The sequence below is a fragment of the Nonomuraea sp. NPDC026600 genome (genome assembly GCF_040638335.1).
GTDB lineage: Bacteria > Actinomycetota > Actinomycetes > Streptosporangiales > Streptosporangiaceae > Nonomuraea.
Map to the genome: position 1 here is coordinate 1 of NZ_JBEZYD010000024.1, position 57392 is coordinate 57392.

The window sequence follows — 57392 nt, forward strand, 5'->3', positions numbered from 1 at the left end:
TTCCCGCTGAAGAAGCTGTGGTTCGCGCTGATGCTCGGCTCGATCATGCTGCCCTACCACGTGACGGTCGTGCCGCAGTACATCGTGTTCTCCAAGCTCGACTGGATCAACACGATCTGGCCGCTGATCGTGCCGAAGTTCCTGGCCACGGACGCGTTCTTCATCTTCCTCATGGTCCAGTTCATCCGCACCCTGCCCAGAGAGCTGGACGAGGCCGCCTCCATCGACGGCGCGGGCTACTGGCGGATCTTCCTCCAGGTGATCCTCCCGCTCTGCACCCCGGCCCTCGCCACAACCGGCATCTTCACTTTTATCTGGACCTGGAATGACTTCTTCAGTCAGAACCTTTACCTGACAAATTCCGACAATCTAACGGTGGCAGTAGCCCTCCGCTCCTTCCTAGACTCCAGTGGCGAGTCGTCGTGGGGCCCCATGTTCGCGATGTCGATCGTGTCACTGGGGCCGATCTTCGGCTTTTTTCTAGCCGGTCAGAAGTACCTGATCCGTGGTGTGGCGACCACCGGCCTGAAATAACACCCCCCAACGCTTGACCAGGAGGTAGAGCTGTGAAGCCTAGGATGAAGTGGACAGTCGCCCTGCTATCGGCGGCCGTGATGACGGCCGCCGCCGGCTGTGGCAGTGGTGGCGGCACAGCGGGCGACGACAAGGTCCATCTCCGCTTCTCCTACTGGGGCAGTGACTCCCGGCAGAAGCTCACCGAGCAGGTGATCAAGAAGTTCGAGGAGAAGAACCCGACCATCGACGTCGAGGGCGACTTCTCCAACTGGGAGAGCTACTACGAGAAGCTCGCCACCAAGGTGGCCGCCAACGACGCGCCCGACGTGATCAGCATCGAGATCCGCGGCCTGAGCGAGTACGCGGGCCGTAACGCCCTGGCCGATCTGTCGGGCAAGGTGCCCACGGCCGACCTCGACCAGCAGGTGCTCACCAGCGGCCAGATCGACGGCAAGCAGTACGCCATCCCGACCGGCGTCAACACCTTCTCGATGCTCGCCAACTCGGCGGCGCTGGAGAAGGCCAAGCAGAAGCTGCCCGACGACAAGTCCTGGACCTGGGACGACTGGGTGAACATGGCCAAGCAGGTCACCGTGGCCGGCGGCGGCGTGGTCGGAGCCGAGTACAACTACAACCCCGCCTGGCTGCAGATCTTCGCGGCCCAGCGCGGCGAGAAGTTCTACGACGGCAACAAGATCGGGATCACCGCCGACACGCTGAAGGCGTGGTGGGCCATCCACCAGCAGCTCATCCAGACGAAGGGGGCCAGGGACGCCGCGAAGAGCGCCGAGCTGATCTCCTTGGGGCCTGAGCAGTCGCTGCTGGCCACCAACGCGGGCGCGATGGGCATGTGGTGGAGCAACCAGCTCAACGCCCTGTCCAAGGCGTCGGGCCAGGAGATGACCCTGCTGCGGATGCCCAAGGCGCAGGGCGCGACCACCGGCGGCATGTTCCTGCAGCCCGCGATGTTCTACACGGCCTCCGTCAAGTCCGAGCACGCCACGGAAGCCGGCAAGTTCATCGACTTCATGGTCAACGACCCGGACGCGGCCTCGCTCCTGTTGAGCGACCGCGGCCTGCCGACCAACTCCAAGGTGCTCGCCGCCGTCAAGGGCAAGCTGCCGCCCGTCGACCAGAAGACGCTGACCTTCATCGCTGACGTCAAGAGCGAGCTGAGCCCGATCACCGCCCCGCCGAAGGGCGCGCTCCAGATCGAGGACGTCCTCAAGCGCAACAGCGAGGAGGTCCTCTTCGGCAAGACGTCGCCGGACGCCGGCGCGCAGAAGTTCCTGACCGAGGCCAACGCCGCTCTGGCCGGCTGAGGTCTGATCCCGGCTGGGGGTGCCAACCCCCAGCCGCCACTCCACGACTCGGGGAGAGAAGTTGAGCACCAGGTACGCCTTCGTCGGCCTCGGCCATCGCGCGCAGATGTACGTCGACGCCCTGCTGGGCGACTGGCGAGACACCGGTACGATCGCCGGCCTCTGCGACGTCAACCAGACGCGCATGCAGTACTACGTCGAGCGCATCGGCCACCAGGTGCCGTGCTTCGGCCCCGACGAGTTCGGCAAGCTGCTGGAGCTGGCCGACGCCGTCGTGGTCACCACAGTGGACGCGACGCACGCCCGCTACGTCGTCGCAGCCCTCGACGCCGGGCTCGACGTCATCGTGGAGAAACCCCTCACCATCGACGCCGAAGGCTGCGCGGCCATCGCCGCCGCCGCCGAGCGCAACCCGGGCAAGCTGGTGGTGACCTTCAACTACCGCTACTCGCCGCGCAACTCGGCGGTCAAGAAGCTCATCAGCGAAGGCGCGATCGGCGACATCACCTCGGTCCACTTCGACTGGGCGCTCGACACCATCCACGGCGCCGACTACTTCCGCCGCTGGCACCGCGACAAGGTCAACTCGGGCGGCCTGCTCGTCCACAAGTCCACCCACCACTTCGACCTGGTCAACTGGTGGCTCGCGGCGGCGCCCGAACTCGTCTTCGCCCAGACCGACCTGCGCTTCTACGGCCAGGCCCTGCCCCGAGGCCCGCGCCCCGCCCGCGGCCAGGGCGCGCCCGGCCTGGGCACCGACCCCTTCATCCTCGACATCTCCACCGACGAGCGGCTCAAGCGCCTCTACCTGGACGCCGAGCACGAGGACGGCTACATCCGCGACCAGGACGTCTTCGGGCCGGGCGTGACCATCGACGACAACATGTCGGTCCTCGTCCGCTACGCGAACCGGGCCATGCTCACGTACTCGCTCACCGCGCACGCTCCGTACGAGGGCTACCGCGTGGTGTTCAACGGCACGGAGGGCCGGATCGAGCTGGACGTCATCGAGCGGCCCTGGACCCCGGAGCACGCCGCGATCGACCCCAGCGCCGCGGGCAAGGAGCACATGGCCGGCGCCGGGGAGAAGCTCATCCTGCACCGGCACTGGAAGGAGCCGGAGGAGATCGCCATCGAGCAGGGCGCGGGCGGTCACGGCGGCGGCGACCGGCTGCTGCTGGACGACGTCTTCCGCGGCCCCGGCGACGACCCGCTCGGGCGGCCGGCCGGCTATCGCGACGGCCTGCGCAGCGTGCTGGTCGGCGTGGCCGCCACCCGCTCGGCCACCACCGGCACCCCTGTCCGCCTCACCGCCGACGGCACCCGCCTCGTCGGCGCCTGAGCGGAGGGTTGACCGGTGCGTGAGCTGCGCCATCTCGGAGCGTTCTCCGGGCTGGTCGAGCTCGCCGAGGGCCGGCGCGGACTGTTTCCGGACGCCGCGCCGGGCCCCGCGCTCAGGAAGGCCGCCCGCGAGGCGATCGGGACGCTCGACCTGGCGGTAGGAGACGTCCGGGTCGAGCGTTCGTGGACGACGCGGGACCTCAGCGGCGAGGAGCTCTCCTGGTCGGTGGGCTTCGGCCCGCGTACCCACGCCTACCTGCTGAAGCCCCGCGACGCGGAGGGAAGACTGCCCGGCGTGCTCGCGCTGCACTGCCACGCGGGCATGAAGTGGGCGGGCAAGGAGAAGATCGCGGACGGTCCCGAGCCGCCCACGCCCGAGGTGCGGCGGCTGCGCGAGCAGATCTACGGCGGCCGCGCCTACGCGGGCGAGCTCGCCAGGCGCGGGTTCGCCGTGCTCGTCCCCGACGTGATCGGCTGGGGCAGCCGCCGGTTCGACCGGGCGGACATGCCCGAGCGGGTGCTCGCCGAGGCGGACGACCCCGGCATGTCCGAGGCGGACCGCTATGACGTCGCGGCCGGGCACCACGAGCACGTCCTGGAGAAGTACTGCACGCTGCTCGGCACGTCGCTGGCCGGCGTGGTGGCGGGCGAGGACCTCGCCGCCGCGGCCTACCTGCGCTCGCGTCCCGACATCGGGCAGGTCGGGTGCGTGGGGCTGTCAGGGGGCGGGCTGCGTGCCGCGCTGCTCGGCGCCTTCGACCCCGGCGTCGCCGCGGTCGCCGTCGCCGCGATGGTCTCCAGCTACCGCGAACTCCTGGACGGCTACGTCGCCGGGCACTCCTGGATGTTCTTCCCGCCCGGCCTGTCGCGCGTCTGCGACTGGCCGGCGCTGGTCGCCGCCCGCGCGCCCGAGCCGCTCCTGGTCCTGTACGGCCAGCGGGACCAGCTGTTCCCGCTCGCCGGGATGCGCGCGGCGCACGAGGCCATCGCGCGCCACCACCCGGACGGCGGTTACGAGGGCGTCTTCTTCGACGCCCCGCACGCCTTCGACGTCCCCATGCAGGAGCACGCCTTCACCTGGCTGGCCACCCACCTCCAGAGAAGCTAGCCGTCCGCCTCCAGCGCCAGTTCGGCCGCCTCGGAGGCGGACAGGCGCCCGTCGGCCACCACCACGGACACGTGCCGGATCAGCTCGTCCTCGAAGACCAGCGGCGTGTCCCAGGCCAGCGCGGTGCCCACACCGGGATATTGCGCCACCCGGACGAACCACGGATCGTCCCCCGCCCGGGCGAACACCAGCGTCCAGTCCTCGCCCGCCAGCGCCAGCCACGGCGCCCGGGAGCCGTGGACCAGCTCCTCGCCCTCGGCCGCATCGGTGAACACCCGCAACCCCCGCGAGGCCGCCGGCGCCCGCCAGAAGAACCCGCCGTAGCCCGCCCCGGCCCGGCCCTTGGTCGCCGAGCTCTGGATCGTCAGCGGCGCGCCCGTGAGGTTGCGCAGCGTGAAGCCGAAGTCCAGCGTCCAGCCCCGCGACAGCGGGACGGCCCGCACGGACCGCTCCTCACGCACCACCGGGTCCTCGCCGGGCCGCTGCCACAGCAGCGTCTCGGCGAAGCCCGAGGAGTCGCGCCCGGTGAAGGACACATGCCGCTGTGTCCCGTGGTCGTCCAGCCATTGCGGCCCCTGGTCCCTGACGAACGTGCGCCCGCCCCAGAAGTTGCGCCCGCCGACGTCCGTGACGGCCACCCCGGCGCCGAGATGGTGCGGATGGTCCGCGGGCTGTACCTCGGTCACCACCGTGCCGCCCAGCGTGCGCACCGGGTGGAGGTAGGGCCGCGGCGCCGCGGTGATCGGCAGGTCGGGCCGCGTGACGTACTCGGCCACCACCCGGTCCGCCACCAGGAGCGGCACGGCCCAGCTCACGCCCAGCTCGGAGAAGAGCTCCAGCCGGTCCGCGCAGGTCTCGACCAACTGGGCGATGCCGGGCAGCGCTGGCCCTTCGCCCGAAAGGTCCTGGTGGTCCTCGGCGATCGGCAGCGGGTCGGGCGCGACCCTGATGGCCTCCAGGACCTCCATGAACGCGCCGGTCCGGTGGATCGGCACGATCAGCGGGGCTCCGGAGCGTACGTGCTCGACGAGGTTCTCCAGCAGGTCGGCGCGGGGGAAGCGGCGCGTGGGGCCGTCGCCGACGCGGACCTCGTCCACCGTGTACGTGAACGTGATCTTGCCGCGTTCGCCGTGGACGACCACATACGGCTCGTCGCGGCCGGTGGCGCAGAGCGTCACGGCGGCCACGATCGGCGGGCCGTCCGCCAGGTGGATCCGGATGGCCGAGGTGTCGTCGGACTCGATGGCGTTGGCGTGGAACAGCTCCGCCTCGACCGAGGTGACCGCGCCGCGTTCCTCGGCGCCCGCCACGGCGAGGGCGGTGGCGACGGCGTGCGCGAACGGGTTGGTGAGCGCGCCGTCCACGATGTCCACGCCGTCGAGCCGGCGCCGCCCCGACCAGGAGCTGCGGGTGAAGTAGGAGGCGGGCCGCGGCCACGCCCCCGCCACCCCGATGCCGGTGACGCGCCCGATCGTGTCCTCGGCGATCAGCCGGCGCACCTCCGGCAGGGCCGCGGACGCGAGGCTCTGGAAGCCCACCTGGCAGGCGAGACCGGCCTCGGCGGCGCCCCGCTCCATGCGCTCGAAGTCGGCGAGCGTGGCCGCCGTCGGCTTCTCCACCAGCACGTGCGCGCCCGCCGCCAGCGCCGCCAGCGCCAGGTCCGCGTGCGTGGGGATCGGGGTGGCCAGGATCGCGATCCGCGCCCCGGTCCGCTTGATCAGCTCGGGCAGGTCGGTGGAGAACTCCGGCGTGCCGAGCCCCTCGAGGTCTTCGGCGGAGACCGGCCGCACGTCGCAGATGCCGGCCAGCTCGACCTGGCCGGCCAGGCGCCGCAGCCGGTTCAGATAGTGGGCGCCGAATCCGTGCGCTCCGGCGAGTACGACTCGCATGCTCATCTCCAGTGGAGGCCGAGCCCCCGGTGCTCACCGACGCGTACTTTCGCGTCACTCACATGGACGGGGTACGGCTCGGCCAGCAGCCCCAGCGCGGCGAACGAGGCGTCCTCGACCTCCTCGGCCATGCACGGCAGCGGCAGGGCCAGCGCGAGCTGCGCCGACAGGTCGGGCAGCAGGTGCGGATAGACCGGCACGTCGAAGGCCCGCGCCAGCTCGGTGATGCGCAGGAACGGGGTGATGCCGCCCACTCTGACCACGTTGGGCTGCACGATGTCACAGGCCCCCGCCGTCAGCAGGTCACGGAAGCCGTAGACGGTGTAGACGTTCTCGCCGACCGCGATGGGCACGTCCACGGACCGCCTCAGCTCCACGTGCGCCGCGACGTCGTCGGCGGGCAGCGGCTCCTCCAGCCAGTGCAGGTCGTACGGGGCCAGCGCCTCGACCGCGCGGCGGGCCCGGTGCAGGTCCCAGCGCTGGTTGGCGTCGATCATCAGCAGCGTGCCGGGGCCGACGACCTCGCGGACCGCGGCCACCCGCTCGACGTCCTCGGCGAGGTCGGGCCGGCCCACCTTCATCTTGACCCCGGGATAACCCGCGGCCTTCCACCGCCCGGCCTGGGCGACCAGCTCCGCCAGCGAGTAGTGCAGGTTCACGCCGCTGCCGTAGACCGGCACCGTGTCCCTGCGCCGGCCCAGTACGTCGGCGAGGCCGCGCTCGCCGCAGCGCAGATCCCACAGCGCCAGGTCCACCCCGGCCAGCGCGACCGTGGTGATCCCGCCGGGCCCCGCCTCGCGCAGATGCCGCCAGAGCCGGTCCCACACGACTTCGGGGTGCGGGTCCAGGCCGATGACGGCCTCGCGGATGTCGTGCTCCAGCAGCGCCTGCACGGCCCGCGCGCCGATCTGCGGCGTCCAGGAGAACCCGGTGCCCGTCCGGCCGTCGGCCAGCGTGATCTCCACGACCATGACGTGGTTGGCGGGCACGTCGGGGCCCCACGGCCTGGGCAGGCGGGCGGTGTGAGCGCTCACCTTCAGGTCCCGGATCATGAGCTGCCCGCCAGCGACCGTCCGTGTTCGATCAGGGCCTTCAGCTCGGCCACGTGCTCGGGCGAGGCGTCGACCAGTGGCGGCCGCACCGGGCCCGGGTCCAGGCCGCCGAGGCGTACCCCGGCCTTGACCAGGGAGACGGCGTAGCCGGGGACCTTGGAGCGGAGCCGTACGAGCGGCTCGTAGAACTCGGTGAGCAGGTGGTCGGCGCCGTTCATGAACGCGGTGGCGATCTCCGGCGCGAAGGCGAAGACGGCGGAGGAGTAGAGCTCCACGCCGATCCCGCGGTAGGCGCCCATCGTCAGCTCGGCCGTCGGCAGCCCGTTGAAGAACCGGAAGTCGTCGCCGATCTCCCTGCGCACGGCCAGCACGGTGCGCTGAATGAGGTCGATGTCGCCCAGGCCGTCCTTGAGGCCGATCACGCCCGGGATCCTGGCCAGCGCAACGACCTGTTCGGGGGTCGGCGCCACCGAGCCGCGCTGGTAGATGATGACCGGCAGGATCGCCGCGACCGCGCGTACGTAGGCGGCGAAGCCCTCGACGGTGCCCGTGGCCAGGTAGGGGGGCATGAGCAGGAGGCCGTCGGCGCCCGCGTCGCGGGCCGCGCGGGCCTGGCTGAGCGCCGATCCGAGCGGGCCGCCGGCGCCCGCGAATACCGGCACCTGGCCGGCCGTGGTCTCGACGGCCACCCGAACGGCCGCCGCGTGCTCCGACTCGGACAGCGCGGGGAACTCGCCCGTGCCGCAGGCCGCGAACACCGCGCCGGGCCGGTGTTCGAGCCCGCGCCTGATGTGCTCGGCCAGCACCTCCTCGGCCAGCCCGTGGGCGGGGTCGAAGGGGGTGACGGGGAAGAAGAGGACTCCGCTGAGGTTCATCCGGTCTCCAGTTCGGTATGCCAGGAACGCTTGGGGGTCCAGCCCAGCATCCGTCCGGCTTTGGCGGAGGTGAAGGCGGGAGAGGTCCCGGTCAGGTTCGCGGCCGCGGCGGCGGTCGAGGGCATGACGACGGGGAGCACCTCCGCCAGTGGCTCGCGGGCCAGCGCGTCGGCCGCCCCGGCGAAGAACACCTCGCCGTTGGGCAGGTCGGGCAGGCGTTCGAGGAGCACGGCGATCAGGTCGGAGGCGTCCCGGGCGTCGAGGTAGTTGAACAGCGAGACCCCGGCGATGTCCGGCCGGTCCAGCCGTTCGACGATCGTGTGGCCCGACTGGGTCGGAGCGCCCGCCCAGTCCTCGGGGGCCACCACGAAGCACGGCCGCACCGCCGCGAACCGCGTCTCCGAGCCGCCGCGCGCGAACGCCGCCATCGTCTGCTCGGCCACGAGCTTGGACAGGTTGTAGGCGTTCCATGGCGCGACGGGGTGTTCTTCGTCGATGGGCAGGTAGCTGGGCGCCCAGCCGCCGGGCGAGCCGTAGCCGATGACGGTGGGGCTGCTGGCCACCACCACCTTGCCGACGCCGGTGCTGCTCGCGGCCTGGCACACGTTGAAGGCGAGCTGGGTGTTGGTACGGAAGGTCACGCCCTCGGTACGGCTGAACGGGGTCGCGATCGCGGCCAGGTGGATCACCGCGTCGGGCCGGAAGCGGGCCATGACGTCATACGCCTCGCCCAGGTTCGTCAGGTCGGCGGGCAGGGTGACCGCGGCCTCGGCGGGAGTGCCCGGGACGGCGTCGATGCCGATCACCTCATGACCGGCCTGGGCCAAGGAGACGACCACGCTGCGCCCCAGCCGACCGGCGCTGCCGGTCACCAGTGTTCGTGTCATCGGTCGTTCACCACTCCTGCGTTGGATACGGCAACCGGTTGCAGAAAGTATCGAGCCGAGGCCGGGAGAACGTCAAGCGGCCGGTCCTCTTCCGGCCAGGCGGTCTGCCCATATGAAGAGATATGGTGGGATTTAGCGGGAAAATCCGGCGACGATGGTTGATTGACAGCGATACAAACGATTGCACTAAAGTACTAAGCACGGTCGGAGGAGGCCAAGCGTGGCGGTGACGATTCGTGACGTGGCTGAGGCGTCGGGCGTGCATGTGTCCACGGTGTCCCGGGCGTTCTCCGCGCCCCACCTGGTCAATCCTGAGACACGCACCCGCGTGCTCGCCATCGCCGAGGATCTCGGCTACCGGCCCAACCGCGCCGCGCGGGCGCTGACCACGGGCCGCACCCACAACATCGGCCTCATCGTGGCCGATATCGCCAACCCCTTCTTCCCGCCGCTGATCAAGGCGGCCCAGGCGCAGGCCAGGCTCCGCGACTACCACGTGTTCGTGGCCGACACCGATGAGGACCCGCAGGTGGAGGAGGATCTGATCCAGACCCTCACCAAGCAGGTCGACGGCGTGCTGCTGTGCAGCCCGCGCCTGACGAACCGGACGATAGAGCGCCTGCGCGAGGAGGTGCCCTTCGTCGTGGTGAACCGCCGGGCCAAGGGCCTGCCGACCGTGCTCATGGACGTGGGCCGCGGCGCCAGGCTGGCCGTCGAGCACCTCACCGCGCTCGGGCACCGCCGCATCGCGCTGGTCACCGGGCCCAGCGGGTCGTGGACCAGCAAGGAGATGCAGGAGGCGGCGGCCACGATGAACGACGTGGACGTCGTCTTCCTCGGCCCCAACCCGCCGACGGAGCTGGGCGGCCTGGCGGCGGCCACCGACGTCATCGCCTCGGGCGCGACGGGCGTGCTGGCCTACAACGACCTGGTCGCCATCGGCCTCATCGAGGGACTCGCCGAGCGGGGGAAGAACGTCCCCGGCGACGTCAGCGTGATCGGCGTGGACGACATCGTGCCGGGCCGGCTGAGCCGCCCGAAGCTGACGACGATCGCCATGCCCACCGCCGCCGCCGGCCGGATCGCCGTCGACCTGCTGCTCCAGTCGGTCGACTCGGCGGCCACCGCCGCCGCCACGATGCTGGAGACCGCCCTGATCGTCCGCGAGTCCACGGGAAAGGCACACAGATGATCTTCGGAACGCTGCCGTCCGGCGAACAGGTCGAGCGCGTCGAGCTGTCCTCGGGACGGCTGCGCGCGAGCGTGCTCAGCTACGGCGCCATCCTGCAGTCGCTCGAGGTGTCGGGCGTCAACGTGGTGCTCGGGCTGACCACGCTGGAGGATTACCTGACCCGCAGCCGCTACTTCGGCGCCGTCGTCGGCAGGTACGGCAACCGCATCGCCGGCGGCCGCTTCACCCTCGACGGAGTCGAGCACCGCCTGCCGCTCAACAACGGGCCCAACAGCCTGCACGGCGGTGACCACGGCTTCGACCGCAAGGTGTGGACGATCTCCGAGGCCACCGGCTCCTCCGTGACGCTCACGGTGATCAGCCCCGACGGCGACCAGGGCTACCCGGGCACGCTGACCGCCTCGCTCACCTACACGCTCGAAGACGACGCCCTGCGCCTCGACTACACGGCCGAGACCGACGCGCCGACCGTCGTCAACCTCACCAACCACTCCTACTTCAACCTCGCGGGCGGCGGCGACGTGCTCGGGCACGTGATCCAGATCGACGCCGAGCACTACCTGCCCGTCGACGAGCACAAGATCCCCACCGGTGAGCCGGCGCCGGTCAAGGGCACGGCGTTCGACTTCACCACGCCGCACGCCGTGGGCGACCGTTTCGACGGCGGCTACGACCACTGCTACGTGCTCGACGGCGGCATCCGGGTGACCGAGCCGGGCGGTGGCCTGACCATGGAGGTCACGACCACCGAGCCGGGCGTCCAGTTCTACGCGGGTGGCATGCTCGACGGCGTCGCCACGCCGTACGGGCCGCACGCGGGTCTCTGCCTGGAGACGCAGCACTTCCCCGACTCGCCCAACCAGCCGCGGTTCCCCTCGACCGTGGTCAGGCCGGGCGAGACCCGCACCTCCACCACCAGCTACAGGTTCACCACCTGACCCGCGCGCAGCGCGGTCGTGGCCCGGAGCACCAGCAGCGCCACGTCGTCATGTGACGGCTCGGAGGCGAACGACTCGACCGTCTGCCGGATCCGCTCGGCCACGGCGTGCGCGCTCAGCCCCGAGCAGCCCGACAGGATCGCGGTCAGCCCGTCGTCGTCATCGAGCAGCCGGTCGCCGTCGCGCCGCTCGGTGACGCCGTCGGTGACGCACAAGAGCAACTCCTCGGGCAGCAGCTCGAACGACTCGGTGTAGAACCGCGCGCCGCCGTCGACGCCCAGCAGCAACTGCGAGGTGGCGACGGGCACGACCTCGCCGTTCGCGCGCAGCAGCAGGGGCACGGGATGGCCCGCGGAGGCCAGCGTGCACAGCGCGCCGCCCTGGGGCAGCGGCGTCAGCTGGCCGCAGAGAAGGCTGAGGAAGCGGCCGTCCTCGCCCTCGTCGAGCAGCGTCCGGTTGAGCCGGTCGAGGATGTCGGCCACCGTGTAGTGCTCCTTGGCCAGCAGCCGTACGGCGTGGCGGGCCAGCCCGGTCACGGCGGCGGCCTCCGGGCCGCTGCCGCACACGTCGCCGAGGGCGAAGCACCAGTGGTCGCCGACGGCGAACAGGTCGTAGAAGTCGCCGCCGACGTCCGCGCCCTCTTCCGCGGGCTCGTAGACGACCGCGGACTCCAGCCCCGGCATCGGCGCGACCCGCATGGGCAGCAGACTGCGCTGCAGCACCCGCGACGTGGTCGCCTGCCGCGAGTAGAGCATGGCCGTGTGGAGGTTGAGCGCCACCAGGCGGCACAGGTCGGCGAGCAGGTCGGCCAGCTCCAGAGGCAGGGTCGGCTCGACGCGCCCGATCACCAGCGCGCCGTGCGAGCGGCCCTGGGTCATCAGCGGGAACGACAGCACGCTCTCCGGCCCGACCGGCCAGGCCACCTCGCCCAGCGCCGAACGCGGGATGACGGGCAGAGCCTTGCGCAGGTCGGCGTTGTGGCGCTCCTCGCTGTGCCACACGTGCGCGAGCCTGGTCATGCCCGCCAGGTCGGTCAGGTAGACCGCCGCCCAGGTGGCGATCTTGGGCACCACGAGCTGGGCCGTCAGAGCCGCGATCAGCTCCTCGTCGTGCACGCCCGCGAGCAACTCGCCGGCCTCCGCGAGGAACGACAGCCGGCCCCGATGAGCCCGGTCCTGCTCGGCCGATCGCTCGCGTTGCACGGTCGCCGCGACCTGGTCCGCGATGTGCTGCAGGCTCGCGGTGAGCGCTTGGTCGAACCGGCCGGGCTCGGCGGCCGTCACCACGAGGTAGCCCGTCACCTCGCCCGCCACGATGAGCGGCGCGCACGCCAGCGACCGGGCCTGGAGCCGCTGGGCCAGCTCGACGTCGGCGGCCAGCAGGTCGTCGACCATCGCTGGGGCCTTCTGCTCCGTGCTGAACACGCCGGCGGCCACCACGCCCACCAGCCCCGCCGTCGCCCCCGCGCCCGCCACGACGCCGAACCGGTTGCCGCCCTCGGCCCGCACCAGGACGTAGGCGGCGTCGCCCGCGCTGGACAACTGGACGATCTGCGCGATGGTGTCGAGCAGCTCGTCGAGCGGCATCTCACGGTCGAGCAGGTCCTTGATCCGTCCGCCCGGCTCCCGCTTGACCGAGGCGGGCGGGGTGGCCAGTACGTACAGGTGGTCGTTCGACACCACCATCCAGATCGACCGGCGGTCCTGCGCGCGGCCGTCGGTGCGCAGGTGGGAGATGTAGACCGGGAGCAGGCCGCCGTCGAGGTGCCGCATCCTGGACTCGCCGCGCCAGCGGCCGAGGCCGAGCGTGTCCGACAGGGACAGCGCGCACGGGCCGTGCCCGCGCCAGGCGACCAGCTCCGCCAGCGGTCTGCCGGTGACCTGGGTGGCGGGCCAGCCGAGCAGCGCCTCGGCCTCGGCGTTCCAGGTGACGATCCGGCCCTCGGGGTCGCTCACGACGACCGCGACGTGCAGGCTCTCCGTGGACGTCGCGATCGCGGCGGGCGCCGGAGCGGGGATCCTGGAGGCGCTCTCGTGCCCGCAGGCCTTGTCGAGCTCCATGCGGACCCAGACCCGCTTGGCGGTGCCCATGTACGTGACGCCCCAGGCGTCGGCGAGCAGGCCCGCCAGCACGAGGCCACGCCCCGTGGTGGCCATGCCGCCGGGCGGCGACGGGTCGGCGGCCGGCACGATCCGGGTCGGATGGTGGTCGTCGACCTCGATCTCCAGTCTGGTCGGGGTGGAGTTCGGGTCCAGCCGGCAGGTCAGCTCCAGCCCCGTGCCCGCATGGACCACGGCATTGGTGACGAGTTCGCTGGTCAGCAGCACGGCGTCTTCGGCCAGGTGGCTCAGTTGCCATTCGCCCAGTACCTGGCGGACGAAGCGTCGTGCGGCCGCGGGGGCCTGGGGGGTGCCGTCGAAAGCCGTGCTCGACACGCGGGTCGTGTCCACTGTGCGTCCTAGAACATCACTCGATGTGGCAGTTCGGTCACTCTCAGAGTGGCAGACTGTGGGGCTTCATTACCCCCAGTTGCGAAGAAGGCCGCCATGGTCGCGCTGTTAGACCCCGGAGGGACCTGAATGAATCGCCAGGTAAAGATCCTTTTGGTGGACGACAAGGACGAGAGCCTGGTCGCGCTGGAGGCGGTCTTACGCCCGCTCCAGCAGCAGCTGTTCAAGGCCAGGTCGGGGCAGGAGGCGATGAAGCTGATGCTCCGCCACGACTTCGCGGTGGTGCTGCTGGACGTGCTCATGCCCGGCATGGACGGCTTCGAGACGGCGACCCACATCAAGCGGTTCGACCAGGCGCGTGACGTGCCCATCATCTTCCTGACCAGCACCGAGCCGGGATCCGACGTCGCGTTCCGCGGCTACGCCGTGGGGGCGGTCGACTACATCACCAAGCCGTTCGATCCGTGGGTGGTGCGGTCCAAGGTCGCGGTCTTCATCGAACTGTTCCGCAAGAACGCGATGCTGCGGGAGCGGACGGCCCTGCTGAGTGGCCTCCTGCCGAACGACACGGCTCTGTCGAGGAACGCGCAGGCGCTGGCCGGCTTCGCCGACCGCCTCGGCGCCGTCGAGGCGCGGCTCGACGCGCTGGCGGACTCCTGCTCCGGCGACGAGGGCTTGAGAGGCGCCGTCCAGGATCTGGTCGACCTGGTGGCCGACATGCGGGCGGCCTTCGACGCGGTTCGGTTGTGACAGGCTCGGGGTAGGGGAGCTTTCGCGCACCTCGGCGAGCCTGTGTGCGTTGCGCGGTGTCTCCGTCGTACCTTTGGCATCATGGCCACCCGTACGCCGAAAAGCGCATCTAAGGGGCCGGCGAAGCGGTCGACCTCCGCCCGCTCGACCCCCGCCAAGCGCGGATCCAGCTCGACCGGGCGGCCGAGGGCGAAGGGGGCCACGTCGGCTCGCAAGCCGTCCTTGACTCACCCGGATCCGATCAGCTGGGTCTTCACGATGATCGGCAAACTGATCGTCGGACTCTGGATGCTGCTCGCCAACGGCATCGGCAGCACGGCGCGGGCACTCGGCAAGAACGCGCGCGACCTCGATCCCGCGCACCGGCGCGACGGGGTGGGCCTGTCCGTGCTCGCCGGCGCCATCGTGATGGCGGCGATGACCTGGCGCAGGGCCGACAGCGCGGTCGCCGGTGTGGTCAACGTCACCGTGCACAGCGTGTTCGGGTCGCTGGCGTGGGCGATCCCGCTGCTGCTCGGCCTGCTCGCCTGGCGCTACCTGCGCCACCCCGACCAGAACGCCGACACCGGGCGCATGGTGATCGGGTGGAGCGCGCTGCTTGTCGGCGTGCTCGGCGTCATCCACGTGGCCAACGACACGCCCTACCCGGCGGGCACCGCCAACGACGGCATGGACAGGGTGTCGCAGGCGGGCGGCATCATCGGGTTCATCGTGTCGGCGCCGCCGATGAGCATTCTGCCGGCCTGGATCACGATCCCGCTGCTGCTGATCATGTCGGGCTTCGGCGTGCTGGTCATCACGGCCACTCCCGTCCACCGCATCCCGGAGCGGCTGTCCGAGCTCAAGCACCTGCTGTTCGAACGGCACGCGCCCGCCGAGCAGGCGGCGCCCGTCAGGAAGCGGCCCAGGCCCAAGAAGGGCGAGGTGGACGAGAAGGGCGAGCTCGTCAAGCCGTTCGACACGCCGGTGCTCTCCGAGCAGGACAAGCGCGCCGACCACTCGCCCGAGATCGTGCCGGGGCTGGTGGACGAGGAGGAGGCGCCGGCGGCGGTCAGGAAGCTCGAGCCGCCGGAGCCCACCCCCGCGCCCCGCAAGGTCGAGCAGCTGGTGCTGTCCCCGCAGGCCGGGCCGTACAGCCTGCCTGATCTGCAGTTCCTCAAGCCGGGCAGCGCGCCCAAGCCGCAGACCAAGGCCAACACCGTCGTCGTCAACGCGCTGACCAGCGTCCTTGAGCAGTTCATCATCGACGCGCAGGTGATCGGGTTCACCCGCGGCCCGACCGTGACCCGCTATGAGATCGAGCTGGGGCCCGCGGTCAAGGTGGAGAAGGTCACGGCGCTCACCAAGAACATCGCTTATGCCGTTAAATCGGCAGATGTCAGGATCTTGTCGCCGATTCCGGGGAAGTCGGCGATCGGGGTGGAGATCCCGAACGCGGACAAGGACCTGGTCTCCCTGGGTGACGTGCTGAACTCCAAGGTGGCCCAGGGCGACCACCACCCGATGATCGTGGGACTGGGCAAGGACGTCGAGGGGCGCACGATCGTGGCGAACCTCGCCAAGATGCCCCACCTGCTCATCGCGGGTGCCACCGGCGCCGGCAAGTCGGTCTGCGTCAACGGCCTGATCACCTCCATCCTGATGCGCGCCACGCCCGACGAGGTACGCATGGTGCTCGTCGACCCCAAGCGGGTGGAGCTGTCGGTCTACGAGGGCATCCCCCACCTGATCACGCCTATCATCACCAACCCGAAGAAGGCCGCCGAAGCCCTCGAATGGGTCGTGGGGGAGATGGACCGCCGCTACGACGACCTGGCCGCCAGCGGGTTCCGGCACGTCGACGAGTTCAACAACGCCGTGCGGGCCGGCAAGCTGCAGCCGCCGCCGGGCAGTGAGCGGGTCTACCAGCCCTACCCGTACCTGCTGGTGATCGTCGACGAGCTGGCCGACCTGATGATGGTCGCCCCGCGTGACGTCGAGGACTCCATCGTGCGCATCACGCAGCTCGCCCGCGCGGCCGGCATCCACCTGGTCATCGCCACGCAGCGGCCGTCGGTCGACGTGGTCACCGGCCTGATCAAGGCGAACGTGCCCTCGCGGCTGGCGTTCGCCGTGTCGAGCCTCACCGACTCGCGGGTCATCCTCGACCAGCCCGGCGCCGACAAGCTCATCGGCCAGGGTGACGCGCTGTTCCTGCCGATGGGCGCCAGCAAGCCCATCCGCCTCCAGAACGCGTTCGTGTCGGAGAAGGAGATCGCCGGGATCGTCGCGCACTGCAAGACGCAGATGCAGGCCGAGTACCGCGAGGACGTCGCCGCGGCGCCGGTCAAGCGGGAGATCGACGGTGACATCGGTGACGACCTCGACCTGCTCGTCCAGGCGGCCGAGCTGATCGTGACGACGCAGTTCGGCTCGACCTCGATGCTGCAGCGCAAGCTCCGCGTCGGCTTCGCCAAGGCGGGCCGGCTCATGGACCTGCTGGAGAGCCGCAACGTGGTCGGCCCCAGCGAGGGTTCGAAGGCCCGCGAAGTGATCGTGAAGCCCGACGAACTCGCCGGTTTGCTCGCCGACTTGCGTGGCGAATGACCCCAATGCACGTTCGCCCGACGACTACTGATTGAATGTGAATCATTACAGAACGTCGTGGGGCGGAAGGCGCTTGCCATGCCGGAACAGAGCACAGGGGCCATGCTTGCTGAGGCCCGGCGGATCGCCGGGCTGACAGTCACGCAACTGAGCGAGGCCACCCGCATTCGTGAGGCGATCATCTACGCGATCGAGCGTGACGACTTCTCGCAGTGCGGTGGCGACTTCTACGCGCGGGGACACGTCCGGGCCGTAGCCAAGGCGGTCGGGCTCGATCCCGTCGCCACCGTCCACTTCTATGACGAAGAACACAGCGGGGCGGTCACGCCCATCCGGGCCGCCGCCGTCTTCCAGGCCGAGCGCAAGATCAGGATCAACGAGCGGCGCGGCCTCAACTGGACGATGGCGCTGGGCGTCGCGCTGGCCATCGTGATGGTGTTCGGGGCGGTCAGGGTGCTCGGCGGCGGCACGTCGGACGAGGTGCGCACCGCCGACTCACGCCTCGTGCCGCCGAACGCCCCGATCGCCGAGCACGCTCCCAAAGCGTCGCACGCCAAGGGGAAGACGGCCAAAGATAAGGACGTCAAGGCCAAAAAGGACAAAGAGGTCGTCGTCAAGGTGAAGGCCAAGCGCGCGTCCTACCTGAACGTCCGCGACGGCAAGGGACTCAGCCTCTTCTCGGGAACGTTGCCGGCGGGCAAGAGCTCGACCTGGAAGTCCGAGAGCGGGGTCCATCTCGTGATCGGTGACGCGGGCGCCGTGTCGTTGCAGGTCAACGGCAAGGATCTGGGTCGTGCGGGGGCTCGCGGGGAGATGGTGACCCGCTCGTTCGTGCCTTCGGAAGCCAGCCCGAGGTAGCCCGTGCGCTCGGTGGTGGCCAACTCCCGATACCGTAGTGTTCACCATGTCATCCCGCCGAACCGCATCGCTGATCACTCTGGGCTGCGCCCGCAACGAGGTCGACTCCGAGGAGCTCGCCGCGCGTCTTGAGGCTGCCGGCTGGCAGCTGGGCGACGACGACCCCGATGTCGTCGTCGTCAACACGTGTGGCTTCATCGACTCGGCGAAGAAGGACTCCATCGACACGCTGCTGGCCGCGGCCGACACCGGGGCCAAAGTGGTCGCCGCGGGCTGCATGGCCGAGCGCTACGGCAACGAGCTCGCCGACGCTCTGCCCGAGGCCAGCGCCGTCATCTCCTTCGACGACTACACCGAGATCGGTGGCCGCCTCGACGACGTGCTCGCCGGCCGACCGCTCAAGCCGCACACGCCGCGAGACCGCCGCACCCTGCTGCCCATCTCGCCGGTGGATCGTGCCAGCGCACCCAAGACCGCCATCCCCGGCCACGGCGACCTGCCTGAGGGGCTGGCACCCGCCAGCGGGCCGCGCGTGCTGCGCAAACGGCTCGACGAGAGCCCGGTGGCCTCGCTCAAGCTGGCCTCCGGCTGCGACCGGCGCTGTACGTTCTGCGCCATTCCGGCCTTCCGTGGCGCCTACGTCTCGCGCGATCCCGAGGAGCTCCTGGCCGAGGCCGACTGGCTGGGCCACCGGGGCGTGCGCGAGCTCGTCCTCGTCAGTGAAAACTCCACGTCCTACGGCAAGGACCTGGGCGACCTGCGGGCGCTGGAGAAGCTGCTGCCGCGGCTGGTGGCCGTCGAGGGCATCGAGCGGGTGCGGGCCAGCTACCTGCAGCCGGCCGAGCTGCGCCCGGGGCTGATCGACGTGCTCGCCGGCACCGAGGGCATCGCCCCCTACTTCGACCTGTCCTTCCAGCACGCCAGCGGCACCGTCCTGCGCCGGATGCGCCGCTTCGGCGACCCTGAGCGCTTCCTGGGGCTGCTGGAGAGCATCCGCGCGGGCGCGCCGGAGGCAGGCGTGCGCTCCAACTTCATCGTCGGCTTCCCCGGTGAGACCGAGGAGGAGTTCGGCGAGCTGGTCGGGTTCCTGGAGCAGGCCAGGCTCGACGTGATCGGTGTGTTCGGCTACTCCGACGAGGACGGCACCGAGGCGGCCGGCTTCGCCGACAAGCTCGACCAGGACGTCATCGACGAGCGTGTGCGCGTCCTGACCGAGCTCGCGGAGGAGCTGACCGCGCAGCGCGCGGAGGAGCGCATCGGCACGGAGGTGGACGTGCTCATCGACGACGACCTGGGCGACGGCGGCTACGAGGGCCGGGCCGCCCACCAGGGTCCCGAGGTCGACGGGTCCGTCACGGTCCAGGGCATCGGCCTGGTCCGCGGTCAGATCGTGCGCGCGGTGGTGGTCGACGCCGAGGGGGTTGACCTGATCGCGCGCATCAAGGCCGGTCCATGACCAAGGACGAGCGCCGCGTGGTGAGCCCGTGGAACATCGCCAACGTCCTCACGGTGCTGCGGTTGGTGCTCGTCCCCTTCTTCGTCATCTGCCTCTTCCTGCCCGGCATGGGCTGGCGCCTGGGCGCGCTGGCGGTGTTCGGCGTGGCCTCGCTCACCGACCATCTGGACGGTGAGCTGGCCAGGCGCTACGGGCTGATCACCGACTTCGGGAAGATCGCCGACCCGATCGCCGACAAGGCGCTGACCGGCGCGGCGCTGGTGTCCCTGTCGATCCTCGGCGAGCTGCCGTGGTGGGTGACGGGCATCATCGTGGGCCGCGAGGTGGGCATCACCGCGCTGCGGTTCGTCCTGCTCAGGCACGCGGTCATCCCGGCCAGTTATGGCGGCAAGGTCAAGACCGTGCTGCAGATCGCGGCCATCGTTCTCTACATCCTGCCCGGCGAGTTCGACCCGGTCCGCTGGGTGGTGATGGGCGCGGCCCTGGTCGTCACGGTGGCCACGGGCGTCGACTACGTGGTGCGTGCGATCAAGCTACGGCAGGTGGCCAGGCGGGCGCGCGGGGAGTGATCATGGTTGGGGCCGCGGAGGTTCTCTCCTTGCTCGTACGGCGGGCCGCCACGGTCGCCGTGGCCGAGTCGTTGACCGGGGGGCTCATCGGGGCGACGTTCACCTCGGTCTCGGGGGCGTCCCAGTCGTTCAGAGGCGGGGTCATCTCCTACGCCACTGATTTGAAGCACCGATTGCTGGCCGTGCCGGAGGAGTTGCTGCGGCGGGAAGGTGCCGTGCACCCGGACGTGGCGGCGGCGATGGCGGTGGGGGTCGCGCGGCTGTGCGAGGCGACATATGGCCTGGCGGTGACCGGTGTGGCCGGTCCGGAGCCGCAGGACGGAAAGCCCGTCGGCACCGTGCATGTGGCCGTCAGCGGACCCGGGGACCAGATTTGGCAGAGACGGTTGAGGCTTTTGGGGTCTCGCGAACGTATCAGGGTAGAGACGGTGGACGAGGCTATCGATCTACTGGCAAGTGTGCTGAAGGGGAACAATGGGGAACATACCGGGTGATTACCGTGTTACGTCCCGAGCGAACATCCGACGCACGGTCTGACGCGGTGTCGGTTGATACGGGTACGGTGGAGCTGTGAGTGAGGTCCGTGAGCCATCTGCAAGCACCGAGCGCCCGGCAGGCGGGCCTAACGAGTCACGTGACGAACCTTCACGTAATGAGCTTTCGCGAAGGGAGCCTTCGCGAAATGAGTCATTGCGTAATGAAGCGGCGGGGCAGGGGCGGAGACGCCCGATGATGACGGCGAGGAGCATGTACGAGCCGAAGAAGAAGAACGGACGGCACGATCCGACCGCGCGGGGCGTGGTGAAGCCATCCACGCCGGGGAGGGAGCGACAGATGATTCTGCTGCGTCAGCTGCTCGGCGACGTGCTGAGGCGGTTGAGGGTGCGGCAGGGACGCACTCTTCGCGAGGTGTCCACGCTGGCGCGTGTCTCGCTCGGCTACTTGTCCGAGGTCGAGCGTGGTCAGAAGGAGGCGTCATCGGAGCTGCTGGCGTCCATCTGTGGCGCCCTCGGGGTTCCGTTGTCGCAGGTGTTGCGTGAGGTGTCCGACCAGTTCGCGCTGGCGGAGCTCCAGGCCACTCCTGTGCTCGCCGAAGCGCCGGAGCACGAGCGCATCCCCCTTGCCGAGACGGTGCCCGGGTCGATATCCGACTCCGTGTTCCCCGAAGTCAAGGACATGGTGGCCGCCTAACGCGGTTGGCAGTCACCACACCACAGGACGAGTCGTTCCTGTGGCTGTGCTCCCATCTCCCCGCGACTGATGCGCGTTCCGCATCGGCGGCAGGGGCGGCCTGCTCTGCCGTACACCCACGTCTGGCCGCCCGGACGGCGGTCGCCGGTGGTCACTGTGGCAGCGTGTGTCCTGTTCGCTGCCAGGAGCCGCTGGGCGAGCCTGACGAGCCCGTTCAGGTCCTCGATGTCGCCGACCTTCCGCCATGGCCAGACGCCGCGCAGGAAGAGTGTCTCGGCGCGATAGATGGTGCCGAGCCCCGCGAGATTACGCTGATCGAGCAGCGCCTCCCCGATCGCCCGGTCCGGCGCCTCGCGCAGGCGGCGCACGGCCTCGTCCGGATCCCAGTCGTCGCCGAGCAGGTCGGGCCCCAGGTGTCCCACGACGCGGTTCTCGTCGGCGGTCTTCAGCAGGTCCACCATCCCCAGCCGCACGCCCACCGCCTGCCACTGCTCGTTGGCCAGCACCAGCCGCACCTGGTCGCCGGGGGCGGTGCGCCGGCCGGCGGGCAGCACCCGCCAGCTCCCGTCCATCCGCAGGTGCGTGTGCACGGTCAGGCCGCCCTCGACGCGGGTGAGCAGGTGCTTGCCGCGTGACAGGCTCGCAAGGACCGTCCGGCCGCTGAGGTCGGCCGTGGCGTGCCGGGGCACGCGGAAGTCCGAACGGGTGAGAACCCGGCCGTCGAGGGCGCCCCGGAGTCGCGCGGCCGTACGGTAGACGGCATCTCCTTCGGGCATGCCCCCAGTCTAGGAACCGGGCGCGTCGCGCGCCGGGTCAGTCCCAGGCGGCGGGGTCGGCGGCGAGCTGGCGGACGCGGTCGGGGAGCGCGCCGCTGGCCACCTGGTCCAGCGTGACCTCTTCGAGGATGGCGCGTTCGGTGGCCCGCAGGGCGATCCACACCTGCTGCAGCGACTCCGCGGGTCCCCGGTAGCCGACGTGCTCGGGGCGCTCGCCGCGTACGTTCGCCAGTGGCCCGTCGACGGCCCTGATGACGTCGGCGAGAGAGATCTCGGCGGCGGCCCTGGCCAGGACGTAGCCGCCTTCCGGACCGCGCTGACCACGGACGAGACCGGCGCGGCGCATCTGCAGCAGAATGTTCTCTAGGTATTTGGGGGGCATGTCCTGCTCTTTGGCGAGCTCGCCCACGGTGGTCGGGCCGGCGCCGGCCGCGGCGAGTTCGGCGGCAGCACGGAGGGCGTAGTCGACACGAGCGGAAAGGCGCATGTAGTTGATTATCCCTCCTGGTCAACAGTGGTTATGCGCAAGGTCGCCAGAATGGGCAGGTCATCCGGGCGCGGGCCTGCGCGGACACCGCGGACAGTCCTTTACCGATTCACTCCGCTCGCGCGGGGGTTGGTCGTGAGGCATCCTCGGGTTCACCTGCGGTGATAAGCAAGGTCCAGGGCGCTAAACTTCCAACAACCTTTTCGATTTGACGGTGGGATTCAGCGTGGAGCGACGCCCTGGTGTGCCCAGACTGCTCAGGGAGATCAACGACCGGGCCGCGTTGGAGTTGTTGCTGGCCACCGGTCCGATGACGCGCGGACAGATCGGCGATCGCACCGGGTTGTCCAAGGTCACCGCCTCCCAGACGCTGTCCAGGCTGGAGGAGCGCGGGCTGGTCGAGGTCGTCGGCACGCAGGCCGGCGGGCGCGGCCCCAACGCGGCGCTCTACTCCGTGATCCCCTCCAGCGCGTACGTGGCCGGGCTCGAAGTGGGGCCCGAGCTGATCTCCGCGGCCGTCGCCGACATCCACGGCCAGACGATCGCCGAGGTCACGGTCGATCCCGCCGACCTCGACGACCCGGTCTCGGTGGTGCACGGCGCCATCATGAAAGCCTGCCGCAGCGCCAAGATCAGCATCGGCCGGCTGCGCGGCGTGGTCATCGGCACCCCCGGCGTGGTCGATCCGCGCAGCGGCGACGTGCGCTTCTCGTTCGACCTGCCCGGCTGGCACGAGGGCATCCACGAGGCACTGGCCGGTGACCTCAAACGCGAGGTGACGATCGAGAACGACGTCAACCTGGCCGCGATCGCCGAGCGTGCCGACGGCGCCGCCCAGGGACTCGACGACTTCGTGCTGCTCTGGTCCAGCCGCGGCCTCGGTCTCGCGGTGATGCTCGGCGGCAAGCTGCACCGGGGCCGTGCGGGCAGCGCGGGGGAGATCGGCTATCTGCCGGTGCCCGGCGTGCCCCTGCCCGAGTACATCCGCACCGAGCCGGGCCGGCTGCCCTCGCTCGCGGGCGGTCTGCAGTCGCTCGTCAGCGCCGAGGCCGTGTGCGAGCTCGCGAGGGGCTACGGGTTCGCGGCCGAGAGCGCCGGGCAGTGCGTGAAGCTCGCCGTGGCGGCCGGCGCCGAGGGCGAGCCGTTGCTCGACGAGATCGCGCACCGGCTCGCGCTCGGGGTGGCCGCGGTCTGCGTGATCCTCGACCCCGGCCTGGTCGTGCTGGCGGGCGAGGTGGGCCAGGCCGGCGGCGCCGCGCTCACCACCCGGGTGGAGGAGGCCGTGGCCCGCATCTGCCCGGTCCGCCCCCAGGTCGTCACCACCACCATCACGGACAAGAACCCGGTGCTGCGCGGCGCCGTCCTCGCGGCCCTGGACCAGGCCCGCGAGGCACTCCTCAAACCGTGAGCCCGCGACCCGTTCCGCTCAAGCCGTGAGCAGCTCGACGGCCGCCTGGGCGTTCGCCCGGGCCGCGCCGTACGTCGCGATGTAGGCGGCGCTGTCCGGCCGCCAGATCGGCAGCCCCATCTCGATCACCGTCGCGTCGGGCCGGGCCGCCACCAGGGCCGAGACCAGCTCGCGGCTGCCCTCGTTGCGGTGCGCGTCCTTGACCACCACGACCAGCGACCGGTCCGTGGCCTTGGCCAGCAGCACCGGCACGTCCGCGGCCGCGGGCTTCACCCGGATGATCTCGGCCTGGGGCAGCCACGGCCCCACGCCCCAGGGCACGTCGCCGACGGCGATCGTCGGCGGCGTGTCCACCTCGATCACCAGCGGCTCGACCAGCGGCTCCGTCACGCCCGTGAGCCGCACCGCGCGCCTGGCGGCGTGCAGGCCGACCCCGTTCTGCTCGACCGAGGGCGTGGCGGCCGAGCCGAACCACGCACGCAGCGCCGCCAGCCTGGCCGCCGCCTCCTCCAGCCGGGCCGCGGGCAGCCGCCCATCTCGTACGGCGGCGACGATCTCGTCGATGATGTGCCGCACGTCGTCGTAGGCGGGCAGCGGCCCGAGGCAGAGCAGGTCCGAGCCCGCGGCCAGCGACAGCACGGCGCCACCGGCCAGCCCGACGCTCTTGGTGATGGCGTGCATGTCCATCGCGTCGGTGATGACCGCGCCGTCGTACCCGAGCTCGCCCCTGAGCAGCTCGGTCAGCGCGGCGGCCGACAGCGTGGCCGGCGTCCGGCCGGTCAGGGCGGGCACCGCCACGTGCGCGGTCATGATCGACTTGGTTCCCGCGCCGATCGCCGCCCGGAAGGGCACCAGCTCGCGAGCGCGCAGCACGTCGAGCGTGACGTCCACGACGGGTATGGCCAGGTGCGAGTCGACCCGGGTGGCGCCGTGGCCGGGGAAGTGCTTGACGCAGGCGGCCACGTTCACCGACTGCAGGCCCTGAACGGCGGCCACCGTGTGCCTGGCCACCAGCTCGGGGTCGTCGCCGAACGACCTGGTGCCGATCACCGGGTTGTCGGCCTCGGTGTTGACGTCGGCGTCGGGCGCCATGTCCAGGTTGATGCCGCAGGCGGCGAGCTCCGAGCCGATCGCCCGGTAGACCCGGTGCGTCAGCTCGGTGTCGTCCACCGCGCCCAGCGCCGCGTTGCCCGGGTACGGGCTGCCGACGTGGTAGGCCAGGCGGGTGACGTCGCCGCCCTCCTCGTCCAGCGAGATGACCGGCTCGCCGGCTGCGCGGAGAGAGGCGGTCAGCGACCGCAACCGGTCAGGGTCGGCGACGTTGAAGCCGAAGAGGGTGACACCTCCCAGGCCGTTCTCGAGCTCGCGCAGCACCCAGCCGGGCGCGGCGGTGCCCTGGAAGGCGACGAGCAGCGTGCCGGCCGCGAGGCGGCGCAGCCCCCGATCACTCTGACTCATGGCTCCTCATCACAGGAAAGTTGGGCACGGTCAGGACGGCACGCGTCCACGCGAGCCGTACGAGATCCGTGGTCGTCAGCCCTTCACGGCCCCGGCCACCAGGCCGGAGACCATGCGGCGCTGAACCAGCAGGAAGAAGACGACGACCGGGATGGTCATCATCGTGGAGCTGGCCATGATGGCGCCCCAGTCGGTGCCCTTCTGCCCGAAGAAGTACTGCAGGGCGACGGGCATCGTGTAGCCGGACGAGCTGCTCATCAGCACCAGCGCGAAGATCAGCTCGTTCCACGCGGTGATGAACGAGAAGATGCTGGTGGCCACCAGACCGGGCGCGACCAGGGGGAAGAGCACCTTCCAGAACGTGGTCAACCGCCCGGCGCCGTCGATCCAGGCCGCCTCCTCCAGCGACTTGGGCACGGCGGCGACGAAGGTACGCAGCATCCAGATGCCGAACGGCAGCGTGAGACCCACGTTCACCACGATCAGACCGGCGAGCTGGTCGTACAGGCCCAGCCGCTTGACGCTCAGGAACAGCGGGATGAGCAGCGCCTCGGAGGGGATCATCTGCACGATGAGCAGCAGGATCAGGAACGTGTTGCGCCCCTTGAACCTGAAGCGGGCCACCGCGGTCGCCGCGAGCAGCGAGAACACCGCCCCGATGAGCACCGTGCCGACCGCCACGATCGCGCTGTTGCGCATGTAGACCCAGATCGAGTGCCCGGCCACCCCCTCGCTCAGCACCCGGTCGACGTGCTCGAAGGTGAAATGGGTGGGGAACGGGATGAAGTCGGTGGTGAAGATCTGGTCGTTGGCCTTGAACGAGGTCGCGGCCATCCAGTACACCGGGAAGATCGCGAACAGGAACACCAGGAGTCCGGCCGCGTTCAGCGTGATCTTGCCGAGCCGCTTGCGCGCGAGCGGGGTCACATGTCCTCCTGCTTGACGAGCTGCCTGACGTACACCGCGGTGACGGCCAGCAGGATCGCGGTCAGCACCAGGGCGATCGCCGCGCCGGACCCCATCTTGGGCGGCGGGCGGAACGCCTCGGCGTAGGAGTAGATCGACAGGTTGAACGCCTCACGGTTCGACGGTCCGCCCATGAGCACGTACAGCTGGGCGAAGACCTTGAAGTCCCAGATGATCGACAGGACGGTCAGCACCGCGAAGACCGGCTTGAGCAGCGGGAAGGTGATCTTCCTGAACGTCCGCCAGGCCGACGACCCGTCCACCCGGGCCGCCTCGTACAACTCCGCCGGGATGCCCTTGAGCCCCGCCAGCACCGAGACGGCCACGAACGGGAAGCTCGCCCAGACGACACAGATGATCAGCACCATGTAGATGGACCAGGCGTCGTTGAGCCAGGGCTCGCCGGTCCAGTCGGCCCGGCCGAAGAGCGCGTTCGACAGCCAGTCGGGCAGCAGGTTCAGCGCCCAGTTGACGACGCCCGCCTCGGCGTCGAACAGCCACCTCCAGATGATGCCCTGCGCCACCGGCGGTACGGCCCACGCGAACATGATGCCGACCACCACGAACGTGGACATCTTCCGGCCGAGCTTGTTGAGCAGGGTGCCGACGGCCGTTCCGACGATCAGCGTCAGCGACACCGCGACGACGGCGAAGACGAGCGTGTTGCGGAGTGAGGACCAGAAGATGTCGTTGGCGAAGATGCGGGTGAAGTTGTCCCAGCCCACCCAGGTGGCCGGCTTCCTGCCGCTGATCTGGACCAGGCCCACCTTCTGGAAGGCGATGACCCCGACCTGGAACAGCGGGTAGAGCAGCAGTGCCCCGATCACCAGCAGGCCGGGGATCAGCAGTACGTACGGCACCGACCAGGCGGGCAGCCCGCTGGCCCGGGCCGGGCGGTGAGACTTTGGCGGGCGCGGGGTGGCGGACTGGCCGTCACCCCGGGCGAGCGTCGAGATGTTGTTCGTCATGGGGCTAGGAGGTGGCGTTGAGGATGTCTTCGAGTTCCTTGTTGGCCTTGGCCAGCGCGTCGTCGGCCGACGACTTGCCCTCGATGACGGTGCGGGCCGCGTTCTGCAGCACCGCCTTGGTCTCGTTGACCTCGGTCCAGTGCGGGCTGGCCGGGAAGGCCTTGGCCTTGGCGAAGGCGGCGGCGAACGGCGCCTGGGCCGGGTCGCTGGCCAGCGCGGCCAGGGCGTCCGGGTAGACGGGGAGCAGGCCGCCGTCCTTGGCGTACTTGTCGCCCCACTCCTTGCCGGAGGCCAGCTTCACGAACTCCTTGGCGGCGTCCTTCTCCTTGGCCGAGCCCCACACGGCGATGTCGTTGCCGCCGAGGAAGGACTGCGCCTCGCCGCCGTCCTTGGACGGGAGCGGGAAGAAGGCCAGCTTGTCACCCTTGAGCTTGCCCTTGCTGTCCTCGTCGATGCCCGCCAGGTCCCATGACGCGGTGAGGTACATGCCCACCTTGTTGTTGGCGAAGCGGGTGCGGATGTCCGTGGTGTTCTGGGTGAGCCGCGACTTGCTCGACAGACCGTCGGTGACCAGGCCGGTGTACTGGGCGAAGCCGGACTTGAAGCCGGGGTCGGTCAGCTTGCCGACCCACTTGTCGCCCTCCTTGACGGCATAGTCGCCGCCGGCGGTCCAGGCGAGCGCGCCGAGCAGGTGGTTGGCGTCGGAGCCGCCGTTGAAGGCGAACCCGTCGACGTCCTTGCCCTTCTTGGCCTGGATCTTCTTGGCCGCGGCGACCAGGTCGTCCCAGGTCTTCGGGATGTCGATCTTGAGCTCCTTGAACCAGTCGACGCGGTACAGGACCGCGCGGCTGCCGCCGCCCCACGGCACGGCGTACGTCTCGCCGTCGATCGTCTCCAGGCCCATCAGGTTCTTCGGGATCTGCGTCTGGTCGCCGGAGCCGACGATGTCGGTGACGGGCTCGAGGGCCTCCTGGCTCTGCCAGAGCGGCACCTGGTCGTTGCCGATCTCGGTGACGTCAGGGCCGGTGCCACCGGCCGCCGCGGCGGTGAACTTGTCGTTCACCTGCGGCCACGGGATCCACTCGACCTTGACCTTGGCGCCGGTCTGCTGCTCGAAGGCGGCCGCCAGCTCGTCGGTGTACTTCTGCGCGGCGGGGTTGGTGTCACCCAGGCGCCAGAAGGTCAGCTCCTTGCCCGCGTACTTGGGGCCGGACGCGGAGGCGGAGGCCGCCGCGCTCGGCGCAGTCGAAGTCGAGGGCGTCTCGCCGGAACCACAGGCGGCCAGGCCCAGGGCCAGAGCGGCAGTGGTGACCGTAGTAGCGGTGATCTGCGCGATCCTCACAGGGTTCTCCCTTCCCGGGTGCTCGCTTGCGGTTCGCACCAGGCTGATCGTCAATGTCCGAACGACTGCTGATAAACTAACAAGAAACTTTCTTAAAAAAAACGCCTGTTAGCCATTCGTGACGAGAGGGAGCGTGTCGATGAGCCGAAACCCCGGGACCCCTCGGCTGCTCCGCCGGTTGAACGACCGCACAGCACTCGAACTCCTCCTGGAGGACGGGCCGCTGACCCGTGCGGAGCTGGGGGAGCGGACCGGACTGTCAAAGGTAACCGCAGGTCAGCTGCTCGCCCGCCTGGAGGAGCGGGGGCTCGTGCGGGTGGCGGGGCAGCGGGCGGGAGGCAGGGGCCCGCACGCGGCCCTGTACGCGGTCAACCCGTCCAGCGCGTACGTGGCCGGGCTCGAGGTGCTGCCCGACAGCCTCACCGTGGGTGTGGCGGACATCACAGGCCAGATCGTGGTCGAGGTCACCGTCAACCCCGCGGACGGGGATCCGGTCAAGTCCGTGCACTCCGCGGTTCAGCGGGCCTGCGCCTCGGCCCGGGTCAGCCTGTCACAGCTACGCGCCTTCGTGATCGGCACCAGAGGTGTGGTCGATCCGGGCAGCGGCGACGTGCGCTTCTCCTGCGACCTGCCGGCCTGGCACGTCGGCGTGCTGGCCAGCCTGCGCCAGACGCTGGGCGTCCCGGTGATCATCGAGAACGACGTGAACCTGGTCGCGCTGGCCGAGCACCGCTACGGCGCCGCCATCGGACACGACGACTTCGTGGTCATCTGGGCGGGTGTCGGCCAGGGGCTCGGCGTCATGCTCGGCGGGCGGCTGCACCGGGGCATCACCGGGACCGCGGGCGAGATCGGCTGGCTGCCCGTGCCGGGCGAGCCGCTGCCCGCCGACGTGTCACAGCCGACGTCGGGCTCGTTCCAGCGACTGGTGGGGCACCCGGCGCTGAGCGGGCTCGCCACCGCGCACGGCGTGCTCGGCAGCACGGTCCCCGACCAGGTACGCAACGGCTGCGACGGCTATCTGGACGAGGTGGCCGCCCGCCTGGCGGTGGGGGCCGCGGCCGTGACGGTCGTGCTCGACCCCGGGCTGATCGTGCTCAGCGGCGACATCGGCCGGGCCGGCGGCGCACGGCTGGCCGCCAAGGTCGAGGAGGCCGTCGCCCGGGTCTGCCCGACCCGGCCCGAGGTCGTCACGACCAGGGTGGCGGGCAACCCGGTGCTGCGAGGCGCGCTGGTCGCGGCTCTGGAGCAGGCCCGAGATCAGGTTTTCTCCGACACTGTGTGAGAATTTCTGCCCATGTGGCAGCAGACGAGCGACATCGTGCTGATCTCTGATCCCCGCGTCGCCGCTATTCCGGTGCGCGACAACGGCGAGGGGCTGGCGGACGTACGGGGCCGCCTGCGCGTGGACGAGCGGCTGGCCGATCGGAGCGGTGCCTACGCGCACCTGCGCTCCGGGTTGCTGGCGCGGCTGGAGCGGGCCGAGCGGCGGTTGCCCGAGGGCTTCCACCTGCTGATCGTGGAGGGCTACCGGCCGATCGACACGCAGCGCCGGATCTTCGAGGAGTACCGCGACGGGCTGAGCGCCGCTTTCCCCGAAATGTCGCCCGACGAGGCACATATCGCGGCAAGTCGGTATGTGTCGCCGGTCGACGTGGCCCCGCACACGGCCGGCGCCGCCGTCGACCTGACGCTGTGCGCGCCCGACGGCACCGAGTACGACATGGGCACCCAGGTCAACGACAACCCGGAGGAGAGCGACGGCGGCTGCTACACGGACGCCACGAACATCCCGGCCGACGCCCGCGCCCATCGCAAGATCCTCGCCGCCGCCCTGGAGCCGGTCGGCCTGGTCAACTATCCGACGGAGTGGTGGCACTGGTCCTTCGGCGACCGTTATTGGGCACTCGCCGAGGGAAGGCCGTACGCGGTCTATGGCCCACACCGCTTTGCCTAGCGGAAAAATGGGCATAAAAGGGGTGTGACTCCTCTTATCGGGATCGAGGAGGAGTACCTCATCGTCGATCCCTGGTCGCGCCACGTGGCTCCCCGGGCGGCAGAGGTGTTGGCTGCCGCGACCGACGTCCTAGACGTCGTTCACGAGATCACCCGTTTTCAGGTCGAGGCCCGTACCGCCCCCTCGGCCGACCTCGGCGAGTTAGGCACGCGGCTGCGGGCCGCGCGCAAGGAGGTGGCCCAGGCGGCCCGCTCGTGCGGCCTGGCCGTGGTCGCCAGCGGCCTGCCCGTCCTCGGTAACGTCGTGCCGAGCCCGCTCACCGACGACATCCGCTATGAGCAGGGCCGGGTGCTCTACCGGGCACTGCAGGACGAGCTCAGCATCTGCGCCCTCCACGTGCACGTGGACGTGCCCGACGAGGAACACGCCGTCTACGTCGGCAATCACCTGCGTCCGTGGCTGCCCACGCTGATCGCGCTGGCCGCGAACTCGCCGTTCTTCGTCGGCCGCGACACCGGCTACGCGTCCTGGCGGGTGATCAGCTGGGGACGCTGGCCGGTCTCGGGCGCCCCGCCGTACTTCCCGTCGTTCGCCGACTACGAGCTGGCGCTGCGGGCGCTGTCGCAGTCGGGCGCGCTGATGGACCCGAAGACGGTGTACTGGGACGCGCGGCCGTCGCCCACGCTGCCGACCGTCGAGGTGCGCGTCGCCGACGTGCCGCTGGACGTCAGCGACAGCCTCACCATCATCGGGCTGATCCGCGGCCTGGTCATGACCGCGCTGGCCGACGTGGCGCGCGGTGATCGCGGGCTGCCGATCCCGTCGGAGGTCATGCGGGCCGCCTACTGGCGCGCCGCCCGCGACGGCCTGCGCGGGGACAGCCTCGACGTGCGCGAAGGGGCGCTGGTGCCGGCGCCGGTGATGGTGGGCCGCCTGCTGGAGCACGTACGGGATGCCACGGACGAGGCGGGTGACCTGCCGTTCGTCGAGGAGGGGCTGGACCTGCTGCTCGGCAGGGGTTCCGGAGCGGAACGGCAGCGGAGGGCACACGACCGCACCGGGCACCTGGCGGCGGTCGTGGACGACCTGATCGAGGCCACGGTCGCCTGACCGGTCACCACGAGCTCAGCGCGGTGCCGGCACCGACTGCGGTTCAGGGCGGGCGGCGCCGTGGCGACGGCGGGTTCAGCGCAGGGCGAGCAGTGTGGCTACGCCGAGCCCGAAGACGACCACGACGCCGCGCAGCACCGAGGGCGGCATCAGCCGGGCGACGCGGGTGCCGAGGAAGCCACCCGCCAGGCTGGCCGGCGCTACCACCGCCACCGCCTCCCACCGCACCGGCCCGAACAGCGAGAACGCCACCACCGACACCGTGCTGACCACCAGCGAGAGCATGGCCCGCACGGCGTTGACCCGATGCAGGTTGTCATGCAGGAACAGCCCGAGCACCGCCAGCAGCAGCACCCCCATGCCACCGTTGAAGTAGGCGCCGTAACAGCCGCCGAAGAACACCCCGACGTAGATCAGCCTGCTGGTGCCCTGCCGCCCGTCGCCCTCGAAGCGCTTACGCAGCCAAGGCTGGGCCAGCAGCGCCAGGCTGGCGAACGCCACCAGCCACGGCACCAGCGAGTCGAACAGCCGTCCCGGCGTGAGCAGCAGCAACGAGCTGCCCGCGATCGCGCCGAGCACGGTGGCGGCCGAGAGGACCGTGGCCCGGCGCCGCTGCCCGCGCAACTCGGCCCGGTAGCCCAGGACACCGCCCAGGTAGCCGGGCCACAGCGCCACCGCGTTCGTCACCGAGGCGGTGATGCTCGGATAACCGAGTGCCAGTAACGCGGGGAAGGAGATGAGGGTGCCGCCGCCGGCCAGGGCGTTGACCGCCCCGGCCAGCAGCCCCGCCCCCGCCAGGAAGGCGATCTCGGAGAGCTCGATCATCGGCCGGCCGCGTAGCCCTGGGCCCCGCGCGGGTTGGCGGCGGCCTTGAGGAAGCCGCCGTCACGCGCGACCGCGCTGAGCCTGCCGAGCGTCCAGGATCCCTGGACCTCCACCCGGTGGCCCCGCCGCCGCAGCTCGGCGACCACCGCCGGGTCCACCCGGTCCTCGACGTGCATGACGCCGGGCCGGGAGCCGCGCGGATAGAACGAGCTGGGGAAGTGCTCGGAGTGGAACATGGGGGCGTCGACGGCCTCCTGGAGGTTCAGCCCGCCGTGGACGAGGGAGAGGAAGAAGTTCACGCTCCACTGGTCCTGCTGGTCGCCGCCGGGCGTGCCGAACGCCAGCCACGGCTTGCCGTCGCGCAGCGCGAACGACGGCGACAGCGTGGTGCGCGGACGCGTTCCCGGCCGCAGCGAGGCGGGCAGCCCCTCCCGCAGCCAGAACATCTGCGCCCGGGTGCCCAGGCAGAAGCCCAGCTCGGGAATGGTCGGCGAGCTCTGCAGCCAGCCGCCGCTCGGCGTGGCGGAGACCATGTTGCCGTGCCGGTCCACGACGTCCACGTGACAGGTGTCGCCACGGGTGGAACCGTCGGAGCCGACCGTGGGCTCGCCTGCACCGGACCGTACGCCCGAGACGCCGACTGTGGGCTCGCCCACGCCGGACCGTACGCCCGAGACGCCCGGCGCGGTGCTGACCGTGCCGGGGGCGGGGAACGCGGGCAGCCGCGGCGTGCGCCCACCGGGCGCGCCCGGCCGCAGCTCCGCACTGGCCTCGGCGCCGATGAGGGCGCGGCGCTTCGTGTTGTACTCCTCGTCGAGCAGGTCGGCCATCGGCACCTCGGTGTCGCCGTACCAGGCTTCACGATCGGCGAAGGCGAGCTTGGCGCTCTCGATCACCGTGTGCACGTAGTCGGCGCTGAGCTGCCCCATCCCGTCCAGGTCGAAGCCGGACAGCAGGGCGAGCTGCTGCAGGAAGACCGGCCCCTGCCCCCACGGCCCGGTCTTGCACACCGTGTGCCCGTGGTAGTCGAAGGTGACCGGGTCCTCGACCGACGCCGACCAGCCCGCCAGGTCGTCGCCGGTGAGCAGGCCGCTGTGCGCCTCGCCCGAGCTGTCGCGCCAGGCGGTGCCGGCGCTGAACGCGGCGATCGCCTCGGCGACGAACCCCCGGTACCAGGCGTCGCGGGCGGCCGCGATCTGCCCCTCGCGGGTGCTCGACGCCGCTCGCGCCTCGGAGACGAGCCTGCTGTAGGTGGCGGCGAGCACGGGATTGGTCAGCTTGGCGCCCGGCACCTTGCCCTGAGGCAGCCAGGTCGCCGCCGAGGTCGGCCAGTCCTCGAGGAAGAGCCGCTCGACCGACGAGACCGTGGCGGCGATCCGGTCGAGCACCGGGACGCCGTGCGTGGCGTAGTGGATGGCGGGTTCGAGCACGTCGGCCAGCGTCCAGGTGCCCCAGCGCTCCAGCATGGCCATCCAGCCGCCGAACGCCCCGGGCACGGTGGCCGCCAGCAGCCCGGTGCCGGGCACCACGTCGAGCCCGAGGCCGGTGAAGCGGTCGATCGTGGCGGCGGCGGGGGCGACGCCCTGCCCGCACACGACCGACACCCGCTCCTCTTCCTGGCTCCACAGCAGGATCGGCACCTCGCCGCCGGGCCCGTTCAGGTGCGGCTCGGCCACCTGAAGGACGAACCCGGCGGCGACGGCCGCGTCGAAGGCGTTGCCGCCGCGTTCGAGTACGCCCATGCCGGTAGCGGAGGCCAGCCAGTGCGTGCTGGCCACCATGCCGAAGTCTCCGGTCAGCTCGGGCCTGGTGGTGAACAAAGTGCGTCCTCTCATCGGGTGGTGGCCGCGTCGGGCACGTGGTCCGCCGTGACCAGGTGGCAGGCGACCGGGTGGCCGCTGGTGCGCGGGTCTGTCAGCTCGGGCTCGCTCGTACGGCAGGCGTCGTACGCCAGCGGGCACCGGGTGTGGAAGCGGCAGCCGGCCGGCGGATCGACCGGGCTCGGCACGTCGCCGCCCAGCACGATCCGGCGCCGCTCACGCTGCCTGACCGGGTCGGCCACCGGTGCCGCCGACAGCAGCGCCTGTGTGTAGGGGTGGCGGGGTTCGGCGAAGATCTGGGCCGTCGGCCCCGACTCCACGATCTTGCCCAGGTACATGACCGCGATCCGGTCGGCCAGGAACTCCACCACCGACAGGTCATGGGTGATGAACAGGCAGGAGAAGCCCATCTCCCGCTGCAGATCGGTGATCAGGTTGAGCACCGACGCCTGCACCGACACGTCCAGCGCGGACACCGGCTCGTCGGCCACCACCAGCTTGGGCTCAAGGATCAGCGCGCGGGCCAGTCCCACCCGCTGCCGCTGCCCGCCGGACAGCTCGTGCGGGAAGCGCGAGCGCATCTCGGGGCGCAGCCCGACCTGCTCCAGCATGGCGGCGACCCGCCCGCCCGCCGCGCGCCGGCTCGCGATCCCGTGGTGCAGCAGCGGCTCGCCGACGATCTGCTCGATCGTGAAGCGCGGGTTGAGCGAGGAGTACGGGTCCTGGAAGACGATGTGGACATCCCTGCGCAGCGGGCGCATGGCCCGGCGCGACAGGTGGGTGATGTCGCGGCCGTCGAGGCGGATACCGCCCGAGGTGGGCTCGGTCAGCCGCAGCACGCACTTGCCCACGGTCGACTTGCCGCTGCCCGACTCGCCGACGAGACCGAGCACCTCGCCCTGACCGATGCTCAGCGACAGGCCGTCCACGGCGCGGACCTGGCCGTAGTGCTTGACCAGGTTGTCGATCTCCAGGATCACGACTGCCCTCCCGGGTGGAAACAGGCCGCCAGATGAGCGTCCAGCAGTTGGGGCTCGAGCTTGGGCCGTCGCAGGCGGCAGTCAGGCTGCGCGCGGCTGCAGCGCGCCTGGAAGGCGCACTCGTCGGGATCCGTCAGCGGCGAGGGCACCATGCCGGGGATCTCGGCGAGCCGGCCGTTCACGGCGGCCGACGGCAGGGCGTTCATCAGGCCGAGAGTGTACGGATGGCGCGGCCGGGCGAACAGCTCGGCGACGGGCGCCTGCTCCACGGCCCGGCCCGCGTACATGACCACGGCCCGGTCGGCGATGTCGGCGACCACGCCCAGGTCATGGGTGATCAGGATGACCGCGGTGCCGAGCCGGTCGCGCAGGTCGCGGAACACGTCGAGCACGCCCGCCTGGATCGTCACGTCCAGCGCGGTGGTGGGCTCGTCGGCGATCAGCACCCGCGGCGAACAGGCCACCGCGATCGCGATCATCACCCGCTGACGCATGCCGCCCGAGAGCTGGTGCGGGTACTCCTTGACCCGGCGGGCGGGCAGCGGGATGCCGACCAGTTCGAGCAGCTCCACCGCGCGGGCCGCGGCGGCCTTGCGGGAGAGCCCCTCGTGCCTGCGCAGCACCTCGGTGATCTGGTAGCCGACCGTGAACGACGGGTTGAGCGAGGTCATCGGCTCCTGGAAGACGACCGAGACGTCCTTGCCCCTGATCTGCCGCATCCGCGACTCGGGCAGTGTGGTCAGCTCGCGGCCGTCGAGCTTGACCGAGCCCGACAGCCTGGTCGTGTCCGGCGGCAGCAGCCTCGGCACGGACATCGCGGTGACCGACTTGCCGCAGCCCGACTCGCCGCAGAGCGCCAGGATCTCGCCCTCGCCCAGTTCGAGCGAGATGCCCCTGACCGCCTGCACCAGGCCGTCCTCGGTGTCGAAGTCGACGGTCAGGTCGGTGATCTCGAGCAGGCTCATCGGCCACTCCTCGGGTCGAGAACGTCACGCAGCCCGTCGCCCAGCAGGTTGAAGCCGAGCGTGGCCAGCGCGATCATCAGCCCCGGCCAGATCGCCAGCCACGGCGCGACGTCGAGGTACTGCTGGGCGGTGGTGAGCATCACGCCCCACGACGGCGTCGGCGGCTGGACCCCCAGACCCAGGAACGACAGGGTCGACTCGCCGATGATCGCCGCCGGGATCGCCACCGTGGCCTGCACGATGAGCGGGCTGGAGCAGTTCGGCAGCACGTAGCGGAGCAGGATGTGGCGGTCGCTGGCGCCGTCGGCGATGGCCGCGGCCACGTAGTCCATCTCCCTGATCGCCAGCACCTCGCCCCGGGTGATCCGGACGACCGCCGGCAACTGGGAGAAGCCGAGCGCCAGCACCACACCCTTCAGCGAGGGCTCGATGATCGCCGCCAGTCCCACCGCGAACACCAGGAACGGGAAGGCCAGCGTCACGTCGACCAGCCGCATCACGACCGGGTCCAGCCAGCGCCGGTAGAACCCGGCGACCAGCCCGATCGGGATGCCGGCCACCATGGCCAGCAGCGTCGACAGCACCCCTGCCTGGAGCGAGACCTGCGCGCCGTGCGCGATCCTGGCCAGGGCGTCCCGGCCCAGGTCGTCGGTGCCGAGCGGGTGCGTCCCCGACGGCGGCGCGAGCGTCGCGTTGTAGTCCTGGGCCGACGGATCGCCCGTGAGCACCGGCCCGAGCAGCGCCAGCAGCAGGAACCCGGCGACGAGCACCAGCCCCGCCATCGGCATCGGGCGCCGCCTGAAGCGCCGCCACAGCCTGCGGCGCCGATCGGCGCGGCCCGTGGTCACCGGTACGGCGGACACGTCAGTCATGCCCGCCCCCCGACAGCCGGATGCGGGGGTTGAGGAAGGCGTACGCGATGTCGACCAGCAGGTTGACCAGCACGTACCCGATCACTGTGACCAGCACCACGGCCTGGATGACGGGGTAGTTCCTGGTGAGGACCGCGTCCACGGTCAGCTTGCCGAAACCGGGGATGACGAAGATCTGCTCCGTCACCACCGCGCCGCTGATCAGCGCGCCGAGTTGCAGGCCGAGGACGGTCACCACGGTCGTGAGGCTGTTGCGCAGCGCGTGCGCGCCCACCACCTTGGTCTCCGACAGGCCCTTGGACCGGGCGGTCCGCACGTAGTCGGCCGACAGCGCGCCCAGCATGGCCGAGCGCGTCTGCCGCATCAGGATCGCCGCGAACCCGGTGCCGAGCACCAGCGCGGGCAGGATCATGCGCTGGAGGTTCTGGCCGGGGTCCTGGGTGAACGGGACATATCCGGAGGCGGGCAGCCAGCGCAGCGTCACCGCGAACAGCAGGATGCTGAGCAACCCCAGCCAGAAGTGCGGCACGGACAGCCCGGCCAGGCCGAAGCCGGTGGCCACGTAGTCGGGCAGCCGGCCCCGCTTCACCGCGGCCACGATGCCCGAGCCCACACCCACGACGATCGCCACCAGCAGGGCCAGAGCCGACAGCTCCAGCGTCACCGGCAGCCGCTCGGCGAGGATGCCGGCCACCGGCAGTTGGTCCTGGGTGGAGCGGCCGAGGTTGCCGGACAGGGTCTGGCCCAAGTAGTCGACGTACTGCGCCGGTAACGGCTTGTCCAGGCCGAAGTCGTGGCGGATCGCCTCGACCACCGCGGGCGAGGCCTCCTCACCCGCCATCACCACGGCCGGGTCCCCGGGCAGCGCCCTGATCCCGAGGAAGATCAGGATGCTGGCCAGGAACAGCACGATCACCGCCGACCCCGCCCTGCGGAGGATGAACCAGACCATCAGCCGGCGAACCCAGCGGTGACGAAGCGGGGCAGGCCATCCTTGAAGTACTGGACACCGGCGACGGTCTTGTTCATGCCCAGGTAGTACTTGTTGTGGTAGAGGTACACGACCCCGCGCACCTCGGCGGCCCGCTGCAGCGCCTTGGCGTACAGCTCGGCGCGCTGGGCCGGGTCCGTGGCCGCCGCGGCCTCCTTGATCGGGTCGTCGATGCCGGGGTCGGACATGCCGCTGTAGTTGTTGCTGCCGCGGCTGGTGATCAGGTTCGACAGGTTGCCGTCCGGGTCCACCCGGCCCGACCAGCCGTTGAGCACGGTGTCGAACTTGCCGGCCTTGCCCTGCTCCAGCGTGCTGACGAACTCGGCCGTCTGCACGGTGACGTTGAAGCCCGCCTCCTTGGTCATCTGCTGGACGACCTGGGCCAGGCGCTGGTTGGTGGCGTCGTTGGGCGTGGTCAACGTGACCGGGATGGGCGTCGGCACCCCGGAGGCCTGCACCAGTTGCTTGGCCTTGGCCAGGTCGCGCTTGGCGCACTGGAGCGAGGGCGAGCGGTTGGGGCTGTCGGCGGGGAGCGGGAAGCAGTCGGGCTCGTACAGGCCGTTGTAGACGGTCTTGTTGATCTGGTCGCGGTCCAGCGCCAGCTCGAAGGCCTCGCGTAGCTGCGGGCTCTTGGCCAGCGGGGTGTTGACCGGGCCCGGCTTCTCGGTGGAGCCGTTGGCGTTGCCGGTGTTGATCGTGAGGCCGTAGTAGCCGAGCCCGCCGCCGGAGACGACGGTGAGGTTCGGGTCGGCCTGCACGCCCTTGACCGTGGTGGTGGCGAGCTGGTCGGCCACCTGGACGTCGCCGGACTTCAGGTTCGCGGCCCGTACGTTCGGGTCGACGATGATTTTGTATACGAGCTTGTCCAGCTTCACCTTGGCGGCGTCGTAGTAGTCGGGCGCCTTGTCCAGCACGATCTGGCTGCCGGAGGTGCGACCGGCGAACTTGAACGGCCCGACGCACACCGGGCTCGCGCCGAAGTTGTCGCCGCCCGCCTCCAGCGCCTTGGGCGACATGATCATCCCGGCGCGGTCGGCGAGCTGCGCCGTCAGCGGCGTGAACGCGCGCGCCAGCGTGAGCTTGACGGTGGCCGGGTCGACCACGCTCACCTTCGACACGGCGGCCAGGTCGGCCTGGCGGGCCGACTTCTCCCAGGTCCGGTGCCGGTCCAGCGACTTCTTGACCGCCTCCGCGTCGAACGCGGTGCCGTCGTTGAACTTCAGCCCCGCGCGCAGCTTGATCGTCACCTCCTTGCCGTCGTCCGAGACGGCAGGCAGGGCGGCCGCCAGTTGCGGCACCAGCGTGGCCTGCGCGTCGATGTCGAAGAGCTTCTCGCACATGCTCGCGAACACCTCGCGGCCCACCAGCGTGGTGGACACGCTCGGGTCGAGCGCGTCGGGGTCGGCGTTGAGCGCGATGTTCAGCGTGCCGCCGCTCTTGACGGCCCGGTTGTCGGCCGTGGCGTCGGCTACGGACGGGGCGACGGGGGTGCCGCCCGAACCGCCTCCACCGCAAGCGGCCAGAGCTATGGGGAGTACGGCGAGCGTCAAGACCAGCCTGGGTCTCATGATGCCTCCGGGGGAGCGAACTTTAGGAGACTGTATACAAGAACCCGGATTTCTATGGTGTTTCGTCAAGCCATGTTGTTATATGAGCGTTTTCTAATCGTTCAGGACCTTTACTGCAGCGAGGAACGACCTTCTGGCCGCGGCGACGTGCGCGATCGCCCTGGCCTGGGCCTCGTCCTCGTCGCCCGCCGCGATGGCCTCGCACAGGCTCAGGTGCTCCGACCAGGAGTGCGGTCCGCGTACGGCGGCGGTCTGGCGGAAGACCCACTGGGCCCGCAGCAGCATCGGCGCCATCATCAGGTTGAGGTAGGAATTGCCCGCCACCTCGCCCACGGCCAGGTGGAAGGCGGTGTTGAGGTCGGCCACCCGTTCGAGCCGGCCGCCCTCGACGGCCTCCTTGGCCGAGTCGAGCACCATGCGCAGCCGCGCGGCCGTCTCCGGGGTCCGCTTGCGCGCCGCCAGCCGGGCCGCCAGCCCCTCGATCGCCATCCGCACGTCGAAGAGCTCCTCGGCCTCCGCCGGCGACAGCCGCGCAACGGTGGCGCCGATCCGGGGGATGACCAGCACGAACCCCTCGGCGGCGAGCACCCGGATGGACTCGCGTACCGGGTTGCGCGACACGCCCAGCCGCGCGGCCAGCCGGTCCTCGACCAGGCGTTCGCCCTGGGCGAGCTCGCCGGAGATGATGAGCCGGCGGATCTCCGCGGTCACTTGATCGCGAAGGGGGAGATGGGCGCCGCCCAGTGTCAGATCAGTCATTTGACGGCCAATCGTATACAACTTACGGCCGTTTCCGGTGCCCTGTGGGCGTCTCGCACCCAGCCGTGCCGCGTCTCGCGACTGACCGCGGCGTCTCGCGCCAGACGTATGGCGTCTCGCGCCCGGTTGTGCGGCGTCTTGCGGTCAGGCGCGCAGGCGCAGACCTCGCGGTGTCGGGTGGAACCCGGCTGCCTCCAATGCCGCGCCCAGCGGTGACTCGCCGATCGAGGTGCCGTCCGCCCGCTCCACGGTCAGCTTGCCGAGCGCCCCATCCCGTACGGCCAGCGCCAGCGCGTCCACGGCCGGCCGCAGCCGCTCGTCGTCGGCGAACGACAGCAGCGTCTTGCCGCCCCGCTCGACGTACAGCACGAGGAACCCGTCCACCAGCACCACCAGCGCGCCCGCCTTCCTGCCGGGCTTGTGCCCCACCTCGCCGGGATGCGCCGGCCACGGCAACGCCGCTCCATAGGGGTTGGCCGGATCGGCGGCGGCCAGCACGACCGCCCTGCGCGCCGCACTCCCGTCACCGCCACCTGTCCGCCCGAAGGTCCCCGCGGGATCGCTCGATGCCGGGCTGGTCGGCGCGATGCCCGGGGCCATGGCGCGCATCCGGTCCACCGCTCCCGGCAGCGCGAACTGCGCGCCCCCGAGCCCCTCGACGAAGTAGCCCCGGCGGCACCGCCCGCTCTCCTCGTAGGCCCGCAACACCTGGTAGACCGGTGTGAATCCGCCGGGCAGCCGCTCCGAGGTCACCGCGCCCCGCGTCACCACCCCGTGCCGTTCGAGCAGCACCTCGGCCTGCGCCTGCGCCCGCTGGGTGGCGTCCTCGGCGGGCGAGGGAAGCCGCCACCACCGCCCGCCCACCGTGGGCGGCCCGGTCCTGCTCGGCAGCACGGCCCGCCGCCGGCGCGTGGTGGCCGGCCGATGCGCGGGACGTCCCGACCCGAGCGTGGCCCGCAGCGGCGCCAGCGTGTCACCGGAGACCTGGCCCGACCACACCAGATCCCACAGCGCCGACACCAGTGCCGTGTCGTCGAGCGAGCCGAGCTGGTCGGAGATGCCCCGGAAGAACAGCGCCCCGCCGCCGCCCAGCGCGTCGAGCACCTGCTCGTGCAGCGGTGTCATCGTGATCTGGCCGGGCTCGGGCAGCAGCAGCGGCGCGGTGTCGGCGAAGTACAGCGAGACCCACCCGTCCCCGCCGGGCAGCGACCCCTGGCCCGCCCACATCACCTCACCCGAGGCGGTCAGCTCGTCGAGCAGCGCCGGGTGGTAGCCGGGCACCCGCGAGGGCAGCACCAGCGTCTCCAGCGCCGACGCGGGCACGGCGGCCCCCTGGAGCTGCTCGACGCTGTGGATCAATGCGTCCATGGCCCGAGCCGACCCGGCCGCACCGCGTGGCGCCTGGGTCGAGCCGGTGATGCCGTGCCAGGCCGGCATGAACAGCGCGAGCGTCTCGGGCGCGACCGGTTCGACCTCTTTGCGGAGCCGCGCCAGAGACCTCCGCCGCAACATCCGCAGCACACCGGCGTCGCACCACTCCTCGCCCCTGCCGCCCGGCCGGAACTCCCCGCTGACCACCCGCCCGGCCGCCGCCAGCCGCCGCAGGGCGTCGGTCACCACCGCCACGCCGAGCCCGAACCTGGCGGCGGCCGTACCGGCGTGGAAGGGCCCGCGCGTACGGGCATGACGGGCCACGAGGTCGGACAGTGGGTCGGCGACCGGCTCCAGGAACGCGTGCGGGATCCCCACCGGCAGCGGCGCGCCCAGCGCGTCGCGCAGCCTGGCCGCGTCCTCGATCGCCGCCCACTGCTCCTCGCCCGCGATCCGCACCCTGATCGCCCGGCGGGCGTGTTCGAGCTCCGTCAGCCAGGCGGGATCGCCGCCGCGTACGCTCACGTCGGGCACGAGCAGCGGCCCGTGCGAGCGCAGCAGGTCGGCCAGGTCCTCGGCGTCACGCAACGGCCGGTCGAGCCTGGCCAGCTCGCGTTCGCTGTCGGAGATGACGTCGGGGTCGAGCAACTCGCGCAGGTCGGCCTGGCCGAGCAGCTCGGCCAGCAGCGTCGTGTCGAGCGCCAGCGCCTGGGCCCGGCGTTCGGCCAGCGGCGCGTCGCCCTCGTACATGAACGCGCCGATGTAGTGGAACAGCAGCGACGCGGCGAACGGCGACGCCTGCGACGTCTCCACCTCCACCACCCGCACCCGGCGCGCGGCGATGTCACGCATCAGCCGCACCAGCCCGGGCACGTCGAACACGTCCTGAAGGCACTCGCGCATCGTCTCCAGCACGATCGGGAACGAGGCGTATTGCGAGGCCACCCCCAGCAGGTGGGCGGCCCGCTGCCGCTGCTGCCAGAGCGGGCTGCGCCGGCCGGGCACGCGGCGCGGCAGCAGCAGGGCCCGGCCCGCGCACTCCCTGAACCGGGAGGCGAACATCGCCGAGCCGCCCAGCTCCTCGGTGACGATCCGCTCGATCTCCTCGGCGTCGAACGCCGCCACGTCGGTGGGCGGCTCGGCCAGCGTGTCGGGGATCCGCAGCACGATGCCGTCGTCGGAGTGCACGGCCTGCACGTCGAGGCCGTAACGCTCGCGCAGCCGCCGGTTGATCGCCAGGGCCCATGGGGCGTGGACCCGCGCGCCGTAGGGGGAGTGGATGACCACGCGCCAGTCGCCGAGCTCGTCGTGGAAGCGTTCGACCAGGAGGGTGCGGTCGTCGGGGACGTAGCCGGTGGCATCGCGCTGCTCGTCGAGGTAGGCGCGCAGGTTGGCGGCGGCGTACGCGTCGAGCCCGGCCGCCCGCATGCGGTCGGTCGAGGTGTTTCCGGCGTGTTCGCGGAGGAACGCGCCGATCGCCTGGCCCAGCTCGGCGGGTCTTCCCGGCGTATCGCCGTGCCAGAACGGCAACTTGCCCGGCTGGCCGGGCGCGGGGGAGACGAGCACCCGGTCGGTGGTGATGTCCTCGATCCGCCAGGATGTCGCACCCAGCACGAACACGTCGCCGACCCGTGACTCGTAGACCATCTCCTCGTCCAGCTCGCCCACCCGCGACGCCTTCTCCCCGACCAGGAAGACGCCGAACAGCCCGCGGTCGGGGATCGTGCCGCCGTTGGTCACCGCCAGCCGTTGCGTGCCCGGACGGCCCCGCAGCGTGCCCGTCACCCGGTCCCAGACGACGCGCGGTCGCAGCTCGGCGAACTCCTCGCTCGGGTAGCGGCCCGCGAGCATGTCGAGCGTGGCCTCCAGCGCGGTGCGCGGCAGCGTCGCGTAGGGGGCGGCCCGCTTGACCACGGCCTCCAGCTCGTCGACCGTCCACTCCTCCAGCGCGGTCATCGCCACGATCTGCTGGGCCAGCACGTCGAGCGGGTTGCGCGGGTAGCGCAGCTCCTCGATCTGGCCGCTCTTCATGCGTTCGGCCACCACGGCGGTCTGGATCAGGTCGCCGCGGTATTTCGGGAAGATCACTCCCCTGGACACCGCGCCCACCTGGTGCCCCGCCCGGCCGATGCGCTGGAGCCCGCTCGCCACACTCGGCGGCGCCTCCACGCAGGCGACCAGGTCGACCGCGCCCATGTCGATGCCCAGCTCCAGGCTGGACGTCGCGACCACGGCGGGCAGCCGGCCCGACTTGAGCGCCTCCTCGATCTGCGCCCGCTCCTCCTTGGACACCGAGCCATGGTGCGCGCGGACGATCTCGGTGACCACGCCCTTGCTGGCCCCGGCCTGCGCCATCATCTCGGCGGGCGGCCGCCGCAGCGGTGTCTCGGCGGGCGGCCGCCGCGGTGGATCTCCGGGCAGCGGCGTCTCCCAGATCGACAGATCGACGGCCTCGGGCCCCTGCGCCCGCTCGTAGGCCAGCTCGTTGAGCCTGGTGCAGAGGCGTTCGGCCAGTCGTCTGGAGTTGGCGAACACGATCGTCGAAGAGTGGGCCTCGATCAGGTCGAACAGCCGCTCCTCGACGTGCGGCCAGATCGACCGGCTGGACGGCTCGGGCTCTTCTCCGTCGGCGGGCCCCGGCCTGCCCTCCATCTCGGTCATGTCCTCGACCGGGACGATCACCTCGACCTCGATGCGCTTGTCGGAGGGCGGCTGCACGACCGTCGCGGGACGGGAGCCGCCCAGGAACGCCGCGACCTCACTCACCGGCCGCACCGTCGCCGACAGCCCGATCCGCTGCGCGGGCCGCTCGAGCAGGGCGTCGAGCCGCTCCAGGCTGAGCGCCAGGTGCGCGCCGCGCTTGGTGGCGGCCACCGCGTGCACCTCGTCGACGATCACCGTCTCGACGCCGCGCAACGCCTCGCGCGCCTGGCTGGTGAGCAGCAGGAACAGCGACTCCGGCGTGGTGATGAGGATGTCGGACGGCTTGGCGGCGAACCGCCTGCGGTCCTGGGCCGGGGTGTCGCCGGAACGGATCGCCACCGAGATGTCCGGCACCGGCAGGCCCAGCCGGCGCGCGGTCTGCTTGAGCCCGGCCAGAGGGGCGCGCAGGTTGCGCTCCACGTCGACGGCCAGGGCCTTGAGCGGCGAGACGTACAGGACTCTGGTCCCCTTATGAGCCTGTTTCGGATCTGCCCGGGTGGGGTCGGCGGCCAGCCGGTCGAGCGACCACAGGAAGGCCGCCAGCGTCTTGCCCGACCCGGTGGGCGCCACCACGAGCGTGTTGTCGCCGCGCGCGATGGACTCCCAAGCGCCTTCCTGCGCGCTCGTGGGCGCCTCGAACGCTCCGGCGAACCACTGCCTGGTCCCGTGGGTGAAATGGTCTAGCGAGCTCACCTGCACATAGTGCCTCGCGGCACCGACAGAAAACTCATTGTGGCGGCGGTACGCGATTGAGGCGGGGGCGCTGCGGACATAGAGCGGTCGTGGGCATCGACTACGCAGCCATAAAGACCCGCCGCGAGGACATCAGGGAGCGCTATCTATTAGCGCACCGACCGTCGAGCAGCGCGCGCGGCCTGCACCACCTCGCTCTACTGTCGTCGGACGTGGAGCGGACGGTCAAGTTCTACCAGGAGCTGCTTGAGTTCCCCTTGACGGAGATCTTCGAGAACCGGGACTACAAGGGCTCCAACCACTTCTTCTTCGACATCGGCAACGGCAACCTGCTGGCCTTCTTCGACTTCCCGGGGCTCGACCTCGGCCCCTACCAGGAGGTGCTCGGCGGGTTGCACCACATCGCGATCTCCGTCGACCCCGCCACCTGGGAGCGGCTGCGCGGCAAACTGGAGATGGCCGGCGTGCCGCACCAGATCGAGAGCGGCGCCTCCATCTACTTCAGGGACCCCGACGGCGCCCGGCTGGAGCTGCTCGCCGACCATCTGGGGGAGATGTACGGCTCGCGCGTGATGTGAACTACCGTCGCGACGCTTTACGCGTCCGCGGTGTGCCCGCCCGAGGTTCCTGCCTGATGCCCGCGTGCCTTTCGGCTCGTTCGGATTTTTCCTGTTGTACGGCTGAGCGCTGGGCTAACCGGAGCTGGCGGCGCTTCGTCCGGTTGGCTCTGCACTTGGCGGACTTGGGCGGGGAGGACTTGGGGGTCTTTGCCATGGGGGTGTCCTACCACTCCTGCGGCGGTTCCATACTTGGGTGATGCGTCTGACCGAGTTCTGGAGAAGGATGCGTGCCCACTTCGGCGAGTCATACGCCGACTCGTGGGCCCGCGACTACGTGATCGCCCCGCTCGACGGGCGCACGGTCGACCAGGCGCTGGCGGACGGCGAGAACGCCAAGACCGTCTGGCGCGCGGTCTGCCAGGTCGAAAACGTCTCCTCCCGGCTGCGCTAGCTCCCCGGATCCATACTCTCCTTCAGCGCGCGGACCGTCTGGGGCAGGTCGTCGGCGGTGCCCTGACCGCCGGGCGACCACAGGAACTCCCACCCACGACGCCCGGGGGTGGCGAAGACGAGCGTCTGTCTGCCGGTGCGGGGATGCCACGCCCACAGCACCGGCTCCGCACCGCCGATCATGCGGCTCGCCAGCCCGTGACCGGGCAACAACGCGGCGAGTGCTTCCAGATGGGCGCGTCGTTCTCCGGTGTACGTGCTGCTCGTCACGTCGCCGCCTCCAAGCCTCTGGTTCAGAGTCTCCCCAGCTCAGGGTGCGTGACAACACGTACGGCGTATTACCTATGAATGTCGGTTGTGCGTGCCACCCGGTGGCTACCCTGGCCGTCATGCGTGCGCGCCTCAGCCAGATCGTGGTGGATTGCCGGGACCCGAAGAGCCTGGTCCGCTTCTGGGCCGCCCTGCTCGGCGGCGACCCGGTGGATCGCGCCCGGGGTTGGTCCCACGTCGAACCTCCGGGAGCCGTACGGCTGGCGTTCCAGCCGGTCGCCGAGGACAAGGCCGTTAAGAACCGGTTACACCTGGACATCGAGGTCGACGCCATCGTGCCCGCCATCACCCGGGCGCTGCGACTGGGTGCCACGCGGATCGGCGAGACGGTGACCGACGACCAAGGCTCCTTCCAGGTCATGGCCGACCCGGAGGGCAACGAGTTCTGCTTCGTCGGCGATTGAGCCGCGACAACACGCTTGAGGTTCCCTGGCGTAGGCCACCTGGGACTTCCCTGCCGCGTACCGCGTGTTCCGTATGTGATCGAACAGCCGTTCGGCTACGATGTAACCTGCCAGGCCACAGCCTCCCACCAACGACTCCGCAAAACTGTCGGTGGCAGGCCGTAGCTTTCACTCGACTGATCGGACCACAACCCTCCAGGGGGAGCTCCCATGGCTATCAACGACCGCGAGAAGGCCCTCGAGACCGCCCTCGCTCAGATCGAGAGGCAGTTCGGCAAGGGCTCCGTCATGCGCCTCGGCGACGAAGTCCGTGCCCCTATCGAAGTGATTCCCACAGGTTCGATCTCCCTGGACGTCGCGCTGGGCATCGGAGGGTTGCCGCGCGGCAGGATCGTCGAGATCTACGGACCGGAGTCCTCGGGTAAGACCACGATCGCCCTGCACGCGGTGGCCAATGCCCAGCGCGCGGGCGGCATCGCGGCGTTCATCGACGCCGAGCACGCCCTCGACCCCGAATACGCCAAGAAGCTCGGCGTCGACACCGACGCCCTGCTCGTCTCCCAGCCCGACACGGGTGAGCAGGCGCTCGAGATCGCCGACATGCTGATCAGGTCGGGCGCCGTCGACGTCATCGTCATCGACTCGGTGGCCGCACTGGTGCCCAAGGCCGAAATCGAGGGCGAGATGGGCGACAGCCACGTCGGCCTCCAGGCCCGCCTGATGTCCCAGGCCCTGCGCAAGGTCGCCGGCGCGCTCAGCAACACCGGCACCACCGCCATCTTCATCAACCAGCTCCGCGAGAAGATCGGCGTCATGTTCGGCTCGCCCGAGACCACGACCGGTGGCAAGGCGCTCAAGTTCTACGCCTCGGTCCGCCTCGACATCCGCCGCATCGAGACGCTCAAGGACGGCACGGAGGCGGTCGGCAACCGCACGAGGATCAAGGTCGTCAAGAACAAGATGGCCCCGCCCTTCCGGGTCGCCGACTTCGACATCCTCTATGGCGTGGGCATCTCCCGCGAGGGCGGCCTCATCGACATGGGCGTCGAGCACGGCTTCGTCCGCAAGTCCGGCGCCTGGTACACCTACGAGGGCGAGCAGCTCGGCCAGGGCAAGGAGAACGCCCGCAACTTCCTGAAGAGCCACCCCGACATGTCCAACGAGATCGAGAAGAAGATCAAGGACAAGCTCGGCGTCGGCCCCCGCCTCGACGCTCCCGCCGAGGCACCCCCGGCAGCCCCCGCCCCGGCCGCCGCCGCTCCCTCGGGACGTGGCGCCAAGGCCGCCACGCCGAAGCCCGGTGACGTCTGATCGGTCGCCGCATGAGTGACACGGACCCGCCGCAGGCGCCCCACTCCCACGACTGGGGCGCCTGGCCCGACCTCCCCACCCCACCCCCGGGCCGCCGCCGCAACCGCCGCAACCCCAGCGACAACCCCCCACCGCAGTCGCCGGCCCAGGAGAACCCTTGGCCCTCCCGCTCCTCGGACAGCTCAGCCCGGGGCGGACAGCCGTCCAGCCAGGACCGGCCTAGCCAGGACCGGCCTAGCCAGGACCGGCCTAGCCAGGACCGGCCTAGCCAGGACCGGTCCGGCGGCGCGCCGTCGGGAGGCTGGCCGTCGCTCAGCGAGTGGCGCGAGCGCCCCCGCCCACCAGCCGCCCCGCCACCCGCCCAGCCCACTCACCCGCCCTCTGAGCCGGCCTCCGAGGCACGCCCCGACTCGGCTCCCGGCTCGACCCACAAGCCGAGCTCTGAGCCGGGCGGTGGACAGGACGACGAGCGCCGCTCAACCCCGTCCCGGGGAACCGCCTCGCCGCCTGCCCAAGACGACTCACCGTCCACCGAAGACAGCCCGTCTCCCCGAAGCGACATGCCATTCCCAGGCGATCTGTCGTCCGGGCTGGGTACCGAAAGCGGTCAGCTTGAGGACGGCCCCCGCCTGGGCGGCCAGCCTGAGGACAGCCCCAATCAGGGCGGTCAATCCCAGGCCGCCACCTACTCGGGCGGCCTGCCCGGGGACGGTCCTTACCAGGGGGATCAGTCTGGCGACGTCCCCTACTTGGACGGACAGCCCGGAGATGCTTCCTACCAGGGCGGTCGGCGTGGGGAAAAGCGCTCCGGTAGAGGGCGTCGGTCAGGTGGGTGGGGTGGGAAAGGGGCACGTTCGGCGGGGTCTCGGGGGCGGGGTGGGCGGCTTTCCGATGGGCCTGATGAGGAGTCGGGCGCCGGGGCCGGTCCCCATGCCGATCCCGAGTCGGTGGCTCGGGGCATCTGTCTCCGCCTGCTCACGATGGCCCCCAAGACGCGAGCTCAGCTAGCCGAGGCGCTGCGTAAGCGTGACGTGCCGGACGAAGCCGCGGAGACGGTCCTCGATCGCTTCTCCGAGCTGGGCCTGATCAACGACGAGGCGTTCGCCGAAGCGTGGGTCGACTCCCGCCACCACGGTCGCGGGCTGGCCAAGCGCGCCCTGGCCGCGGAGCTTCGTCACCGGGGTGTCGACTCCGAGACCGTCAACGAGGCCGTGGACCGCCTCGACCCCGACCAGGAGCTCGAAACGGCGCGGCGCCTCGTGGAACGTAAGCTGTCCTCCACCCGCGGCCTCGACCCCCAGGTCCGCACGCGCCGCCTTGCCGGAATGCTGGCCAGAAAGGGGTATGCCCCTGGGCTGGCCTTCCGCGTCATCCGCGAGGTTCTGGAGACGGAGGGCGTCGAAATAGAGGACGACTTCTCCTGACCCCGCACAACCCGCCCGCCATCGGATCATTCCGATCTGCGTCCGGCTCGCCACTGGATCACTCCGGTCCGTGTCCGGCCCCGCCATCGGATCATTCCGATCTACGTGCGGCTCGCCACTGGATCACTCCCCGTCTGCGGCCAGCTTGCCGCCGGATCACTACCTGCCCGTGTCCATAGGTGTGTGCGGAGGGGTATTTCGGGTCAGAAGCTGGAAATCTGCCTGAATGGCGAGATGCACGCCTGTAAGACACGCTTGATGACTCGTTTGCTTGCTCGTGACTTGTTCGACGCATAACCTCGACGGCAGTGAGGAGTTACTCCGCGCAGTGCGGATTGCCATACCGGTGATTGACGGACGAACGAGCTCGAAGGATCGAGGCAGGCGAGGTGTCGGCTATCCCAGTCGACGCCCGGTCAGTCTTGGTTGGATATCGGTCGTGGTGAAGGTGCCGTTCGGGCGATCAGCGCCGCGCATGTGACCCCTCCCGTTTTGAGGGCGCGTTACGAGTCTTGACGACGCGAGGAGGGCGGGGAGCACATGGGGCCGCTTGTCGTGGTGCTGTCGGTGGCGGTGCTCCTGCTGGCGTTCGGGATGATCGCCGCGTTGCTCATCGTCGTCCGCCGCACGTCGGGCAGCGGTTCGCGAGTGCTCAAGCCGAGCCCCGAGCAGTTGCAGGCCGTACACGAGGAGATCGAACAGGCTCGTGCGGAGGCCGGGGAGATCCGTGGCAAGGCCGAGTCCGACGCGGAGGAGATCCTGCGCAGGTCGGCGGCCGCCGCTGAGGGCGCGGCGCAGGTGCGGCGCGAGGTCGAAGAAGAGGGCCGGATGCTCAAGGCGGAGCTCAAGGAGCTCCGGTCCGACCTCGAACGCAGGGAAGGACGGCTGGCCGAGCGCGAGCAGCGGCTCGACGAGGAGGCCAGGCGGCAGGCCGAACGCGATCGCAAGCTGACCGAGACCGAGGTCGAGCTGGCCGACAGGCGCGCGGAGTTGCTGCAGGTCGAGAACGAGCGGCGGGTGATTCTCGAGCGCGTCGCCGGGCTCACCGGCGAGCAGGCCAAGGGCGAGCTGGTACGCGATATCGAGAACCAGGCCAAGCGCGAGGCCGCGCTGATCATCAGGGAGATCGAGGGCGACGCCCGCAAGGAGGGCGAGAAGCGCGCTACCAAGATCGTGACGCTGGCGGTGCAGCGGATGGCGGCGGAGCAGACGGCCGAGTCCGTGGTCAGCGTGCTGCACCTGCCCGGTGACGAGATGAAGGGCCGGATCATCGGCCGTGAGGGGCGCAACATCCGGGCGTTCGAGTCGACGACCGGCGTGAACCTGATCATCGATGACACCCCGGAAGCGGTGCTGTTGTCGTGTTTTGACCCGGTGCGCCGGGAAACTGCCCGGCTCACGCTGGAGAAGCTGGTGCTCGACGGCCGCATCCACCCGCAGCGCATCGAGGAGGCGCACGACCGCAGCCGCGCGGAGGTGCAGGACCTGTGCGCGCGGGCGGGCGAGGACGCGCTGGTCGAGCTGGGCATCACGGACATGCACCCCGAGCTGACGCTGCTGCTCGGCCAACTCCGATACCGCACCTCCTACGGCCAGAACGTCCTCAAACACCTCATCGAGTCCGCGCACATCGCCGGGATCATGGCCGCCGAGCTCAAGATGGACCAGCCGCTGATGAAGCGGTGCGCCCTGCTGCACGACATCGGCAAGGCGCTGACGCACGAGGTCGAGGGCAGTCACGCGCTGATCGGGGCGGAGATCGCCCGCAGATACGGCGAGCACGAGGACGTGGTGCACGCCATCGAGGCGCACCACAACGAGGTCGAGGTCCGCACGGTCGAGGCCGTGCTCACGCAGGCGGCCGACGCGATCAGCGGCAGCCGTCCGGGGGCGCGGCGGGAGTCGTTGGAGGCGTACGTCAAGCGGCTGGAGCGGCTGGAGGAGATCGCGCAGTCGTATGAGGGGGTGGAGAAGGTGTTCGCCATGCAGGCGGGGCGGGAGATCCGGGTCATGGTGAAGCCTGACGCCATCGACGACATCCAGGCGCAGGTGATCGCGCGGGATGTGGCCAAGCAGGTCGAGGAGGAGCTGACCTATCCGGGTCAGATTCGTATCACTGTTGTTCGTGAGTCCCGCGCTACCGAGTTCGCCCGCTGAAACTCCATTTTCTTTTGGGCCCCACCCGCTGTCCGGGGGCGGAGGTCTGGGTGGGCTTCTTTTTACTATTTTTTACGGCCAGCCCGGTAAGCCCCACCCGCCGCACGGGACCGGGGTCTGTCCAGGGGCACGCTCCTCCGGTGGAGGTGGCTGGGCGCCGTGACGTGCGCCTTCTTGGCCCCGGTCCGTGGATGGTGCTGGACACCGGACAAGGAGGGCGGTGTGGCCGAGGTGGGAGGGAGGTTCCACCCCGGCCACACTCCCTGTCAGGGGTCAGGCCAGGCGGATGCGGGGGTCCAGGAGGCCGTAGGCGATGTCCACCAGGAGGTTGGCCAGGACGACGGCGGTGGTGGCGAGGACGACGACGCCCATGATGACCGGCAGGTCGCCGCTGACGAACGCCTGTACCACCGCCTGCCCGATGCCGCCGAGCCCGAAGACCGACTCCGTCACCACCACCCCGCCGATCAGCGTGCCCACGTCGACGCCGAGTTGCGTCACCACCGGCGTGAGGGCTGCGCGTAAGCCGTGCCGGTAGATGACCTGGCCTTCGGGGACGCCCTTGGCGCGGGCCGTGCGGATGTAGTCCTCGCCGAGGGTGTCCAGCATCGACCCGCGCGTCAGCCGTACGTAGGAGGCGGCCTGGACCATGGCGAGGGTGATCCAGGGCAGGATCAGGTGGCGGGCCCATTCGCCGGGGCTGTCGGTGAACGACACGTACGAGTCCGGCGGCAGCACCGGCGCCCCGGCCATGGAGAGCTGGAAGAACAGGAAGTACAGCAGCAGCAGGCCGACCACGAACGTGGGCATGGACACGGCGGCCAGAGCCAGGAACGTCACGACGCGGTCCAGGAGGGAGCGCGCCCGGGTGGCGCTGATGACTCCGGCGCCGACGCCGATGACGACCCAGAGGATCGCGCCGCCGATCACGAGCGAGGCCGTCGGCGGGAAGTCCTCGGAGAGGATCTTGCCGATGGATTCGCCGGAGAAGTAGGACTGGCCGAGGTCGCCGTGGATGAGGCGGTTCAGGTAGTCGAGGTACTGGACGAGGGTCGGGCGGTCCAGGCCGAGGTTGTGGCGGATGAGCTCCACCTGCTCGGGCGTGGCCTGGCGACCGGCCAGCGTCCTGGCGGGATCGCTGGGGGCGACGAAGAACAGCAGGAACGTGCCCAGCGTGACGAGCCACAGGACGAGCACGCCGAGCAGCGCCCGGCGGAGGAGGAATCTGCGGAGCATCAGGCCCCCTTACGACGGCGAGAGCGCGAACGAGAACGACGGCGGCGACGGCTGAACAGGCGTTCCGTGCGCGGGTCGATGGCGTCCCTGATGCCGTCGCCGAGCAGGTTGAAGGCGAGCGTGGTGAGCAGCAGGGTGGCCGCGGGGAAGCCCAGATACCAGTAGGCGACCCGGTAGAAGCCCTGCGCCTCGCTGAGCAGATTGCCCCACGAGGGGGTGGGCGGCACGATGCCGAGCCCCAGGTAGGACAGCGTCGACTCGAAGACGATGGCCGCCGGCACGAGCAGCGTGGTCAGGACGATGACCGGAGCGAGCAGGTTCGGCAGGATGTCGACGAACATGATCCGCAGGTCACCGCAGCCGATGGATCGAGCGGCCTCGACGTACTCGCGTTCCTTCAGGGAGAGCGTCTGGCCGCGCACGACCCGCGCGATGGCCGCCCACGAGTAGAAGGCGATCACCCCGATCGTCGCGGTCAGCGACGGCCCGGCGATCGACACCACCGCGATGGCGAAGATCAGGTACGGGAACGACAGCACCACGTCCATGAGCCGGGACAGCACGGTGTCTATGAGGCCGCCGTAGTAACCGGCCAGCAGGCCGACGACGACGCCCACCAGCGCCGCCAGCCCGGTGGCGACCACACCGACCAGCAGCGAGACCCGCGCGCCGTACAGGACCCTGATGAACAGGTCGCGCCCGAGCCGGTCGGTGCCGAACCAGAACGTGCCGTTCGGCGCGATCGGCAACCCCTGGGCGGTGACGCCGGTGTCGCGGAACTGCTCGTCCGGGTCGTGGCCGTTCCACGCGGCGATGAGCGGGGCGGCCAGCGCCAGCGCGCAGAGCAGGACCACGGTCAGGCCGGAGACCAGCGCGACCTTGTCGGTCCTGATCCTGGCCCAGGCGAGCTGCAACGGGCTGCGGCCGGCGATCGTCCGGTCGGTGACCGCGTCGGGCCTGATCTCCGTCAACGTCATGCGGTCCTCCTGACGGTCAGGTCCTCGCCGGCCTCGACGGGGAAGTGGCAGGCCACCAGGTGGTCCCGGGGCACCAGAAGGGGTTCCTCCAGCGAGCAGCGGTCCCGCGCCTTCGGGCAGCGGGGATGGAAGCGGCAGCCGGACGGGGGGTCGATCGGCGAGGGGACGTCCCCCGTGAGGATGATGCGCCGCCGCCGTTCGGCCTCGTCCGGGTCGGCCACCGCCGTAGCGGAGAGGAGGGCGTTCGTGTACGGATGTCTGGGATGTTCGTGCAGCTCGTCGGCCCCCGCGAGTTCGACGACCTTGCCCAGGTACATGACCGCGATCCGGTCGCTGATGTGCCGCACCACCGACAGGTCGTGCGCGATGAACAGGTACGTCAGCCCGAAGTCGTCCTGTAGATCTTTCAGCAGGTTGAGGATCTGCGCCTGGATGGACACGTCCAGCGCCGAGACCGGCTCGTCGCAGATGATCAGCCGGGGCCGCAGCGCGAGCGCCCTGGCCACCCCGATCCGCTGCCGCTGCCCGCCGGAGAACTCCGCGGGGAACCGGTTGTAGTGCTCGGGATTGAGCCCCACCCGTTCCATCAGCTCCTGCACGGTACGGCGGAGTTCGGCGCCGCTGCTCACCCGGTGGACCACGAGCGGGTCGGCGATGATCGAGCCGACGCGCCTGCGCGGGTTCAGCGAGCCGTAGGGGTCCTGGAAGATGACCTGGATGTCGCGCCGGTAGGCCCGCATCCTGGCCCTGGACAGGTTGGTGATGTCGTCGCCGTCGAAGCGGACCCGGCCCGAGGTGACGGGGTGCAGGCCCGCGACGCACCGGGCGAGCGTCGACTTGCCGCAGCCGGTCTCGCCGACCAGCCCGAGCGTCTCACCCGGCGACAGGTCGAAGCTCACCCCGTCGACGGCCCGTACGTGCCCGACCGTCTGCTTGACCAGCATGCCGGTGGTGATGGGGAAGTGTTTGACGACGTTCTCGACTTCGAGGAGCATCAGGCCTCCTTGGCTCGCAGCCGCAGCGCGTCGGCCTCCGGGCCGAGCCCGACCGCCTCGTGGGGCAGCCAGCAGGCCGAGGCGTGCCCGCCGCTGCCCGTGACTTTGGCCAGTGGTGGCCGCTCGGCCGCGCACACCGGCATGGCGTACGGGCAGCGCGGGTGGAAGGCGCAGCCCGAGGGGAGGTCGATCAGCGACGGCGGAGAGCCGGGAATGGGCCGTAGCCGCCCGCCGCGGGCCCCCGTGCTGCCCGGGATCGACTCCAGCAGGCCCTTGGTGTAGGGGTGGTGGGGGCGGTAATAGAGGGTGCGCCGGTCGGCCCGCTCCGCCACCAGCCCCGCGTACATGACCAGCACCTCGTCGGCGATGCCCGCCACGACGCCGAGGTCGTGCGTGATGAGGATGAGCGCGATGTCGAACTCGGCCTGGACCCGGCCGATGAGTTCGAGGATCTGCGCCTGGACGGTCGCGTCGAGCGCGGTGGTCGGCTCGTCCGCGACGATGAGCTTCGGGTTCAGCGCCAGCGACATGGCGATCATCGCCCGCTGCCGCATGCCGCCGGAGAACTGGTGCGGGTAGTCGTCCACCCGCCGGTCCGGCCGGGGGATGCCGACCAGGCCGAGCAGCTCGATCGCGCGCTTGCGGGCCTCGGCGCGGCCGGTGCCCGGCTGATGGACCCGGAACAGCTCCTCGATCTGCCAGCCGACCTTGTAGAGCGGATGCAGGCTGGTCAGCGGGTCCTGGAAGACGACGCTGATCTCCGCCCCGCGGATGCGGCGCAGCTGCTCGCGGTCGAGCTGGAGCAGGTCCACGCCTTCGAACAGGGCGGTACCGGAAATGTCGGCCCCGGGGGAGAGGCCGAGTATGGTCTGGGTGCTCACGGTCTTGCCGCTCCCGGACTCGCCGACGATCGCCAGCGTCCGGCCGCGGTCGACGGTGAACGACAGCCCCCGTACCGCCTGTACCAGGCCGTCGGAGGTGGGGAAGGCCACCTTCAGGTCGGTCACCTCTAGCAGGCTCATGTTTCTCCCTCACAGCGCCCCGCGGACTCCCGCGGGGCGCCGCACCGTCATGGCGAGTTGGGGTCAAGCCAGAGGTTGGTGATGTCGTAGAGCTGGAACGCGGGCAGGTACAGCGCGTTGTGCACCCGCTTGCTCTTGTAGATCGGCGTGTTCTGGTTGTTGAACGGCACGATCACCGCGTCGCCCATCACCGTCTCGTCGACCTGGTGCCAGAGCCCGGCCGCCTTGGTCGCGTCGGGCTCGGCCAGCGCCTGCTTGATGAGGTCGTCCACCTTGGGGTTGCTGTAGCAGCCGTAGTTGCTCGTGCCCGCGGCGCAGTTGGTCTGGAACAGCGGCTGGGAAACGGCGCGGCCGTTGTTGCCGTACCAGTCGGGCACCCAGCCGGGCGCCGAGATGTCCCACTTGCTGTCCTTGGCGATCGTCGGGTTCTGCAGGAACGCGCCGTAGTAGTCGCCCTGCCGTACGGGCAGGCCCTTGACGTTGATCCCGCACTGCTTCAGGTCGGCCGAATAGGACTGGAAGTTGGCCGGGTGGTTGCCCGCGTTGCGGAACGCGCCGATGAGCGTCAACCCGTTCGGGTAGCCCGCCTCGGTGAGCAGTTGCTTGCACTTGGCCGGGTCGCCCTGGTCGCCGGGCGTCGGGTACGGGTTGTACTCCTGGTAGCCGATGTTGCCCGGCGGGATGGCCGTGTGCAGCGGGGTCGCCACGTCGGCACCGCCGTAGATCTTGGCGATGGCCACCTTGTTGATGGCGTACTCGATGGCCTGGCGCACCTTGACCTTGCCCATGGCGCCGTTCTCGTTCTTGCTCTGCAGGTTGAACACGAGATACGGGTTCGTCACGGCGCCCGGGAAGATCTTGAAGTCGGCGTCGCCGCTCTTCAGCCGGGGGATCTGGGCGGTCGGCACCGGCAGGTCCCAGGACAGGTCCGCGCTGCCCGCCTCGAGCTGCTGCTGCACCGCGTCGGGCTCGGTGACGCCCATCTTGACGTCGACGGTGTTGACGTACTGGTGCCTGATCGGGTCGGACGCCTGCGTCCAGGCGGGGTTCCTCTCCAGCTTGATCGACTTGGTCGCCACATACTGGGTGATCTTGTACGGGCCGTCGGAGATCACGTGCTGGCGGAAGGTGGCGTCGTCGGGCACGTACTGGTCGTACTCCTGGGGCGCGGCCGAGGAGAAGTTCAGCGTCAGGATGTTGAGGAAGTCGGCCGCCGGCTGGACCAGCGTGAACACGACCGTCTTGTCATCCTTGGCCCGGACACCGGCGATGTCGTGCGCGTTCTGGAAGGCCGCCAGCGCCGCCGCCGTGGGCTTGGCCGTCTCGAACGCCTTGGCGTAGGCCGCGCAGTAGGCCGCCATGCCCTTGATCGTGCTGGTGTAGTAGCCGGGCGCGCCCGCTCCGGCCACCGGGTTGCAGATCCGCTTGAAGCCGCGGACGAAGTCCCCCGCGGTCACCGCCCGCGGCGGCTGGGTGTCCCACTGGACGCCGTCCCGCAGCTTGACGGTGTAGGTGAGGTCGTCGGCG

49 protein-coding genes (1 of these 49 running past the window's edge) are annotated in these 57392 nt (G+C 70.5%); 23 read left to right on the forward strand and 26 right to left on the reverse strand.

Going from position 1 to position 57392, the window contains the following annotated elements; all coding sequences use genetic code 11:
• From AB0F17_RS40615 to AB0F17_RS40630, 4 genes are all read left to right on the forward strand, one after another.
• Positions 1–534: carbohydrate ABC transporter permease (locus AB0F17_RS40615; protein ID WP_358034369.1), on the forward strand; the 534-nt coding region annotated here is incomplete at its 5' end.
• A gap of 44 nt (positions 535–578) precedes the next feature.
• Positions 579–1838: an extracellular solute-binding protein gene (locus AB0F17_RS40620; RefSeq protein WP_358034372.1), complete on the forward strand. Its 1260-nt coding sequence runs from the start codon at positions 579–581 to the stop codon at positions 1836–1838.
• A 61-nt stretch (positions 1839–1899) separates the two neighbouring features.
• Positions 1900–3180 carry a Gfo/Idh/MocA family oxidoreductase gene (locus AB0F17_RS40625; protein ID WP_358034374.1) on the forward strand — a complete coding sequence of 427 codons (1281 nt, stop codon included), beginning with the start codon at positions 1900–1902 and terminating at the stop codon, positions 3178–3180.
• Positions 3181–3195: 15 nt separating this feature from the next.
• A complete protein-coding gene (locus AB0F17_RS40630; RefSeq protein ID WP_358034377.1) occupies positions 3196–4287 on the forward strand; it encodes a hypothetical protein in 1092 nt (363 codons plus the stop codon).
• Here AB0F17_RS40630 and AB0F17_RS40635 read toward each other — a convergent pair.
• Genes AB0F17_RS40635 through AB0F17_RS40650 form a run of 4 tightly spaced genes read right to left on the reverse strand, consistent with a single transcriptional unit; the run spans position 4284 to position 8990 of the window.
• Positions 4284–6176 (reverse strand): DUF6807 family protein, encoded by a 1893-nt coding sequence (locus tag AB0F17_RS40635; RefSeq protein ID WP_358034379.1) that lies wholly within the window; start codon positions 6174–6176, stop codon positions 4284–4286. The two genes, AB0F17_RS40630 and AB0F17_RS40635, sit on opposite strands and share 4 nt — an antisense overlap.
• Before the next feature lie 2 nt (positions 6177–6178).
• A complete protein-coding gene (locus tag AB0F17_RS40640; protein WP_358034382.1) occupies positions 6179–7210 on the reverse strand; it encodes a mandelate racemase/muconate lactonizing enzyme family protein in 1032 nt (343 codons plus the stop codon).
• Positions 7211–7224: 14 nt separating this feature from the next.
• The gene (locus AB0F17_RS40645; protein ID WP_358034385.1) at positions 7225–8103 is read right to left on the reverse strand and encodes a 5-dehydro-4-deoxyglucarate dehydratase; all 879 of its coding nucleotides are present in this window, start codon (positions 8101–8103) and stop codon (positions 7225–7227) included.
• Entirely contained in the window at positions 8100–8990 is an 891-nt protein-coding gene (locus AB0F17_RS40650) for an NAD(P)-dependent oxidoreductase (RefSeq protein WP_358034388.1), read from the reverse strand. The genes AB0F17_RS40645 and AB0F17_RS40650 overlap by 4 nt, the downstream gene beginning before the upstream one ends.
• A 220-nt stretch (positions 8991–9210) precedes the next feature.
• On the opposite strand from AB0F17_RS40650, the gene AB0F17_RS40655 reads away from it, so the two are divergent.
• Positions 9211–10182 carry a LacI family DNA-binding transcriptional regulator gene (locus AB0F17_RS40655; protein WP_358034391.1) on the forward strand — a complete coding sequence of 324 codons (972 nt, stop codon included), beginning with the start codon at positions 9211–9213 and terminating at the stop codon, positions 10180–10182.
• Positions 10179–11120: an aldose epimerase family protein gene (locus AB0F17_RS40660; protein ID WP_358034394.1), complete on the forward strand. Its 942-nt coding sequence runs from the start codon at positions 10179–10181 to the stop codon at positions 11118–11120. Before AB0F17_RS40655 ends, AB0F17_RS40660 begins: the two co-directional genes overlap by 4 nt.
• Here the strand turns inward: AB0F17_RS40660 and AB0F17_RS40665 are convergent.
• Entirely contained in the window at positions 11102–13570 is a 2469-nt protein-coding gene (locus AB0F17_RS40665; protein WP_358034397.1) for a SpoIIE family protein phosphatase, read from the reverse strand. The genes AB0F17_RS40660 and AB0F17_RS40665 overlap by 19 nt on opposite strands.
• Positions 13571–13699: 129 nt before the next feature.
• On the opposite strand from AB0F17_RS40665, the gene AB0F17_RS40670 reads away from it, so the two are divergent.
• The 7 genes from AB0F17_RS40670 to AB0F17_RS40700 all read left to right on the forward strand — a co-directional run bounded on the left by AB0F17_RS40670 (position 13700) and on the right by AB0F17_RS40700 (position 20980).
• On the forward strand, positions 13700–14320 hold the full coding sequence (locus AB0F17_RS40670; protein ID WP_358034399.1) for a response regulator: 621 nt from the start codon (positions 13700–13702) through the stop codon (positions 14318–14320).
• Between the two features lie 81 nt (positions 14321–14401).
• On the forward strand, positions 14402–16906 hold the full coding sequence (locus AB0F17_RS40675) for a DNA translocase FtsK 4TM domain-containing protein (protein WP_358034402.1): 2505 nt from the start codon (positions 14402–14404) through the stop codon (positions 16904–16906).
• 78 nt (positions 16907–16984) lie between these two features.
• Entirely contained in the window at positions 16985–17764 is a 780-nt protein-coding gene (locus AB0F17_RS40680; RefSeq protein ID WP_358034404.1) for a RodZ domain-containing protein, read from the forward strand.
• A gap of 46 nt (positions 17765–17810) precedes the next feature.
• Positions 17811–19220 carry a 30S ribosomal protein S12 methylthiotransferase RimO gene (gene rimO, locus AB0F17_RS40685; protein ID WP_358034407.1) on the forward strand — a complete coding sequence of 470 codons (1410 nt, stop codon included), beginning with the start codon at positions 17811–17813 and terminating at the stop codon, positions 19218–19220.
• Positions 19217–19789: a CDP-diacylglycerol--glycerol-3-phosphate 3-phosphatidyltransferase gene (pgsA, locus tag AB0F17_RS40690; RefSeq protein WP_358034409.1), complete on the forward strand. Its 573-nt coding sequence runs from the start codon at positions 19217–19219 to the stop codon at positions 19787–19789. The genes rimO and pgsA overlap by 4 nt, the downstream gene beginning before the upstream one ends.
• Positions 19790–19791: 2 nt before the next feature.
• The gene (locus tag AB0F17_RS40695) at positions 19792–20283 is read left to right on the forward strand and encodes a CinA family protein (protein WP_358034412.1); all 492 of its coding nucleotides are present in this window, start codon (positions 19792–19794) and stop codon (positions 20281–20283) included.
• A gap of 340 nt (positions 20284–20623) precedes the next feature.
• The gene (locus AB0F17_RS40700) at positions 20624–20980 is read left to right on the forward strand and encodes a helix-turn-helix transcriptional regulator (RefSeq protein WP_358034414.1); all 357 of its coding nucleotides are present in this window, start codon (positions 20624–20626) and stop codon (positions 20978–20980) included.
• On the opposite strand, the gene AB0F17_RS40705 is transcribed toward AB0F17_RS40700, so the two are convergent.
• Together AB0F17_RS40705 and AB0F17_RS40710 are read right to left on the reverse strand one after the other, a co-directional pair.
• On the reverse strand, positions 20977–21756 hold the full coding sequence (locus AB0F17_RS40705) for a DNA-formamidopyrimidine glycosylase family protein (RefSeq protein ID WP_358034416.1): 780 nt from the start codon (positions 21754–21756) through the stop codon (positions 20977–20979). The two genes, AB0F17_RS40700 and AB0F17_RS40705, sit on opposite strands and share 4 nt — an antisense overlap.
• Positions 21757–21793: 37 nt before the next feature.
• Positions 21794–22243, reverse strand: coding sequence for an Rrf2 family transcriptional regulator (locus AB0F17_RS40710; RefSeq protein ID WP_214638527.1), 450 nt, complete (start codon positions 22241–22243; stop codon positions 21794–21796).
• A gap of 226 nt (positions 22244–22469) precedes the next feature.
• Between AB0F17_RS40710 and AB0F17_RS40715 the strand changes: the two genes are divergently transcribed.
• Entirely contained in the window at positions 22470–23651 is a 1182-nt protein-coding gene (locus AB0F17_RS40715) for an ROK family transcriptional regulator (RefSeq protein ID WP_358034419.1), read from the forward strand.
• Between the two features lie 18 nt (positions 23652–23669).
• Here AB0F17_RS40715 and AB0F17_RS40720 read toward each other — a convergent pair whose 3' ends face one another.
• The 4 genes from AB0F17_RS40720 to AB0F17_RS40735 all read right to left on the reverse strand — a co-directional run bounded on the left by AB0F17_RS40720 (position 23670) and on the right by AB0F17_RS40735 (position 28385).
• Positions 23670–25109 carry a glycoside hydrolase family 3 protein gene (locus tag AB0F17_RS40720; RefSeq protein WP_358034421.1) on the reverse strand — a complete coding sequence of 480 codons (1440 nt, stop codon included), beginning with the start codon at positions 25107–25109 and terminating at the stop codon, positions 23670–23672.
• Positions 25110–25184: 75 nt separating this feature from the next.
• Positions 25185–26036, reverse strand: coding sequence for a carbohydrate ABC transporter permease (locus AB0F17_RS40725; RefSeq protein WP_358034423.1), 852 nt, complete (start codon positions 26034–26036; stop codon positions 25185–25187).
• A complete protein-coding gene (locus AB0F17_RS40730; RefSeq protein ID WP_358034426.1) occupies positions 26033–27043 on the reverse strand; it encodes a sugar ABC transporter permease in 1011 nt (336 codons plus the stop codon). The genes AB0F17_RS40725 and AB0F17_RS40730 overlap by 4 nt, the downstream gene beginning before the upstream one ends.
• Positions 27044–27047: 4 nt before the next feature.
• Positions 27048–28385 carry an extracellular solute-binding protein gene (locus tag AB0F17_RS40735; protein ID WP_358034429.1) on the reverse strand — a complete coding sequence of 446 codons (1338 nt, stop codon included), beginning with the start codon at positions 28383–28385 and terminating at the stop codon, positions 27048–27050.
• A gap of 139 nt (positions 28386–28524) precedes the next feature.
• On the opposite strand from AB0F17_RS40735, the gene AB0F17_RS40740 reads away from it, so the two are divergent.
• Genes AB0F17_RS40740 through AB0F17_RS40750 form a run of 3 tightly spaced genes read left to right on the forward strand, consistent with a single transcriptional unit; the run spans position 28525 to position 31452 of the window.
• Entirely contained in the window at positions 28525–29670 is a 1146-nt protein-coding gene (locus AB0F17_RS40740; RefSeq protein ID WP_358034431.1) for an ROK family transcriptional regulator, read from the forward strand.
• Between the two features lie 12 nt (positions 29671–29682).
• Entirely contained in the window at positions 29683–30342 is a 660-nt protein-coding gene (locus AB0F17_RS40745) for a M15 family metallopeptidase (protein WP_358034433.1), read from the forward strand.
• 24 nt (positions 30343–30366) lie between these two features.
• Positions 30367–31452 carry a glutamate--cysteine ligase gene (locus AB0F17_RS40750; protein ID WP_358034435.1) on the forward strand — a complete coding sequence of 362 codons (1086 nt, stop codon included), beginning with the start codon at positions 30367–30369 and terminating at the stop codon, positions 31450–31452.
• Positions 31453–31527: 75 nt separating this feature from the next.
• Here AB0F17_RS40750 and AB0F17_RS40755 read toward each other — a convergent pair whose 3' ends face one another.
• From AB0F17_RS40755 to AB0F17_RS40795, 9 genes are all read right to left on the reverse strand, one after another.
• The gene (locus AB0F17_RS40755; protein ID WP_358034437.1) at positions 31528–32277 is read right to left on the reverse strand and encodes a sulfite exporter TauE/SafE family protein; all 750 of its coding nucleotides are present in this window, start codon (positions 32275–32277) and stop codon (positions 31528–31530) included.
• Positions 32274–34112 (reverse strand): gamma-glutamyltransferase family protein, encoded by a 1839-nt coding sequence (locus AB0F17_RS40760; protein WP_358034439.1) that lies wholly within the window; start codon positions 34110–34112, stop codon positions 32274–32276. Before AB0F17_RS40760 ends, AB0F17_RS40755 begins: the two co-directional genes overlap by 4 nt.
• Positions 34109–35077, reverse strand: coding sequence for an oligopeptide/dipeptide ABC transporter ATP-binding protein (locus tag AB0F17_RS40765; RefSeq protein WP_358034441.1), 969 nt, complete (start codon positions 35075–35077; stop codon positions 34109–34111). The genes AB0F17_RS40760 and AB0F17_RS40765 overlap by 4 nt, the downstream gene beginning before the upstream one ends.
• Positions 35074–36042 (reverse strand): ABC transporter ATP-binding protein, encoded by a 969-nt coding sequence (locus AB0F17_RS40770; protein ID WP_358034444.1) that lies wholly within the window; start codon positions 36040–36042, stop codon positions 35074–35076. Before AB0F17_RS40770 ends, AB0F17_RS40765 begins: the two co-directional genes overlap by 4 nt.
• Entirely contained in the window at positions 36039–36914 is an 876-nt protein-coding gene (locus tag AB0F17_RS40775) for an ABC transporter permease (protein ID WP_358034446.1), read from the reverse strand. The genes AB0F17_RS40770 and AB0F17_RS40775 overlap by 4 nt, the downstream gene beginning before the upstream one ends.
• Positions 36907–37866 (reverse strand): ABC transporter permease, encoded by a 960-nt coding sequence (locus AB0F17_RS40780; RefSeq protein WP_358034449.1) that lies wholly within the window; start codon positions 37864–37866, stop codon positions 36907–36909. The genes AB0F17_RS40775 and AB0F17_RS40780 overlap by 8 nt, the downstream gene beginning before the upstream one ends.
• Positions 37866–39473 carry an ABC transporter substrate-binding protein gene (locus AB0F17_RS40785; protein WP_358034451.1) on the reverse strand — a complete coding sequence of 536 codons (1608 nt, stop codon included), beginning with the start codon at positions 39471–39473 and terminating at the stop codon, positions 37866–37868. The genes AB0F17_RS40780 and AB0F17_RS40785 overlap by 1 nt, the downstream gene beginning before the upstream one ends.
• A 93-nt stretch (positions 39474–39566) precedes the next feature.
• On the reverse strand, positions 39567–40232 hold the full coding sequence (locus tag AB0F17_RS40790; protein ID WP_358034454.1) for a GntR family transcriptional regulator: 666 nt from the start codon (positions 40230–40232) through the stop codon (positions 39567–39569).
• Positions 40233–40376: 144 nt separating this feature from the next.
• Positions 40377–44999, reverse strand: a complete 4623-nt coding sequence (locus AB0F17_RS40795; protein WP_358034457.1) for an ATP-dependent helicase — start codon at positions 44997–44999, stop codon at positions 40377–40379.
• Between the two features lie 89 nt (positions 45000–45088).
• Between AB0F17_RS40795 and AB0F17_RS40800 the strand changes: the two genes are divergently transcribed.
• Entirely contained in the window at positions 45089–45577 is a 489-nt protein-coding gene (locus tag AB0F17_RS40800; RefSeq protein ID WP_214638511.1) for a VOC family protein, read from the forward strand.
• Positions 45578–45815: 238 nt separating this feature from the next.
• Positions 45816–46010, forward strand: coding sequence for a DUF3046 domain-containing protein (locus tag AB0F17_RS40805; protein ID WP_358034459.1), 195 nt, complete (start codon positions 45816–45818; stop codon positions 46008–46010).
• Here AB0F17_RS40805 and AB0F17_RS40810 read toward each other — a convergent pair.
• Entirely contained in the window at positions 46007–46279 is a 273-nt protein-coding gene (locus AB0F17_RS40810; RefSeq protein WP_358034461.1) for a hypothetical protein, read from the reverse strand. The two genes, AB0F17_RS40805 and AB0F17_RS40810, sit on opposite strands and share 4 nt — an antisense overlap.
• A 119-nt stretch (positions 46280–46398) precedes the next feature.
• Here AB0F17_RS40810 and AB0F17_RS40815 point away from each other — a divergent pair, with 119 nt between their 5' ends.
• From AB0F17_RS40815 to rny, 4 genes are all read left to right on the forward strand, one after another.
• A complete protein-coding gene (locus AB0F17_RS40815; RefSeq protein WP_358034465.1) occupies positions 46399–46743 on the forward strand; it encodes a VOC family protein in 345 nt (114 codons plus the stop codon).
• Positions 46744–46953: 210 nt separating this feature from the next.
• On the forward strand, positions 46954–48054 hold the full coding sequence (gene recA, locus AB0F17_RS40820; protein WP_358034468.1) for a recombinase RecA: 1101 nt from the start codon (positions 46954–46956) through the stop codon (positions 48052–48054).
• A 980-nt stretch (positions 48055–49034) separates the two neighbouring features.
• Positions 49035–49478, forward strand: a complete 444-nt coding sequence (locus AB0F17_RS40825; protein ID WP_358034471.1) for a regulatory protein RecX — start codon at positions 49035–49037, stop codon at positions 49476–49478.
• Between the two features lie 540 nt (positions 49479–50018).
• Entirely contained in the window at positions 50019–51635 is a 1617-nt protein-coding gene (rny, locus tag AB0F17_RS40830) for a ribonuclease Y (RefSeq protein WP_358034474.1), read from the forward strand.
• Positions 51636–51908: 273 nt separating this feature from the next.
• Here the strand turns inward: rny and AB0F17_RS40835 are convergent, their stop codons facing one another.
• The 5 genes in view from AB0F17_RS40835 to AB0F17_RS40855 are tightly spaced (at most 47 nt apart) and all read right to left on the reverse strand, a layout consistent with a single transcriptional unit that may run on beyond the window.
• Complete coding sequence (locus tag AB0F17_RS40835) at positions 51909–52871, reverse strand: ABC transporter permease (RefSeq protein ID WP_358034477.1); 963 nt, start codon at positions 52869–52871, stop codon at positions 51909–51911.
• Positions 52871–53848, reverse strand: coding sequence for an ABC transporter permease (locus AB0F17_RS40840; protein WP_358034480.1), 978 nt, complete (start codon positions 53846–53848; stop codon positions 52871–52873). Before AB0F17_RS40840 ends, AB0F17_RS40835 begins: the two co-directional genes overlap by 1 nt.
• Positions 53845–54843, reverse strand: a complete 999-nt coding sequence (locus tag AB0F17_RS40845; RefSeq protein ID WP_358034483.1) for a dipeptide ABC transporter ATP-binding protein — start codon at positions 54841–54843, stop codon at positions 53845–53847. The genes AB0F17_RS40840 and AB0F17_RS40845 overlap by 4 nt, the downstream gene beginning before the upstream one ends.
• Positions 54843–55865, reverse strand: coding sequence for an ABC transporter ATP-binding protein (locus tag AB0F17_RS40850; protein ID WP_358034486.1), 1023 nt, complete (start codon positions 55863–55865; stop codon positions 54843–54845). The genes AB0F17_RS40845 and AB0F17_RS40850 overlap by 1 nt, the downstream gene beginning before the upstream one ends.
• A gap of 47 nt (positions 55866–55912) precedes the next feature.
• Positions 55913–57392, reverse strand: the 3' portion of a protein-coding gene (locus tag AB0F17_RS40855; protein ID WP_358034489.1) for an ABC transporter substrate-binding protein. Its footprint extends 347 nt past the window's final position; 1480 of the gene's 1827 nt are visible here — the last part of the coding sequence; its start codon lies beyond the right edge, outside the window; its stop codon occupies positions 55913–55915.

Coding starts and splice junctions, on each gene's coding strand:
- AB0F17_RS40620 (WP_358034372.1), top strand. CDS start 579: ATGAAGTGGACAGTCGCCCTGCTATCGGCGGCCGTGATGACGGCCGCC.
- AB0F17_RS40635 (WP_358034379.1), bottom strand. CDS start 6,176: ATGCGAGTCGTACTCGCCGGAGCGCACGGATTCGGCGCCCACTATCTG.
- AB0F17_RS40645 (WP_358034385.1), bottom strand. CDS start 8,103: ATGAACCTCAGCGGAGTCCTCTTCTTCCCCGTCACCCCCTTCGACCCC.
- AB0F17_RS40650 (WP_358034388.1), bottom strand. CDS start 8,990: ATGACACGAACACTGGTGACCGGCAGCGCCGGTCGGCTGGGGCGCAGC.
- AB0F17_RS40660 (WP_358034394.1), top strand. CDS start 10,179: ATGATCTTCGGAACGCTGCCGTCCGGCGAACAGGTCGAGCGCGTCGAG.
- AB0F17_RS40670 (WP_358034399.1), top strand. CDS start 13,700: ATGAATCGCCAGGTAAAGATCCTTTTGGTGGACGACAAGGACGAGAGC.
- AB0F17_RS40675 (WP_358034402.1), top strand. CDS start 14,402: ATGGCCACCCGTACGCCGAAAAGCGCATCTAAGGGGCCGGCGAAGCGG.
- AB0F17_RS40680 (WP_358034404.1), top strand. CDS start 16,985: ATGCCGGAACAGAGCACAGGGGCCATGCTTGCTGAGGCCCGGCGGATC.
- rimO (WP_358034407.1), top strand. CDS start 17,811: ATGTCATCCCGCCGAACCGCATCGCTGATCACTCTGGGCTGCGCCCGC.
- pgsA (WP_358034409.1), top strand. CDS start 19,217: ATGACCAAGGACGAGCGCCGCGTGGTGAGCCCGTGGAACATCGCCAAC.
- AB0F17_RS40695 (WP_358034412.1), top strand. CDS start 19,792: ATGGTTGGGGCCGCGGAGGTTCTCTCCTTGCTCGTACGGCGGGCCGCC.
- AB0F17_RS40700 (WP_358034414.1), top strand. CDS start 20,624: ATGATTCTGCTGCGTCAGCTGCTCGGCGACGTGCTGAGGCGGTTGAGG.
- AB0F17_RS40705 (WP_358034416.1), bottom strand. CDS start 21,756: ATGCCCGAAGGAGATGCCGTCTACCGTACGGCCGCGCGACTCCGGGGC.
- AB0F17_RS40710 (WP_214638527.1), bottom strand. CDS start 22,243: ATGCGCCTTTCCGCTCGTGTCGACTACGCCCTCCGTGCTGCCGCCGAA.
- AB0F17_RS40720 (WP_358034421.1), bottom strand. CDS start 25,109: ATGAGTCAGAGTGATCGGGGGCTGCGCCGCCTCGCGGCCGGCACGCTG.
- AB0F17_RS40730 (WP_358034426.1), bottom strand. CDS start 27,043: ATGACGAACAACATCTCGACGCTCGCCCGGGGTGACGGCCAGTCCGCC.
- AB0F17_RS40740 (WP_358034431.1), top strand. CDS start 28,525: ATGAGCCGAAACCCCGGGACCCCTCGGCTGCTCCGCCGGTTGAACGAC.
- AB0F17_RS40745 (WP_358034433.1), top strand. CDS start 29,683: ATGTGGCAGCAGACGAGCGACATCGTGCTGATCTCTGATCCCCGCGTC.
- AB0F17_RS40755 (WP_358034437.1), bottom strand. CDS start 32,277: ATGATCGAGCTCTCCGAGATCGCCTTCCTGGCGGGGGCGGGGCTGCTG.
- AB0F17_RS40760 (WP_358034439.1), bottom strand. CDS start 34,112: ATGAGAGGACGCACTTTGTTCACCACCAGGCCCGAGCTGACCGGAGAC.
- AB0F17_RS40770 (WP_358034444.1), bottom strand. CDS start 36,042: ATGAGCCTGCTCGAGATCACCGACCTGACCGTCGACTTCGACACCGAG.
- AB0F17_RS40775 (WP_358034446.1), bottom strand. CDS start 36,914: ATGACTGACGTGTCCGCCGTACCGGTGACCACGGGCCGCGCCGATCGG.
- AB0F17_RS40780 (WP_358034449.1), bottom strand. CDS start 37,866: ATGGTCTGGTTCATCCTCCGCAGGGCGGGGTCGGCGGTGATCGTGCTG.
- AB0F17_RS40785 (WP_358034451.1), bottom strand. CDS start 39,473: ATGAGACCCAGGCTGGTCTTGACGCTCGCCGTACTCCCCATAGCTCTG.
- AB0F17_RS40790 (WP_358034454.1), bottom strand. CDS start 40,232: ATGACTGATCTGACACTGGGCGGCGCCCATCTCCCCCTTCGCGATCAA.
- AB0F17_RS40805 (WP_358034459.1), top strand. CDS start 45,816: ATGCGTCTGACCGAGTTCTGGAGAAGGATGCGTGCCCACTTCGGCGAG.
- AB0F17_RS40815 (WP_358034465.1), top strand. CDS start 46,399: ATGCGTGCGCGCCTCAGCCAGATCGTGGTGGATTGCCGGGACCCGAAG.
- recA (WP_358034468.1), top strand. CDS start 46,954: ATGGCTATCAACGACCGCGAGAAGGCCCTCGAGACCGCCCTCGCTCAG.
- AB0F17_RS40825 (WP_358034471.1), top strand. CDS start 49,035: ATGGCCCCCAAGACGCGAGCTCAGCTAGCCGAGGCGCTGCGTAAGCGT.
- rny (WP_358034474.1), top strand. CDS start 50,019: ATGGGGCCGCTTGTCGTGGTGCTGTCGGTGGCGGTGCTCCTGCTGGCG.
- AB0F17_RS40835 (WP_358034477.1), bottom strand. CDS start 52,871: ATGCTCCGCAGATTCCTCCTCCGCCGGGCGCTGCTCGGCGTGCTCGTC.
- AB0F17_RS40840 (WP_358034480.1), bottom strand. CDS start 53,848: ATGACGTTGACGGAGATCAGGCCCGACGCGGTCACCGACCGGACGATC.
- AB0F17_RS40845 (WP_358034483.1), bottom strand. CDS start 54,843: ATGCTCCTCGAAGTCGAGAACGTCGTCAAACACTTCCCCATCACCACC.
- AB0F17_RS40850 (WP_358034486.1), bottom strand. CDS start 55,865: ATGAGCCTGCTAGAGGTGACCGACCTGAAGGTGGCCTTCCCCACCTCC.